The organism is Euzebya rosea (assembly GCF_003073135.1).
Lineage (GTDB): Bacteria > Actinomycetota > Nitriliruptoria > Euzebyales > Euzebyaceae > Euzebya > Euzebya rosea.
In genome coordinates this window covers 1-57,671 of record NZ_PGDQ01000014.1, presented here as the reverse complement: position 1 = coordinate 57,671, position 57,671 = coordinate 1, and the positions used below count along the sequence as shown (strand labels likewise).

The 57,671-nt window shown below is 71.8% G+C and carries 52 protein-coding genes (1 of these 52 running past the window's edge); 29 read left to right on the top strand and 23 right to left on the bottom strand.

Annotated elements, in window-relative coordinates; all coding sequences use genetic code 11:
* Both CUC05_RS17935 and CUC05_RS17930 read right to left on the bottom strand, forming a co-directional pair.
* Positions 1-103 carry the beginning of a VOC family protein gene (locus CUC05_RS17935; RefSeq protein WP_108667604.1) on the bottom strand. Its footprint begins 281 nt before the window's first position, so only the first 103 of its 384 coding nucleotides appear in the window; the start codon lies at positions 101-103; its stop codon lies off the left edge, out of view.
* 2 nt (positions 104-105) lie between these two features.
* On the bottom strand, positions 106-390 hold the full coding sequence (locus tag CUC05_RS17930; RefSeq protein ID WP_108667504.1) for an ArsR/SmtB family transcription factor: 285 nt from the start codon (positions 388-390) through the stop codon (positions 106-108).
* A gap of 87 nt (positions 391-477) precedes the next feature.
* Here CUC05_RS17930 and CUC05_RS17925 point away from each other — a divergent pair, with 87 nt between their 5' ends.
* From CUC05_RS17925 to CUC05_RS17890, 8 genes are all read left to right on the top strand, one after another.
* Entirely contained in the window at positions 478-846 is a 369-nt protein-coding gene (locus CUC05_RS17925) for a (2Fe-2S) ferredoxin domain-containing protein (protein ID WP_108667503.1), read from the top strand.
* A gap of 137 nt (positions 847-983) precedes the next feature.
* Entirely contained in the window at positions 984-2,273 is a 1,290-nt protein-coding gene (gene sqr / locus CUC05_RS17920; RefSeq protein ID WP_108667603.1) for a type III sulfide quinone reductase, selenoprotein subtype, read from the top strand.
* Positions 2,270-2,584 (top strand): TusE/DsrC/DsvC family sulfur relay protein, encoded by a 315-nt coding sequence (locus CUC05_RS17915; RefSeq protein WP_108667502.1) that lies wholly within the window; start codon positions 2,270-2,272, stop codon positions 2,582-2,584. The genes sqr and CUC05_RS17915 overlap by 4 nt, the downstream gene beginning before the upstream one ends.
* Before the next feature lie 12 nt (positions 2,585-2,596).
* Positions 2,597-3,103, top strand: a complete 507-nt coding sequence (locus CUC05_RS17910; protein WP_205712413.1) for a DsrE/DsrF/DrsH-like family protein — start codon at positions 2,597-2,599, stop codon at positions 3,101-3,103.
* Positions 3,104-3,220: 117 nt separating this feature from the next.
* Positions 3,221-3,643 (top strand): Fur family transcriptional regulator, encoded by a 423-nt coding sequence (locus CUC05_RS17905; RefSeq protein WP_240606278.1) that lies wholly within the window; start codon positions 3,221-3,223, stop codon positions 3,641-3,643.
* Between the two features lie 53 nt (positions 3,644-3,696).
* Positions 3,697-5,901 (top strand): catalase/peroxidase HPI, encoded by a 2,205-nt coding sequence (katG, locus tag CUC05_RS17900; protein ID WP_108667499.1) that lies wholly within the window; start codon positions 3,697-3,699, stop codon positions 5,899-5,901.
* Positions 5,902-6,033: 132 nt separating this feature from the next.
* Positions 6,034-6,405, top strand: coding sequence for a hypothetical protein (locus CUC05_RS17895; RefSeq protein WP_108667498.1), 372 nt, complete (start codon positions 6,034-6,036; stop codon positions 6,403-6,405).
* A 271-nt stretch (positions 6,406-6,676) separates the two neighbouring features.
* Positions 6,677-7,456, top strand: coding sequence for a class I SAM-dependent methyltransferase (locus CUC05_RS17890; RefSeq protein ID WP_170128052.1), 780 nt, complete (start codon positions 6,677-6,679; stop codon positions 7,454-7,456).
* A 10-nt stretch (positions 7,457-7,466) separates the two neighbouring features.
* Here CUC05_RS17890 and CUC05_RS17885 read toward each other — a convergent pair whose 3' ends face one another.
* From CUC05_RS17885 to CUC05_RS17860, 6 genes are all read right to left on the bottom strand, one after another.
* Complete coding sequence (locus tag CUC05_RS17885) at positions 7,467-8,240, bottom strand: glycerophosphodiester phosphodiesterase (protein ID WP_108667496.1); 774 nt, start codon at positions 8,238-8,240, stop codon at positions 7,467-7,469.
* A gap of 105 nt (positions 8,241-8,345) precedes the next feature.
* The gene (locus CUC05_RS17880; RefSeq protein ID WP_108667495.1) at positions 8,346-9,386 is read right to left on the bottom strand and encodes a zinc-dependent alcohol dehydrogenase family protein; all 1,041 of its coding nucleotides are present in this window, start codon (positions 9,384-9,386) and stop codon (positions 8,346-8,348) included.
* Positions 9,387-9,566: 180 nt separating this feature from the next.
* Positions 9,567-10,310 carry a hypothetical protein gene (locus tag CUC05_RS17875; RefSeq protein WP_108667494.1) on the bottom strand — a complete coding sequence of 248 codons (744 nt, stop codon included), beginning with the start codon at positions 10,308-10,310 and terminating at the stop codon, positions 9,567-9,569.
* Between the two features lie 38 nt (positions 10,311-10,348).
* On the bottom strand, positions 10,349-11,248 hold the full coding sequence (locus tag CUC05_RS17870; RefSeq protein WP_157965715.1) for an ABC transporter ATP-binding protein: 900 nt from the start codon (positions 11,246-11,248) through the stop codon (positions 10,349-10,351).
* The gene (locus tag CUC05_RS17865; protein WP_108667602.1) at positions 11,245-11,427 is read right to left on the bottom strand and encodes a PLDc N-terminal domain-containing protein; all 183 of its coding nucleotides are present in this window, start codon (positions 11,425-11,427) and stop codon (positions 11,245-11,247) included. The genes CUC05_RS17870 and CUC05_RS17865 overlap by 4 nt, the downstream gene beginning before the upstream one ends.
* A gap of 69 nt (positions 11,428-11,496) precedes the next feature.
* Positions 11,497-13,278 carry a CocE/NonD family hydrolase gene (locus CUC05_RS17860; RefSeq protein ID WP_157965714.1) on the bottom strand — a complete coding sequence of 594 codons (1,782 nt, stop codon included), beginning with the start codon at positions 13,276-13,278 and terminating at the stop codon, positions 11,497-11,499.
* Between the two features lie 180 nt (positions 13,279-13,458).
* Between CUC05_RS17860 and CUC05_RS17855 the strand changes: the two genes are divergently transcribed.
* Together CUC05_RS17855 and CUC05_RS17850 are read left to right on the top strand one after the other, a co-directional pair.
* Positions 13,459-14,631, top strand: coding sequence for a cell wall-binding repeat-containing protein (locus CUC05_RS17855; protein WP_157965713.1), 1,173 nt, complete (start codon positions 13,459-13,461; stop codon positions 14,629-14,631).
* A gap of 23 nt (positions 14,632-14,654) precedes the next feature.
* Entirely contained in the window at positions 14,655-18,704 is a 4,050-nt protein-coding gene (locus CUC05_RS17850; protein ID WP_157965712.1) for a cell wall-binding repeat-containing protein, read from the top strand.
* A gap of 3 nt (positions 18,705-18,707) precedes the next feature.
* On the opposite strand, the gene CUC05_RS17845 is transcribed toward CUC05_RS17850, so the two are convergent.
* Positions 18,708-19,226, bottom strand: a complete 519-nt coding sequence (locus CUC05_RS17845) for a hypothetical protein (protein WP_108667489.1) — start codon at positions 19,224-19,226, stop codon at positions 18,708-18,710.
* 205 nt (positions 19,227-19,431) lie between these two features.
* Here CUC05_RS17845 and CUC05_RS17840 point away from each other — a divergent pair, with 205 nt between their 5' ends.
* From CUC05_RS17840 to CUC05_RS17795, 10 genes are all read left to right on the top strand, one after another.
* Positions 19,432-22,239 (top strand): helix-turn-helix transcriptional regulator, encoded by a 2,808-nt coding sequence (locus CUC05_RS17840; protein ID WP_108667488.1) that lies wholly within the window; start codon positions 19,432-19,434, stop codon positions 22,237-22,239.
* Positions 22,240-22,277: 38 nt separating this feature from the next.
* A complete protein-coding gene (locus CUC05_RS17835) occupies positions 22,278-24,572 on the top strand; it encodes a bifunctional salicylyl-CoA 5-hydroxylase/oxidoreductase (RefSeq protein WP_108667487.1) in 2,295 nt (764 codons plus the stop codon).
* A 13-nt stretch (positions 24,573-24,585) separates the two neighbouring features.
* Positions 24,586-25,362 (top strand): SDR family NAD(P)-dependent oxidoreductase, encoded by a 777-nt coding sequence (locus tag CUC05_RS17830; protein WP_108667486.1) that lies wholly within the window; start codon positions 24,586-24,588, stop codon positions 25,360-25,362.
* The gene (locus tag CUC05_RS17825) at positions 25,359-25,832 is read left to right on the top strand and encodes a MarR family winged helix-turn-helix transcriptional regulator (RefSeq protein ID WP_108667485.1); all 474 of its coding nucleotides are present in this window, start codon (positions 25,359-25,361) and stop codon (positions 25,830-25,832) included. The genes CUC05_RS17830 and CUC05_RS17825 overlap by 4 nt, the downstream gene beginning before the upstream one ends.
* A gap of 5 nt (positions 25,833-25,837) precedes the next feature.
* Positions 25,838-26,641, top strand: a complete 804-nt coding sequence (locus CUC05_RS17820; RefSeq protein WP_420810910.1) for an enoyl-CoA hydratase family protein — start codon at positions 25,838-25,840, stop codon at positions 26,639-26,641.
* A gap of 6 nt (positions 26,642-26,647) precedes the next feature.
* Positions 26,648-27,790, top strand: coding sequence for an acyl-CoA dehydrogenase family protein (locus CUC05_RS17815; protein WP_108667483.1), 1,143 nt, complete (start codon positions 26,648-26,650; stop codon positions 27,788-27,790).
* Between the two features lie 3 nt (positions 27,791-27,793).
* On the top strand, positions 27,794-29,416 hold the full coding sequence (locus tag CUC05_RS17810) for an AMP-binding protein (protein WP_108667482.1): 1,623 nt from the start codon (positions 27,794-27,796) through the stop codon (positions 29,414-29,416).
* On the top strand, positions 29,413-29,820 hold the full coding sequence (locus tag CUC05_RS17805; RefSeq protein WP_205712412.1) for a RidA family protein: 408 nt from the start codon (positions 29,413-29,415) through the stop codon (positions 29,818-29,820). The genes CUC05_RS17810 and CUC05_RS17805 overlap by 4 nt, the downstream gene beginning before the upstream one ends.
* A 155-nt stretch (positions 29,821-29,975) precedes the next feature.
* Positions 29,976-30,749 carry a cyclase family protein gene (locus tag CUC05_RS17800; RefSeq protein ID WP_108667481.1) on the top strand — a complete coding sequence of 258 codons (774 nt, stop codon included), beginning with the start codon at positions 29,976-29,978 and terminating at the stop codon, positions 30,747-30,749.
* Positions 30,746-32,383 (top strand): thiamine pyrophosphate-binding protein, encoded by a 1,638-nt coding sequence (locus tag CUC05_RS17795; RefSeq protein WP_108667480.1) that lies wholly within the window; start codon positions 30,746-30,748, stop codon positions 32,381-32,383. The genes CUC05_RS17800 and CUC05_RS17795 overlap by 4 nt, the downstream gene beginning before the upstream one ends.
* A 21-nt stretch (positions 32,384-32,404) precedes the next feature.
* Here CUC05_RS17795 and CUC05_RS17790 read toward each other — a convergent pair whose 3' ends face one another.
* Positions 32,405-32,743, bottom strand: a complete 339-nt coding sequence (locus CUC05_RS17790; protein ID WP_108667479.1) for a YnfA family protein — start codon at positions 32,741-32,743, stop codon at positions 32,405-32,407.
* Positions 32,744-32,783: 40 nt separating this feature from the next.
* Here CUC05_RS17790 and CUC05_RS17785 point away from each other — a divergent pair, with 40 nt between their 5' ends.
* Positions 32,784-33,800 carry a hypothetical protein gene (locus tag CUC05_RS17785; RefSeq protein WP_108667478.1) on the top strand — a complete coding sequence of 339 codons (1,017 nt, stop codon included), beginning with the start codon at positions 32,784-32,786 and terminating at the stop codon, positions 33,798-33,800.
* Between the two features lie 64 nt (positions 33,801-33,864).
* Here CUC05_RS17785 and CUC05_RS17780 read toward each other — a convergent pair whose 3' ends face one another.
* Positions 33,865-35,103, bottom strand: a complete 1,239-nt coding sequence (locus tag CUC05_RS17780) for a phosphatase PAP2 family protein (protein WP_170128051.1) — start codon at positions 35,101-35,103, stop codon at positions 33,865-33,867.
* 54 nt (positions 35,104-35,157) lie between these two features.
* On the opposite strand from CUC05_RS17780, the gene CUC05_RS17775 reads away from it, so the two are divergent.
* The 4 genes from CUC05_RS17775 to CUC05_RS17760 all read left to right on the top strand — a co-directional run bounded on the left by CUC05_RS17775 (position 35,158) and on the right by CUC05_RS17760 (position 39,420).
* On the top strand, positions 35,158-36,291 hold the full coding sequence (locus CUC05_RS17775) for a lysylphosphatidylglycerol synthase transmembrane domain-containing protein (RefSeq protein ID WP_157965711.1): 1,134 nt from the start codon (positions 35,158-35,160) through the stop codon (positions 36,289-36,291).
* Positions 36,288-38,021: a hypothetical protein gene (locus CUC05_RS17770; protein ID WP_108667475.1), complete on the top strand. Its 1,734-nt coding sequence runs from the start codon at positions 36,288-36,290 to the stop codon at positions 38,019-38,021. Before CUC05_RS17775 ends, CUC05_RS17770 begins: the two co-directional genes overlap by 4 nt.
* A complete protein-coding gene (locus CUC05_RS17765; protein ID WP_108667474.1) occupies positions 38,018-38,572 on the top strand; it encodes a hypothetical protein in 555 nt (184 codons plus the stop codon). The genes CUC05_RS17770 and CUC05_RS17765 overlap by 4 nt, the downstream gene beginning before the upstream one ends.
* A 134-nt stretch (positions 38,573-38,706) precedes the next feature.
* Positions 38,707-39,420 carry a hypothetical protein gene (locus CUC05_RS17760; RefSeq protein WP_108667473.1) on the top strand — a complete coding sequence of 238 codons (714 nt, stop codon included), beginning with the start codon at positions 38,707-38,709 and terminating at the stop codon, positions 39,418-39,420.
* A gap of 108 nt (positions 39,421-39,528) precedes the next feature.
* On the opposite strand, the gene guaB is transcribed toward CUC05_RS17760, so the two are convergent.
* Together guaB and CUC05_RS17750 are read right to left on the bottom strand one after the other, a co-directional pair.
* Positions 39,529-40,995 (bottom strand): IMP dehydrogenase, encoded by a 1,467-nt coding sequence (gene guaB / locus CUC05_RS17755; RefSeq protein WP_338066389.1) that lies wholly within the window; start codon positions 40,993-40,995, stop codon positions 39,529-39,531.
* Positions 40,996-41,110: 115 nt separating this feature from the next.
* Positions 41,111-42,124: a GGDEF domain-containing protein gene (locus CUC05_RS17750; protein WP_108667471.1), complete on the bottom strand. Its 1,014-nt coding sequence runs from the start codon at positions 42,122-42,124 to the stop codon at positions 41,111-41,113.
* An 84-nt stretch (positions 42,125-42,208) separates the two neighbouring features.
* Here CUC05_RS17750 and CUC05_RS17745 point away from each other — a divergent pair, with 84 nt between their 5' ends.
* From CUC05_RS17745 to CUC05_RS17735, 3 genes are all read left to right on the top strand, one after another.
* Positions 42,209-44,062: a serine/threonine protein kinase gene (locus CUC05_RS17745; RefSeq protein ID WP_108667470.1), complete on the top strand. Its 1,854-nt coding sequence runs from the start codon at positions 42,209-42,211 to the stop codon at positions 44,060-44,062.
* 307 nt (positions 44,063-44,369) lie between these two features.
* Positions 44,370-45,128, top strand: coding sequence for a hypothetical protein (locus CUC05_RS17740; RefSeq protein ID WP_157965710.1), 759 nt, complete (start codon positions 44,370-44,372; stop codon positions 45,126-45,128).
* A 25-nt stretch (positions 45,129-45,153) separates the two neighbouring features.
* Entirely contained in the window at positions 45,154-45,711 is a 558-nt protein-coding gene (locus CUC05_RS17735) for a hypothetical protein (protein ID WP_108667468.1), read from the top strand.
* Between the two features lie 15 nt (positions 45,712-45,726).
* Here the strand turns inward: CUC05_RS17735 and CUC05_RS17730 are convergent, their stop codons facing one another.
* From CUC05_RS17730 to CUC05_RS17685, 10 genes are read right to left on the bottom strand one after another with little or no spacing between them, the layout of a single operon-like run.
* The gene (locus tag CUC05_RS17730; protein WP_108667467.1) at positions 45,727-46,752 is read right to left on the bottom strand and encodes an NAD-dependent epimerase/dehydratase family protein; all 1,026 of its coding nucleotides are present in this window, start codon (positions 46,750-46,752) and stop codon (positions 45,727-45,729) included.
* Positions 46,749-47,135 (bottom strand): hypothetical protein, encoded by a 387-nt coding sequence (locus CUC05_RS17725; protein ID WP_108667466.1) that lies wholly within the window; start codon positions 47,133-47,135, stop codon positions 46,749-46,751. Before CUC05_RS17725 ends, CUC05_RS17730 begins: the two co-directional genes overlap by 4 nt.
* A complete protein-coding gene (locus CUC05_RS17720; RefSeq protein WP_157965709.1) occupies positions 47,132-48,997 on the bottom strand; it encodes a hypothetical protein in 1,866 nt (621 codons plus the stop codon). Before CUC05_RS17720 ends, CUC05_RS17725 begins: the two co-directional genes overlap by 4 nt.
* Complete coding sequence (locus tag CUC05_RS17715; protein WP_157965708.1) at positions 48,975-51,341, bottom strand: phosphotransferase; 2,367 nt, start codon at positions 51,339-51,341, stop codon at positions 48,975-48,977. The genes CUC05_RS17720 and CUC05_RS17715 overlap by 23 nt, the downstream gene beginning before the upstream one ends.
* Positions 51,338-52,207, bottom strand: a complete 870-nt coding sequence (locus tag CUC05_RS17710) for a glycoside hydrolase family 16 protein (RefSeq protein ID WP_157965707.1) — start codon at positions 52,205-52,207, stop codon at positions 51,338-51,340. Before CUC05_RS17710 ends, CUC05_RS17715 begins: the two co-directional genes overlap by 4 nt.
* Positions 52,200-53,285, bottom strand: coding sequence for a GNAT family N-acetyltransferase (locus CUC05_RS17705; protein ID WP_108667462.1), 1,086 nt, complete (start codon positions 53,283-53,285; stop codon positions 52,200-52,202). Before CUC05_RS17705 ends, CUC05_RS17710 begins: the two co-directional genes overlap by 8 nt.
* Positions 53,282-54,079 carry a polysaccharide deacetylase family protein gene (locus CUC05_RS17700; protein ID WP_157965706.1) on the bottom strand — a complete coding sequence of 266 codons (798 nt, stop codon included), beginning with the start codon at positions 54,077-54,079 and terminating at the stop codon, positions 53,282-53,284. Before CUC05_RS17700 ends, CUC05_RS17705 begins: the two co-directional genes overlap by 4 nt.
* A complete protein-coding gene (locus CUC05_RS17695; protein ID WP_108667461.1) occupies positions 54,076-55,317 on the bottom strand; it encodes a glycosyltransferase family 2 protein in 1,242 nt (413 codons plus the stop codon). Before CUC05_RS17695 ends, CUC05_RS17700 begins: the two co-directional genes overlap by 4 nt.
* Positions 55,314-56,276 (bottom strand): glycosyltransferase family 2 protein, encoded by a 963-nt coding sequence (locus CUC05_RS17690; RefSeq protein ID WP_157965705.1) that lies wholly within the window; start codon positions 56,274-56,276, stop codon positions 55,314-55,316. Before CUC05_RS17690 ends, CUC05_RS17695 begins: the two co-directional genes overlap by 4 nt.
* Entirely contained in the window at positions 56,273-57,073 is an 801-nt protein-coding gene (locus CUC05_RS17685) for a glycosyltransferase family 2 protein (RefSeq protein WP_108667459.1), read from the bottom strand. The genes CUC05_RS17690 and CUC05_RS17685 overlap by 4 nt, the downstream gene beginning before the upstream one ends.
* Before the next feature lie 192 nt (positions 57,074-57,265).
* On the opposite strand from CUC05_RS17685, the gene CUC05_RS17680 reads away from it, so the two are divergent.
* Positions 57,266-57,671: RNA polymerase sigma factor (locus CUC05_RS17680; protein WP_170128050.1), on the top strand; the 406-nt coding region annotated here is incomplete at its 3' end.

Here is a 57,671-nt window from a genome sequence, read left to right as displayed (position 1 = left end):
CCAGCGGGATGTCCGTGCGCGGCTCGAACCCCAGGACGTCGGTGTAGAAGCGCAGGGCCTTCTCCTGATCGTCGACGAAAACGCTCGTCAGGTGGATGCGGATGGTCATTCGGGGACTCCTTCGGCGCCTAGCCATCGGGACATGGCGCGGCGGAGGGGTGCCGGCTCGATGGCGTGGAACTTGTATCGACCCTCCCTGCGGGAGCGGACCAACCCGGCCTCCTCCAGGACGGCAAGGTGCTGGGAGATGGCCTGGCGGGTCAGCTCGATGCCGTGGTCAGCAGCGAGACGGCCGCAGATCTCGAACAGCGTCTGCTCGTCGCGAACGGCCAGCACGTCGAGGATCGTCCTCCGTGCCGGTGCGCCGAGTGCGTCGAAGACGTCGTCCATCTGCTGCACAATAGGCAAGTACGAACTTGCATGCAAGTTCTGACTTGCCTTCGAGGAGGTGCGAGGCCCGTCCTAGACTCGGCCGCCATGCCCAGCGATCCGCCGCCCGACGATGCCGACGACCTCGCGGCCCGCGCCAGGAAGGCGAAGGTCGACACGATGCAGCGCCACGTGCTGGTGTGCACCGCGGCGGACTGCTCGCCGGACGGCACCGTCGCCAGGGCACTGTCGCATGGGGTCGCCCTCGCCGGGGCCCGCGACCGCGTCGGGGTCGTGGAGACCAAGTGCCTGTCGATCTGCCGGGGCGACGGCGCGACGGTCGTCGTGTACCCGGAGGGGACCTGGTACGCCGGTGTCGACGAAGCCCTGGCCGAGCGCATCGTCGCCGACCACCTCGTCGGTGGACACCAGGTCGACGACGCCGCCTTCCTCACCAACCCGCTGACGCCGGAGTAGCCCCACAGGGTGTGGGCCCGTGGGTGGCCGACAAGCCCGGGACCTTCGACGGGACGGTCCCGGGACCTCCGGCACGTCCGGCCATGCCCATCGAGACCTACGGTCGTCCTCGGTTCGACCTCCGAAGGGACACGGCGATGGGCAAGCTCCTCGTACTCGGTGCGGGCACGGCCGGCACGATGGTGGCCAACAAGCTGCGCCAGCAGCTCCCGGCCGACTGGACCATCACGATCGTCGACCAGGACGACACGCACCACTACCAGCCCGGCTACCTCCTGCTGCCCTTCGGCACGTACACGCCGACGCAGATCGTGCGCCGCCGCTCGCGGTTCATCGGCGACGGCATCGACCTGCGGTTCGGCACCGTCGACCGCGTCGACACCGAACGCTCCGTCGTGGAGATGCGGGGCGGCGAGACGCTGCCCTACGACCAGCTGGTCATCGCCACCGGTGCGGGCATCCACCCCGAGGAGACCCCCGGGATGATGGAGGAGGAGTGGCAGCGGTCGATCTTCGACTTCTACTCCCTCGAGGGTGCGACAGCCCTGCGTGATGCCCTGAAGGCCTTCACCGGCGGACGACTCGTCGTCCACATCACCGAGATGCCGATCAAGTGCCCGGTGGCCCCCCTGGAGTTCGCCTTCCTCGCCGATGACCACTTCACCAAGCGTGGTATCCGCGACGCGGTCGACATCACCTACGTCACCCCCCTCGACGGCGCGTTCACCAAGCCGGTCGCCTCCACCCATCTCGGCGACATGCTGGGCGAACGCCACATCGACCTCGAGACCGACTTCATGGTCGAGCGGATCGACACCGACACTAAGGCGCTGGTCTCCTACGACGAGCGCGAGATCCCCTTCGACCTCCTGGTCACGGTGCCGCTGCACATGGGCGCGGCGTTCGTGAGCAGGAGCGGCCTGGGTGACGAGCTGCGCTTCGTCAAGGTCGACAAGCACACCCTGCAGGCCGTCGGGCACGACAACATCTTCGCGCTCGGCGACGCCTCCAACATCCCCGCCTCCAAGGCCGGGTCGGTCGCACACTTCGCCGCGGAGATCTTCACCGAGAACTTCCTGGACCACATCGCGGGTCGACCGATGGCGAAGTCCTTCGACGGGCACGCCAACTGCTTCGTGGAGTCCGGTGACCGCAAGGGCCTGCTGATCGACTTCAACTACGACACCCAGCCCCTGCCCGGCACCTACCCCCTGGCCGGCGTCGGCCCCTTCGCCCTGCTGAAGGAGAGCCGCCTGAACCACATCGGGAAGCTGGCCTTCCGATGGATCTACTGGCACGTGCTGCTGCCCGGTCGCCGCCTCCCCGTGCCGGCGCTCATGTCGATGCGCGGCAAGGTCGCCGCCCCCGAGACACCCCAGACCACCGGCGAGCCGTTCGCCCAGCCCCAGAAGGAGCGCACCCCGTGAGCACCGCAACGATCGTCGGCCGCGAGATCCACGTCAACGACGAGGGTTTCATGACCGACCACACCGAATGGACCGAGGACGTCGCTCGCGCGCTGGCCGCCAACATCGGCATCGAGCTGACCGACGCCCACTGGGATGTCCTGCGGTTCGTCCGGCAGGACTACGAAGCCGAGGGCGAGAGTCCCACGCTGCGCCGCGTCACCAACGTCGGCGGCGTGCCGACCAAGCAGCTCTTCACCCTGTTCCCCAAGAAGCCGGCCAAGAAGATGTCCTACATCGCCGGTGTCCCCAAGCCAGTCGGCTGCGTCTGAGGAGTGAGCACCGTGACAACCAGCGTTCTCCCCGTCCCGTCCTTCGACGACGTCGAGCAGGAGGGTCGCAAGCTCGTGATCATCTGCTCCAAGGGTTCCCTGGACATGGCCTACCCGGGCCTGGTGCTGGCCAACGCCGCGCTTGGCGAGGGCATCGAGACCCACCTGTTCTTCACGTTCTGGGGGTTCGACATGATCAACACCAAGACCATGGGACACCTGGCCTTCAACCCGGTCGGCAACCCGGCCACCCACATGCCGACCGCCATCATGGGCCTGCCCGGCATGCAGGCCTTCGCGACCCACATGATGAAGAAGCAGATCGAGGGCCTCGACCTGCCGACTGTGCCGGAGTTCATGGAGCTGATCACCGACGCCGGCGGCCACCTGTGGGCCTGCCGCATGTCGGCGGACATGATGCACCTCACCGAGGACGACCTGTACGACCGGGTCGAGGGCATCATCAGCGCCTCGGACTTCATGGAGATCTCCGAAGGCGCTCAGACGCTGTTCATCTGACGGCAGCCGATCAGTCCAGCACATCCGATGGGGTGGCCCCGAACGGGGTCACCCCTCGTCCGTTCGGCCGTCGATGAACTCTTGACACTGTCCAAGTTTGGACGCAGACTGTGGCCCGTGCTCAGCGACCCGACCGCGTCCCTCCGGACGCATGGACTCCAGGTCACTGCCCAACGCCTGGCGGTGCTCCGAGCGGTCGACTCCCGCCCGCACATCACCGCCCACGGGGTGGCAGAGGCCGTGCGGGACGAGATCGGGAGCATCTCTCGCCAGTCGGTGTACGACACCCTCTCGGTGCTCGTCGACAACGGCATGATCCGCCGCATCCAGCCGGCCGGGTCCGCCACACGGTACGAGGGCCGCGTCGGGGACAACCACCACCACCTCGTGTGTCGCCGCTGCGACCGCGTGGTCGACGTCGACTGCGCGGCCGGCGAGGCCCCCTGCCTGACTCCCGACGACGACAACGGCTTCGTGCTCGACGAAGCCGAGGTCGTCTACTGGGGGATCTGTGGCGACTGTCGAGACGCGGCGAGCTGAGCCGTTCGCAACCCCTTGCAGACAACGAGACACCGCAACACAACGGAGACGTCATGACGGACAGCAAGAAGAACAGCCCCGAGTGGGGCTCGCTCACCTCCGGTGAGTTCCAGTCCAACGAGAAGTGGTGGCCCAACGCGCTGAACCTGCGCATCCTCCACCAGCACCACCCGGACTCCACGCCCCTCGGCGTCGACTTCGACTACCGCGCGAACCTGGAGAACGTCGACATCGACGAGCTCACCAGGGACGTCGACGCGCTGATGACGGACTCCAAGTCGTGGTGGCCCGCCGACTGGGGCCACTACGGTCCCTTCTTCATCCGCATGTCATGGCACGCAGCCGGGACCTACCGTGTCTCCGACGGTCGTGGTGGCGGCGGCACCGGCGCGCAGCGCTACGCCCCCCTCAACTCCTGGCCCGACAACGGCAACCTCGACAAGGCCCGCCGCCTGCTGCTGCCGATCAAGCAGAAGTACGGCAAGGCCATCTCGTGGGCCGACCTGTTCGTCTTCGCCGGCAACCGGGCCCTGGAGACCATGGGCTTCCGCACCGCGGGCTTCGCCTTCGGGCGCGAGGACATCTGGGCGCCCGAGGACGACATCTACTGGGGTCCCGAGAACGAGTGGCTCTCGGCCAAGGACGACCGCTACACCGGCAGCTTCGAGGATGGCAACCGCCTGCTCGACAACCCGCTGGCCGCGGTCCAGATGGGCCTGATCTACGTCAACCCCGAGGGTCCCAACGGGCTGCCGGACGCAGCGAAGTCCGCGCAGGACATCCGTGAGACGTTCGGCCGCATGGCCATGAACGACGAGGAGACCGTCGCCCTGGTCGTCGGTGGCCACACCTTCGGCAAGATGCACGGTGCGGTGAGCCCCGACTTCCACGGCCCCGAGCCGGAGGCCGGCGGACTTGCCGACCAGGGCTTCGGCTGGGCCAACTCCCACGAGACCGGGTTCGGCGAGTACACGCTGACCTCCGGCCTCGAGGGTGCCTGGACCCCCACACCCATCAAGTGGGACAACAGCTACCTCGAGACCCTCTTCAGCCACGAGTGGGAGCTCGTGGAGTCCCCTGCTGGCGCCAAGCAGTGGGAGCCGAAGTCGGTGCGCGAGGGCTTCATGGTCCCCGACGCCCACGTCGAGGGCCGCGAGAACAAGCCGGTCATGTCCACCGCCGACATGGCGATGCTGGCCGACCCCGCGTACCTGGAGATCGCCACCCGCTTCCGCGAGAACCCCGACCAGCTTGCCACCGCATTCGCCAAGGCCTGGTTCAAGCTGCTCCACCGCGACATGGGCCCGGCCATCCGCTACAAGGGCCCGCAGGTGCCCGAGACGACCTTCGTCTGGCAGGACAACGTCCCCGCCCACGAGGGGCCGATGATCGGTGACGCCGAGATCGCGGAGCTGAAGTCCACCATCCTCGACAGCGGACTGACCACGGCGCAGCTGGTGAAGACGGCCTGGGCGTCGGCGTCGACCTACCGCACGACCGACTTCCGCGGTGGGGCCAACGGTGCCCGTATCCGCCTGGAGCCGATGGCCGGCTGGGACGCCAACGTGGCCTCCGGCGTGAACGCCGTCATCGCGAAGCTGGAGGAGATCCAGCAGGCCTTCAACGCCAAGGGTGGCCCGCAGGTCTCCCTCGCCGACCTGATCGTCCTCGGTGGCAGCGCGGCCGTCGAGGCCGCAGCCAGGGCTGCAGGCCACGACTTCACCGTGCCGTTCACGCCCGGTCGCACCGACGCCGACCAGGAGTCCACCGACATCGAGTCCTTCCAGTGGCTCGAGCCGAAGGCCGACGGCTTCCGCAACTACCAGCAGAAGCAGGGCGGCATCCCCAGCGAGCACCTGCTGATCGACAAGGCGTTCATGCTGAACCTGACCGCCCCCGAGATGACCGCCCTGGTCGGCGGCATGCGCGTCCTCGGCGCGAACGTGGGCGACGAGGGCTACGGCGTCCTCACCGACCGTCCGGGCCAGCTGACCAACGACTTCTTCGTGAACCTGGTCGACATGGGGACCAAGTGGCACTCCATCGGCGAGGCCGAGGACGTCTTCGAGGGCGTCGACCGCGAGACCGGCGAGCCGAAGTGGAAGGCCACCCGCGTGGACCTCGTCTTCGGTGCCAACAGCCAGCTGCGTGCCCTTGCCGAGGAGTACGCCGCCGCCGGTGGCGACGAGCTCATGCTCGAGGCCTTCGTCCGCGGCTGGGTCAAGGTCATGGAGAACGACCGGTTCGACCTGCGCTGATCGGGACCACCCGACAGCCGACCGGCTGATCACACACACCCTGGTGGGGCGTCGCTGCGGCGGCGCCCCACCAGCGGTTTTCGGTCATCGACCCGTGTACACGGGAATCACGTTCCGTTACTCTCGGTGGGGATGCGTCTCCTGGTCCTGCTGCTGGCGAGTGCCCTCGCCGTCGTGCAGGGCGTGGGTGTCCTGGGGCGTCACGACCACTCACCCTGGGTCGGGGACGGCGGGGCGCATGCGCATGCCTTCGTCGCGGACGGTCACGACCACATGGGTCACGCCGACGACGCGCAGGCGAGCGAGACCACACATCCGTCTGCTGAGGACGGCACGACCGCCGCCCGTGCGGTCGGGGCGGGCGTCCTGCTCGCGGCCTCGATGGCCCTGCTCGGCGCCGTTGGACTCCGCCCGGAGCTGGATGACCGTCTCCAGGGCCGTCGCAGGCCACGCCATCGGGTTCCACGGCAGCGCCTCGCGGTGCTGTCGATCCTTCGCGTCTAGAGGCACGTCGAGCACTGCCGTCGGGTCCTTCGCATCGCACCGAGCAGGGACCACGACTGCGGCAGCCCGACGCGGCTGCCCATCTGCTGGCGACCTGCCCGACCGGTCCTGACGACCGTGCGGTCGCCGCGTCCTGCCTCTCGACGAAGGACCACATCGACATGTCATCCACCCGCCCGTTCCCGGCCGGGAGGGTCCGCTGATGGACCCCCGGCAGCTCGCGATCGTCGATCGACTGCGGAGGACCCCGCTCTGGGGGCCGATCAGGCGCGTGGCGCGAACCGCCATGCAGCTGATCGCCCGTGTGGGCCTGCGGCAGTCGGAGGAGCAGCTCCAGCACGACGCGCAGGCCTACTGGACCCGGGACGCGCTCCACGCACCGAACATGTTCCACTGGCGGGGGCCCGAGGGGATACCCGACGACGCCTACGACCGCATGGGGGCCCGCAACGTCGAACGGTTCCGTCGCTTCGCGGCAGCGCTGGACTTCCCGACCACCGACCTGCGGATCCTGGAATGGGGGTGCGGGGGTGGGGCCCTGCTCCGCGCCTTCGCGCCCCATGCCAATCAGCTGGTCGGCGTCGACATCAGCCCGGAGTCGCTGGACCGCAGCGTCACCGAGCTGGCCGGCACGGGAGTGCCCTTCGAGCCGATCCTCGTCACGGTCGAGGATCCCGAGGCGGCGCGGGACCGACTCGACACGCCCGTCGACCTGTTCGTCTGCATCAACGTGATGGAGCTGCTGCCCAGCAACGCCTACGGGCTGCGCATGCTGCGGCTGGCGCACGATGTCCTGCGCCCCGGTGGCATGGCGTTCGTCCAGATCCGCTACACCACCGACGACACCGCCTCGCGGCCCAAACGGGCCTTCTACAGGGCGAACACCGCCTTCATGGCCGCCTACCCCCTCGACGAGTTCTGGGAGACCTGCCAGCGCCTCGACCTGATCCCACAGCTCCTGACCATCGAGCCCCGGGAGGAGATCATCGGCGACCGCTACGCCTACTACGCGCTCCTCAAGCCGGAAGGCGGCACGGGTCCGCAGGACTGAGGAGCCCGGCTCAGACGATGCGGCGGGGGTCGTCGGTCACGATCATCGCGACCCCCGACCGTCGCAGGCGCTGGGCGACGAGGCGGTTGTTGACCGTCCACGTCCGGACGACGAACCCCGCCTCCTGCAGGCGACGGCACGAGCTGGACGACACCAGCGAGGAGTAGTGGGGGTGGACCGCCGACACCCCGAGCGCGGTTCCCTCGTCGATGATGCGCTGGGTCGTGGTGCCCGGTGACGTCAGCAGGGCAGCCGTGTGACCGAAGCGGCTGGACGCCTCGGCGAACCGGCCGACGGTTCCCGCGTCGAACGACGACACCGCGATGACGTCGTCGGCTCGCCCTCGGGACGCACGGTCCTCCAGCAGGTCGGCCAGGACCTCGGCAGCGGCACGTCGGGGGTCGAAGGAGCGTTCGCGCGGGTCGTTCTTGATCTCGACGTTGAGGGCCAGCCGACCCTCCGCCAGGTCCAGCACCTCCTCCAGTCGCGGGACGCCCACTCCGGTGGTCAGCACGACGCGGTCCACGGCCTCGGCGTCGAGCTCGGTGACGAGCGCGGACGGTCCACCGTGGGCCGCCATGGACTCGTCGTGCACGCAGACCAGCACGCCGTCGGCGGTCAGGCGGACGTCGAACTCCACGCTGCCCAGGCCGTTGTCGATCGCCCAGGTGAACCCCTCGATGGAGTTCTCGGGTGCGACGGCCCGTGCGCCACGGTGTCCCATGACCCAGCTGGGGAACCCCACCTCGTCGAACGGTCCCGGGTCGGCTGTCACGTCGTGCATCCTCCCAAGCGTTGCACGAGGATCCCACACGACGGCGCCGGCCAGCCGTCCTCCCGGCGGCGAGGGCAGCGGAAGCCCTCGCCGGCGGGTGATCGAGGGTCGTGGTCAGCGGGTGAGGACGACCTTGAGCGCGCTGGTGTCGGCCGCCCGCTCGAACACGTCGTAGGCGGCCATGAACTCGTCCATCGCGAAATGGTGCGTGACGAACTTCCTGGCGTCGACCTGACCGGCCGCGAGCAACTTCAGCAACCGCGGCGTGGAGTAGGTGTCGACCAGTCCCGTGGTGATCGTGACGTTGCGGATCCACAGGTCCTCGAGGTGGAGGGTGGCGGGTGCGCCGTGCACCCCGACGTTGGCGACCCGACCGCCCGGCCGGATGAGCCTGGTGCACTGCTCGAAGGTTGCGGGCACGCCGACCGCCTCGATGGCGACATCGGCGCCCAGGCCGTCGGTGAGCGTCTGCACCTCCGCGACCGCGTCGTGGGTCGAGGGGTTGATGGTGACAGTGGCGCCGAACTGCTTCGCCGCCTCCAGCCGCGAGTCGGCAAGGTCGATCGCCACGATGTGGGCAGGGGAGTAGAACTGGGCGGTCAGCATGGCCGCCAGTCCGATGGGTCCGGCGCCGACCACGGCGACGACGTCGCCGGGCTGCACCGCACCGTTGAGCACGCCGACCTCGAATCCGGTCGGCAGGATGTCAGCAAGCATCAACGCGGCCTCGGTGTCCACACCATCGGGAAGGTGGTACAGGGAGGTGTCGGCGAACGGCACCCGGACCTTCTCCGCTTGTGTGCCGTCGATGAGGTGCCCGAGGATCCAGCCCCCACCGTTCAGGCACTGCCCGTAGGCGCCGTCGCGACAGAAGCGGCAGCGTCCGCAGGAGGAGATGCACGACACGAGCACCCGGTCGCTCGCGGCCACGCCCGTCACGGCGGCGCCCACCTGCTCGACGGTGCCCACGGCCTCGTGGCCGAGGACCCGTCCGTCGGTGACAGCGGGGACGTCGCCCTTCAGGATGTGCAGGTCGGTACCGCAGATCGTGACGGCGTCGACGCGCACGATGGCGTCGGTTGGATCGATGAGGGTCGGGTCGGGAACGTCCTCCCATGCCTTGTTCCCGGCACCGTGGAACACAACTGCCTTCATCACAGCTCCTTCGCCAGCGGGATCAGCGAGGACGGCTTGTCCATGTCCGCCAGCCCTCGAACACTGCGCGTCCGCAGGCTCCAGCAGAAGGGTCCAACGTCACGGTCCGGGCGGCCGATCGTCCCGGTCCCGGCGGTCCGGGCCGCTGTGCGATGGGCGGGCCCGGCGACGCTGGTCGCATCAGGCCTCGCGTGCCGCCACCCTGCGGACGGCGAACGCGATCAACGCCCCGCCGGCCACCACGGCCGTCGCCGCGGCGGGAACGGGGCCGTCGAGGGGCGCCCCGGCGACCATGCTGTCGAGGGCACCGACCAGCTCGGAGGGGACCCATCGTTCCACAGTCGGGAGGAGTGCGATGATCGGCAGCACGGCCAGGACGCCCACGCCCACCAGCACCGTCGCGACCGTGGAGCGACCGAGGGCTGCCAGGGCTGCGAGGAGCGCGACGACGAACGCAAGGTAGACCGCGCCGTAGGTGGTGCCCACGATCACGGCAGCGGGCGACACCTCGCCGAGCAGGACCACGGTCTCGTACCACGCGGCCAGCGCGCCGATGATCCACGCTGCCACCGACACGATGGACACGACGACGACACGGGGCACGACGAGGTCGGCGGCGGACCGGACACGGGTGCGAAGGAACATGCCCATCTCGGGGGGCTGGTCGACGGCCAACGAGCTTGCCGAGACCACCACCACGGCCAGGACCCCGAGCTGCGACACGTTGGACACGTACTGGGTGAAGCCACCCGCTGGCGTCGGGTCGGGGAGGACGACCTCGATGCCGCCGAGACCGGCGATGATCTCCGCGAGGTAGCGCTCGGTGACGGGCCCCAGGAGGCCGAACAGCGCGTGGACGGCGACGGGGGCGATCCAGCGCCGGGTCCTGGCCATCCGCAGCCACTCGAGCCGCCAGAGCGTCATGGGGCGCGCGGACCGTCGCCCGGGTGCTGGTCGATCGGTCATCGGGTCAGCTCCAGGAACACGTCCTCGAGGGTGACGTCGGCCGGGGCCATGGCGACGATCGGCACGCCTGCGTCCGCCAGCACCGCCGGAAGCGACCGCCTCACCGTGACGAGGTCGTCGCTCGTGACCGTGACGGTTGTCCCGTCGGCGACGGCATGCAGGACCCACGGCTGCTGCTCGAGACGGTCGCTGACGATCAGCGCGTCCGCAGGGTTCTCAAGCGTCACCTGCGTCGCGGAGGCCGCCCGGCCGGCGAGGAGGTCGACGATGGGTCCCTGGGCGATCAAGCGACCGCGGCTCAGGATGCCGATGTGGGTGCAGATCTCCTGTACGTCGCCCAGGACGTGGCTGGAGAACACCACGGTCGCGGTGCCGCGCATGCTCGTGATCAGGTCGAGCACCTCGCGCCTGCCGACGGGGTCGAGGGCGGAGGACGGCTCGTCGAGGAGGACGATCTCCGGGGAGCCGACCAGGGTGGCGGCGATGCCCAGCCGCTGGAGCATCCCCCGCGAGAAGCCGCCGTTGCGGCGGTGCGCTGCGCTCGCGAGGCCGGCGACCTCGAGCGTGTCCATCACCCGGTCCACGGGCAGGTGCGGCGCAGTGAGGGTTCGAGCCAGGTCGACCACCTCGAACGCGGTCAACCAGCGATCCCACCGCGGCGTGTCCGGCAGGAAGGCGATGCGCTGGCGCGCCACCTCCATCGTGATCGTTCCGGAGCTCGGCCGACGAAGGCCGGCGAGGATGCCCAGCAACGTCGACTTCCCCGCCCCGTTGGGTCCGACCAGGCCATAGGTGGTCCCTGTGGGTATGGCCAGGTCGACGTCGACCAGCGCGGCCGTCGGGCCGTAGTCCTTGGCCAGGCCACGGGTCGACACGGCCAGGCCCTCGGTGCTCACTCGTCGGCCCTGCCGACGGTCAGCCAGAGGATCCCACCCAGGGGCACGGAGGCCACGATCACGAGCGCCCATGCCCACCGGGGCATGTGCTGCACCTCGGAGCGCGAGAGGTCCCACTCGCAGAAGGCGATCCACGCGATCGCAGCGACGACGACCGGGACGAGTGCGGCGATTGGCATGGGTCCTCCACGATCTGGACTGGGGGTGCGCAATCTACCGTCGCGGTGCCGCCGCAAGCGCGGCCGCCCTCAGCGCAGGACGGGGATGTTCACGTACGACGCATGGGCGGTGTCGTGCAGGATCTCCACCGTCCCGCCCAGGCTGTTGCCCAGCATCGGGAGCGGTGACATCGCGTGCGGCACGTCGGACGGGCCGACGCTGATCCGCAGCGCGTGCCCCGCCTTGATGACGGCGTTGGTGGGGAACACCTCGACGTTGACCGGGATGGCCTCACCGGCGGGCACGGGCATCTGCGCCGCTCGGGTGAAGTCGTGGTACGGCATCATCATGTGCCCGTCGACGACGCGGGTGCGGTCGACGTTCAGCCGGCGGTGCGACGCCGCCATCAGCCCGGTGGACAGCTCCGTGGAGGTGCCGTCGGGGGCGACGTCCTGGACACGCACGACGACGACGGCGTCCTCGCGGTCGGTCCGGATCCACATCCGCGCGCCGATCGGTCCGTCCAGCCGCAGGTCCTCCTCCAGGGGCTCGGTGGTGTAGACGACCTCCAGCTCGTTGTTCAGCCGGTTGTCGGTGGTACACGGCGAGTCCTCCGTCACGCCGATGAGCCACTGGGTGGTCGACCCGGTGCAGGCTCCCGAGATCGGCATCATCCGGTAGCTGTCGGCCGGTTCGTCGGTGTCGGGCGCGTCGGTGGACAGGCCACCCTCGCCACGGAGGTAGAAGCGCTCGGGCGCCATCGCCGGGTTGGGCCAGTCCGCCTGCGGTGCGAAGACCTCCGCGCCGCGGACCCACTGGGTCACCGCCGGGATGCGGTTGATGTGGGTGTTGTCGCCCTTGAGGTAGTTGTCGAACCAGCGCAACGCGATCGTGTCGAGGGTGACCGGCAGCTCCGCGGTCGGCAGGCCCTCGCCGAAGTCGCCATGTGTCCAGTCACCCATCAGCAGCTTGGTGTCGTGCGGCAGCCCCTCGGCCAGCGCTTCGTAGACCAACGGCTCGCCCCGCTGGAAGATGTCGCGCAGCCCGCCGACGACGAACGCCGGGACCTCGACCCGATCGATGACCTCGATGGGGGAACGCAGCCGGTGGAACGGGCCGTCGTAGGCGTTGTCGCCGCCGGTCACGCTGTCCACGACCGTGCGCCCCTGGAACGCCGGCACGTTGCCGACGTGGCTGCCGACGGCGCCGGCGGCCCCGAGGGGATCCCGTGCGGTGTAGGTCGGCGGCTGCGCGCCGGTCCCGGTCACCAACCCCAGCCACAGCGGGATGAACGCGGTGTTGACCTGGCCGCCGGCCATGACGATGTCGCGGTAGGTGTCCGCCGACGGGACGATCGGGAAGATCGCCCGCAACGACGGTGGCTGCAGGGCGGCGGTGAACAGCTGGTTGATCGCCAGGTAGGAGGCACCCCACAGGCCGACGTTGCCGTCGGACCACTCCTGGGCCGCAGCCCACTCCACCAGCTCGTACCCGTCGCGCTGCTCGGACTCGCCGAAGGAGTCCCACTGGCCCTCCGACCCCCCTGTGCCACGCACGTCGACGACGACGTGCACGTAGCCACGCTCGACGAAGTAGTGGTTGGCTCCGCCGAGCCCGACCCCGCCCTTGGAGTAGGGCGTCTGGGTGAGGATCACGGGGAACCGGCCCGGCGCGTCCGGACGGTGCACGTCGGCGCGAAGGCGGATGCCGTCCCGCATCGTGACCGGGATGTCGGTCTCGCTGACCACCCCGTACTCGGCATCGCGGTCGTAGGCCTCCCAGGCCACGACCTCCTCCGCGGACAGGGCTGCCGGCAGCAGGCCCAGGACGAGCAGGACGGACAGGACGCTGACCAACGTTCGACGGCTCATGTCACGGGAGTTCGACATGACCGCGGTCAGTTCCTGCTGGCCCCCGGGGAGGTGCCGAGGACCACTCGGGGACGACGATGCGAGGTGTAGGGGAACCCCTGATTCGGGCGGCGGCGGCGGGGCCTACCGTGCCATGCAGATCCGTCCGACCGGACGGGCCCGCTCGAGGGGAGCAGTCTCGTGTCACAGTCGCCTTCCGCCCGCCCGCCCGGATTCGTCGCCCTGCTGATGCTGGTCGCCACTGCGACCCTCGGCGTCGGTTTCGCTGGTGCACAGGCGCCGCCGCCCACGGACCTGGTGCCGTCGGTCGTGTTCCTGGTCGCCGCCGACAGCGTCGCGGACGCCCTGCCTGCAAGCGCCGTTGCCGGGACGCTCGGGGCGCCGCTGCTGCTGACGCCCGCGGACGCACTGGGCGAGGCGGCCGCGCTGGTCCTGGCCAAGCGCGAGCCGGACCTGGTCGTCCTGGTCGGTGGCCCCGCCGTGCTCGGCCAGCAGGTCGAGGACGACGTGATGGCCATGGGCCTGGCCACCCGACGCATCGCCGGGACCGACCGGACCAGGACGGCCGAGGAGCTGGCCCGGTTCGCCGCGGACCTCGGCTACGGACGTCCCGTCCTCAGCGCCGCGGCGGTCACGACCGACACGGTCCCGGGGCTGGACGCCGATACCGTGGACGGGCTCGACGCCGATGAGCTTCGTGGACGGACCGGCCCGAGGGGAGCTGCGGGGGCGCCGGGCGCACCCGGCCCCAGGGGTGCTCCCGGGCCGGCCGGCCCGACGGGCGTCGCAGGCCCAGTCGGGCCCGCTGGCAGCCGCGGTGCGACCGGGGACGTTGGCCCCGTGGGACCTGCTGGCCCCGCGGGGGCCGACGGGCCAGCCGGTCCGATCGGTCCGACGGGTCCTGTCGGTCCTGCTGGCCCTGCAGGCCCTGCAGGGGCGATGGGCTCCACGGGTCCTGCTGGTCCTGCTGGCCCCGCCGGCGTCTCGCGGGTCAGGTTCGTCCCGTTCGACGTCGGCAACATCCCCAACGCCATGACGACCGTGGCCACCACCAGCCTGCCCGCCGGGAACTTCGTCGTGTCGGTGGCGGCACAGGCGACGGCCGATACCGAGGACAGCGCGCTGGGCGGACTTCTCGAGTGTCGACTCGTCCAGGGGACCAGCTTCATGGCAGCGCTCTCCTCGAGCTTCCACGCCGGGTCGTTCATCGCCACGACCTCGGTGACCTTCGCCGGCGGAACGGTCATTCCGCCGGCTGGTGGGTCGGTCAGCGCGCAGTGCCGGGTGGCTGCTGACTCGGTGGGTGCGGTGGCCGGGATGGTGACCGTCTTCGAGGTCGGCGGCTTCTTCTGAGCCGCGGAAGGAGCACACGACCGATGGCACGCACACCAATGGCAACTTCCCACTGCCCGGCCCCGACCCCCGGCCCGGTGCGCCTGCACCGGACGGCCGTCCTCGTGGTCCTCGCCCTCCTCCTCGGGCTGCTGCAGCCTGCCGGTGCCCAGGACGTCGCCACGCCCGGCCCGGCCCTCCCGACCGAGCGCCTGCAGGGTGACAGCCGGTTCGGCACCGCGGCCGCCGTCGCCCGGTCGGTGTTCGATCGGGCCGACACCGTCTACGTCGCCCCCGGCGGGACGTTCGCCTTCGCCCTCGCCGGTGGACCCCGCGCGCACCGTGCCGCCGCACCGATCCTCCTGACCGACGGTGGCACCGTGCCGGACGACACGGTCCAGGAGCTGCAGCGGCTGCGCCCCACCGAGATCGTCGTGCTCGGCGGCGTCGACGTCGTCCCCGAAGCCGCAGCGGCGACCCTGGCGAGCTTCGGGCCAGTCCGTCGCATCGCCGGCGACAACGTGGTCGACACCGTCGCACGCATCGCCCTGGACGGCTGGCCCGAAGGTGCCGACACGGTGTACCTGGCAACCGCCCGGGACTTCCCCGATGCCCTTGCGGGCGGGGTCGCCGCGGCCATGGACGACGCCCCGATCCTGCTGACCCAGCGCGACCACCTGCCGCCCGAGACCGCGGCAGCCCTCCGACAGCTCGACCCGTCCCACGTGCGGCTCCTCGGCGGCATCGCGGCCATCAGCGACGGCGTCACCCTGCAGGTCGACGAGGTCACGGATGCGGTGCTCGGGCGCCTCGGCGGTGCGACGCGCATCGATACCGCCGTCGAGGTCAGCGCCACGGCCAACCCGTCCGGACTGGACGTCGACGACGTCTGGATCGCGACCGCGGAGAACTTCCCGGACGCCATGGCGGCCACCCCGGCGGTCGTCGCCGCCGGCGGTGCGCTGCTGCTGACCAGCCGCGACTGCGTGCCCTACGTGGTCCGCGACGAGATCGCCCGGCTGTCGCCCGACCGGATCACCGTCCTCGGCGGCGTGGCCGCCGTGTCGGAGGCGGCAGCGGCGCAGGATGTCTGCGAGACGCTTCCACCGCCGCCCACCTTCGAGGTACGACCAGCCGAGCCGGTCGCCATGGAGCCCGAGATCGACGACCTCGGCCCCCGCCCGGTCGCGGAGATCCTGGACGACGAGGGTGCCTCGACCCGTGTGGTCGAGGACGAGCTGGTGGTGTCCGCACGCGACGAGGAGACCTTCGGCACGTGGCTGCAGGACGTCGACGGGCAGGTGCTGCAGTCCATACCGGGCTCGGACATCATCCCGCCGACGTGGGTCGTTCGAGTGCCACCCTCCGGCAGCTCGTTCTCCCGCGCGGACGCCCAGCGGCTCGGTGCGGACCTGCAGCTGATCAACGGCATCGCCACGGGACATCACATCGTCACGAGCGACACCGCCCTGTCCACCGTGGCGACCGCGGTGGCAGCCGTCCGGGATGGCATGACGGTGGGACTCAACGTCGTCGCGGAGCCCGACGAGCTCATCGACGGCGAGGTGGAGGAGTCGCCCAACATCGACGGGGTGGTGGAGTTCGCCAACCCGTTCACCTGGCCACAGTTCGCGCGTGACGGCCTGCCGGGGACAGGGACGGCCGAGGCCTGGCGCCTGCTCGTGGCCAACGGTCGGGCGGACGTCGAGGTCACCATCGGCATCGTGGATTCGGGGTTTGCGGAGGACAACGGGGACTACCCCGAGGGCACCCTCGGGAGGGACGGCATCCGCAACACGACCCCGTGCGGTGGTCGGCCGTGTCCGTGGCACGGCACCAACGTCTCGGTCGCGGCCGCTGGCCAGATCGACAACCGGTTCGGGTCGGTGGGTGCAGCCGGTCCGGTCGGCCGGATCCGCCAGTACGGGCTGCTGGGGACCACCATCGGATCGATGATCGCGGCGCTGGCCACGATGGCCGGGGAGGGGGTGCCGGAGGTGATCAACACGAGCTTCGGGGCGACCGTGCCTGCCGCGCTCACGCCCATGGTGCGTCCCCTCGAGGACGTGACCCGGGGGCTGCAGATCCTCGGCGATGCCGTCATCGTGGCGTCGGCCGGCAACGACGGGCTGGACCTCAACCGGACCGACTGCCTCCCCTTCGGCGTGTGCTGGGAACGATCGGGTACCTACCCCTGCGAGCTGGATGGCGTCTACTGCGTCGGCGGCCTGGCCACCGGTACCCGGGACAGGGCTCCGGGCTCGAACTTCGGGTTCGAGGCCTGCGAGAACCCGGTCTGTGCGGTGAAGATGTTCGCACCGTTCACCGTGCTGGTCGGCGCGGATCCCGACAACACGGGCAACCCGTTGCGACCGGTGAACGGCACGAGCTTCTCCGCGCCGTACGTCGCGGGTGTCTTCGCCCTGATGCGGGCAGCCAACCCCCACCTGCACGCGCTGCAGCTGATCCACCTGCTGAACGTCACCGCCCACTCCTCACCCCACCCCCAGGTCGGTCGGGTCGTCAACGCCTACGGCGCGGTGCTGGAGGCGCTCGGACCCGACGCACGCACGGTGATCGGCGCCAACCGCACGCCGTCCCCCTTCCCCGTTGATCCGGTACCCGCAGCGGGATTCAGCAGCGCCCTCAGCACCGATCAGGGGACCCTGCGCGGCGACGGCACGACACCAGCGGCCACTCCAGCGGTGGGGTGGTTCGGCACGCTTCCCGGAACCGCCTACTGGTCCGACGCGCCGTGGGCCGGCACCCCCCTGATCGCCGGCGACGTGCTGGTGGTCCCGGCGGTCGACACCCGGGACGAGCGACGAACGGCCAACGAGATCTCCCTGTTCGGCATCGACCTCGGGACGGGTGGGATCCGCTGGTCCATCAGCGACATCGAAGGAACCTGCCCGCCGGTGGTCGACCGCGACGGACGCGTCTGGGCCATCCGCGGGTACGACCAGACGAACGTCCTGGAGTGGGAGTTCGTCCTGCTGCGCATCGACCCAGCGACCGGCCGGGCCAGCCGCACGTTCTCCACCCCTCGACACGCCACCGGAGGGGGGTTCGACGGGGCAGATCCCCTGCGTGACTGCGACGGCCATCCCCTTCGGCTCTCCCCGGACGGCACCCGGCTGCTGGTCTGGCAGGGAGAGGCCGTGGACTACGTCCGCTCCAGCTCCCTCAGGCTGCTCGACATCACCCTGCCGGACGTCGTCGAGACCACCACGATCCGCATGGAGCCAACCGTGCCGGGTGGTGCGGCGTCGGACTTCAACCGCGACAAGGCCTGGGTCGAGGACCTGCGGGTCGCCGCTGACCGACACACCGCCTACGTCATGCAGCGCGACGCCGGCAACGACCCCGACGACATCACCGACGACGAGTGGTGGGTGCATGCCATCGACCTCGTGGGACTGCCCAGAACGGCCGACCTCACCGATCCCGGCATCGTCGACCGATCGATTCGCCTTCCCGTCGGGGCCATCGACATCGGTGCCTGGGCCGTCGTCGGCAACGACATCGTCGTCTCGGGTGAGGAGACACTCTCGGGTCGCCACCGGTTCCCCACCGACGGTGGTCGCACGAGCGGACGCATGTTCCGTATCCACGACGACGGCATCACCCTGTCGGAGCAGGCGCGTCGGCTCAGCGAGGACGCCACCCCGACCGCGTCCGGGGCGTTGCGGGACCGTCCGATGACCATCGGGGTGTCATCCACCGGACAGCTGTACGGGCACACGAGCATCGCAGGGCTGCTGGGCATCGAGCCGACAGCCCTCGGGCAGCTGTGGCGCACGTCCGCGGGGAGCTTCGACGCGCCCGACTACGGCAGCCTCCTCGTCGATGCCGCCGGCAACGCCGTGGTCGCTGGACAGTTCGCCGAGGCGGTGGACTCGGTGACGCCAACGGGCACGACCCGCTGGTCGTTCCGGTTGCGCGGAGAGGGCTCGGTCCACGTCGGTGCCGACGGGAGCGTGATCGACTACTCCAGGGTCGACCGAGTCCGGCTCGTCGGCATCACCCCTGACGGCAGGACGGTGCTGACGGGCGTCACGCCACTCGGGCTGGCCGTGTTCGCGCTGGAGTAGTTCCTACTCCAGCGCCCAGTCCACGAACGCGGACTCGCTGCTCCCGGGCGCCGACAGGAAGGTGACCGCGGCAACGTCTGTTGCGGGGTCGACGAGGAACAGGGTGCAGTCCTCGAAGGACTCCCCTGGTGGGAGTTCACCATCCTTGACATCGATGCAGGGCCCCTCCGGCGTTGTCTGCCCGCCGGAGAAGTCGAAGACGATCGTCGGGGAGATCAGGGAGTCGTTGCTGTCCTCCAGTGACACCCGCATGGTGCGCGGCACGGTCTCGGTCCCCGTGTTGGTGAACCGGACGTCGACGTAGTGCGGCACGAGGTCCGCTTCCTCGGGGTCGAACTGCAGGCCTGCTGCCTCGAGCTCTGCGACGGTCCCCCGGCGAACGGCGAGCACGGTGACCTCCAGCTCGGTGGACGCGTCGGTGTCGTAGTCGGTGTGGACCACGGGCTGCGCAGTGCCGAGGGGTGCTGCCTCGGAACCACTGCTGCAGGCGGCGGTGGCGAGCCCGGCGAGCACGAGCACCATCGACCGAATGAAGGGTGAAGCACGCACGACAACCCTCGATTCTGCCCGAGCGGTCGACGCCGACGGCTCGACTGGACGCGCAGGCGGACGCCGGAACGCTACACCTGCTCGACACGCGCCGTCTGCCCTGCAGTGCCGATTCCGCGTATCCTGACGATCGAGGATCCGGGGCCCAGCTCAGACCCCGGTCGAGGATCGGGGAGCAGTGGAGCCCGTTGCGCTGCGCCGGCTCTGGGGCCGGGCCGAGGAGTTCGATGCGTTGCACGACCTCCTCCACGATGACGCCGCCCACCCGAGGGGGATGGTGCTGTGCGGTGATGCCGGCATCGGCAGGACCGCCCTGTACTGGGCCGCGGTCGACATGGCCGAGGCGACGGGTCGCCCGGTCCTGCGTGTCCGGGCGTCCGCGGCCGACGAGCTGCTGGCCTTCGCCGGGCTGGCCGACCTGCTGGACGGGGTGGACGACGACGTCCTGAGCCGCCTCCCCCCACCCCAGCGACGGGCAGTCGACGGCGTCACCCTGCGGATCCATCCCTCCCTGGATGTCGAGCCACGAACGGTCGGCACCGCGCTCTCCACGGTCCTGCGCCTGCTGGGCGCCGACGGGCCGGTCCTCGTCGCCATCGACGACGAACCCTGGCTCGACAGGCCGACTGCCGACGCCCTCTCCTTCGCGCTGCGCCGCATCGACCAGCACGCCGTACGGGTGGTGCTGACCGCGCCCGTGACCGGCCCGCCCGGACGTGTGAGGCAGGCGCTGGTCGACGCGTTCGGCACCCGCCTGCAGGAGCGGGCCCTCGGTCCGCTGGACGCCGTCAGCATGCGCCGCATCCTGGGCGAGCTCGATGGGCCGTCGTTGCCCCGCACCCTCGTCGAACGTGTCGTCGACGCCGCGGGTGGACACCCCCTGTTCGCGCTCGAGCTGGCCCGTGGCGTTCGCATGCTCGACCATCCTCCCCGGCCGGACGAACCCCTGCCGCTGTCGGCTCGTCTGCGGGACCTCGTCGCGGCCCGCGTCGAGGGCCTGGGGGAATCCGACCGCGCCCTGCTCCAGCTCGTGGCGTTCGCCTCTCGTCCGACGGTCGACCTGATCACGCAACGGCCCGGGGGTGCGGCGACCCTCGACGCATGGGAAGGCGCCGGCTTCACCACCGTCGACCGAGGGGTGGTCAAGCTGGCCAACCAGCTGCTGGCGGTCGCAGTGCGCGAGGGCGCGACGGGCCCCGAACGCCGAGCCACTCACGCGGCCCTGGCCACCCTCGTGCCCGAGCTCGAGCAGCGCGCCAGGCACATGGCGCTCGCCGACAGCCGCCCGGACCGCACGGTCGCTGACGCGCTGGAACGAGCGGCCGCCGCCACCGCGGCCCGAGGGGCGCCGAGCGCGGCGGCGGAGCTGGCCGCGCTGGCCGTGGCCCGGACACCCGAGTCCGACCACGATGCCCGTGCGCGGCGCCGGCTGGGGCTCGCCGCGTTGTGCTTCCGCCTCGGCGACACCGACGACGCCATCGGGCTCGGGAAGGCGGTCCTCAGCAGCCCGACCACGGATGCCATGCACGCGCGGGCACTGCTGTTGCTGGCAGAGGTGGAGTTCGAGAACGGCCTCAGCGAGATCGCGGTTCGGCACTGCCTGACGGGGCTGCAGCTGGTCACCGACGACGTGGAGCTGCAGGCACGTCTCCACGCCCGGGTCGCCGCGGTCGCCACCCATGACCTGGCGCTCGCACTGGTGCATGCCGACCGGGCGATGACGCTGCTGGCCGACATCGACGAACCCGACCCGGCGACCGAATGCATGGCGTTGCAGGGACGGATCGCTGCCACACTCGCCCGTGGTCACGGCCTGGTCATGGAGGACGTGGAACGGGCGATCCTCCTGGAGGGAAAGGCACCCGCACCCCGCGTGGCCGACCGACCGAGCGCCGCCCTCGGGGCGTGGCTGGCGTGGACCGACGACGTGCACGGGGCGAAGGAGGCGCTGGAGGGCACGCTGCAGACGGCCCGCGACGAAGGCGACGAGTCCAGCGTCCCCTACGCCCTGTCCCACCTGCCGCTCACCCTCCTCCGGCTGGGCGAGCTGGCCGAGGCCCGTGCGGTCGCCGAACAGGTACTCGAGGCCGCCGAGGCGACCGCACAGGACTACCAGCGTTGTCAGGCCCTGTGGATGCTCGCGCTCGTCGACGCCCACCTCGGCGATCTCGATCGCGCCGCCCGCGAGGCCGAGGAGTGCCGAGTCGCTGCCGTGGCAGGCGAGGACCCGTGGATCGTGCGGCAGGCGTTGTCGACGATGGGGTTCGTCGAGCTGTCCCGCGGCAGGCCGGCCGCGGCGCTCGGCCACCTGCGGGCCGCCGTGGAGCTCGAGGAGCGAATCGGCCTCCGCAACCCGGTGCTCAGGCGTGGGGCCCAGCTGCTGGCCGACGCACTGGTCGAGGTCGGGGACCTGACGGCGGCCGCCGCCCTGGTCGATGACCTCGCCGATGCCGCGGATGCGCTCCACACCGCACCGACCCAGGCGGTCTGTCGGCGACTCCGTGCCCAGATCGCCGCTGCCGACGGGCGGCTCGATGACGCCCTCGACCTGCTCGAGGAGGCGCGACGGCACCACGCCCGACAACCGTTCCCGTTCGACGAGGCGAGGACCATGCTGGTCCTCGGCCAGGTACAGCGACGGCGACGACAGCGGGGACAGGCGGCGACAGCGTTCCAGCAGGCGAGGGACGGCTTCGCGGCCATCGGCGCGCGGGGCTGGGTGGCGCGGGTGGAGGGGGAAACGGCAGGCAGCGCCGGACGGTCCCGGGGAGGATCGTTGACCGCAGGAGAACAGCGCGTCGCGGATGCCCTGCTCGCTGGCGCGACGGTCAAGGAGGCAGCGCTCAGGCTGCACACGAGCCCGAAGACCGTCGAGGCCCACATCACGCACATCTACCGCAAGCTCGGCATCCGCTCACGCGCCCAGCTGGGTGCGGCCCTCGGAGCCACGGCCGCACCCTCAACGGACGATGTACTTCACACATGAACTTTACAAGTGCGAAGGACTGTGGTTGAACTGACCACATGAGGATCGCCTGTCTCGGTGGTGGCCCGGCCGGCCTGTACTTCGCCATCAGCGCGAAGCTGCGCGACCCCGACCACGAGGTCGTGGTGCTGGAACGCAACCGGGCCGACGACGCCTTCGGCTGGGGTGTCGTGCTGTCGGTCGAGACGCTCGACAACCTGACCGCCAACGACCCGATCAGCGCCGCCGCCATCCGGTCGCACTTCGCCTACTGGGACGACATCGCCGTGCATCACCGCGGCACCCGCACCCTGTCCACCGGCCACGGCTTCTGCGGCATCGGCCGCCGCAAGCTGCTGGAGATCCTCCAGGACCGGGCGCGCGAGCTCGGGGTCGACCTGCGGTTCGAGTGCGAGGTAACCGACCCGGCCCCGCTCATGGCCGACCACGACCTGGTCGTCGCCGCCGACGGGGTCAACTCCAGGGCACGCACCGCCTTCGCCGAGGTGTTCCAGCCCGACATCGACGTCCGGGCGTGCAAGTTCGTCTGGCTCGGCACCCGCCAGACGTTCGACGACGCCTTCACCTTCGTGTTCACCGAGACCCCGCACGGCTGGGTCTGGGCGCACGCCTACCAGTTCGACGCCGACACCGCGACGTTCATCGTGGAGTGCAGCGAGGACACCTGGCGACGCTTCGGGTTCGACGAGATGACGCAGGCGGAGTCCATCGCGACCTGCGAGGCGATCTTCGCCGACCACCTCGACGGACACTCGCTGCTCAGCAACGTGCGGCACCCCCGGGGGTCGGCCTGGATCAACTTCCAGCGGGTCCTCTGCGGCAGCTGGAGCCACCGCAACCTCGTCCTGATGGGGGACGCCGCTGCCACCGCCCACTTCTCGATCGGATCGGGGACGAAGCTGGCCCTGGAGAGCGCCGTCGCGCTGGCCGACTACCTGCACGACGAACCCGACATGGACGCCGCGTTCCGGCGCTACGAGGACGAACGCCGGACCGAGGTCCTGCGGCTGCAGTCGGCGGCCCGGAACTCCACGGAGTGGTTCGAGGACGTCGAGCGCTACCTGCACCTCGACCCGATCCAGTTCACCTACTCCCTGCTGACCCGCTCCCAGCGGATCAGCCACGAGAACCTGCGGCTGCGCGACCCCGGCTGGCTGGGCAGGGCCGAGGCCTGGTTCCAGCGCCGGGCCGACGCCGACGAGTCGGCCCTCGATCGACCGCCGATGTTCGCGCCCTACCGGCTGCGGGACATGGCGTTGGTCAACCGCGTCGTCGTCTCGCCGATGGCGCAGTACCGGGCCGTCGACGGCTGCCCGACCGACTGGCACCTGGTCCACTACGGCGAGCGGGCCAAGGGCGGTGCCGGGCTGGTCATGACCGAGATGACCTGCGTCAGCCCCGAGGGGCGGATCACCCCCGGCTGCGCCGGGTTCTACGCCCCCGAGCACGAGGCAGCGTGGCGCCGGATCGTCGACTTCGTCCACGCCGAGAGCCCCGCCATGATCGCCGCGCAGATCGGCCACTCGGGCGCCAAGGGCGCCACCCAGCTCGGCTGGGAGGACGCCGACGCCCCGCTGCCCGTCGACACCTGGCCGCTGATGGCCGCCTCGGCGGTGCCGTGGTCGAACGCCAACGACGTCCCGAAGGCCATGGACCGCGACGACATGGACCTGGTCCGCGACCAGTTCGTCGCCGCCACCGAGATGGCGCTGCGCTGCGGGTTCGACATGGTCGAGCTGCACATGGCCCACGGCTACCTGCTGAGCAGCTTCATCACCCCGGTCACCAACCGACGCACCGACGCCTACGGCGGGTCGCTGGACAACCGGATGCGGTTCCCGCTGGAGGTCTTCCACGCGGTCCGTGCCGCCTGGCCCGACGACCGACCGATCTCGGTCCGCATCTCGGCCAACGACTGGGTGGGGGAGGACGGCATCACCCCCGAGGACGCCGTGCAGGTCGCCCGGGCCCTCCAGCAGGCCGGGGTCGACATCGTCAACGTCTCGGCCGGGCAGACCTCGACCGACGCGAGCCCCGTGTACGGCCGCATGTTCCAGACGCCGTTCTCCGACCGCATCCGCAACGAGACGGGCATGCCCACGATGGCCGTCGGCAACATCTACGAACCCGACCACGTCAACTCCATCCTCATGGCCGGCCGTGCCGACCTGGTCTGCCTCGCGAGGCCCCACCTGGCCGACCCGTACTGGACGCTTCACGCCGCCGCCCGGCTGGGCGACCGGGGCGTCACATGGCCGTTGCCCTACCTGCCCGGCCGCGACCAGCTGTACCGGCTGGCCGAACGTGGCGAGACCCTCGGGACGACTGTCTGATGGGTGCACGCTGATGGGCGCTCCTTCGCCGGCAGCCACCACGACGGGCACCCTCGACGGACGGACGGTCCTGGTGACCGGCGGCGGGACCGGCATCGGTGCCGCCATCGCACGGACCTTCGCCGGGGCCGGGGCGGTCGTCACCGTCGCCGGACGCCGTCCCGACCCCCTCGCGGACGTGGCCGAGGGAACCGACGCGATCACGGCAGCCACGCTGGACGTGACCGACGAACACGCCGTCACCACGCTGTTCGCCGACCGCGGCCCCTTCGACATCGTCGTCGCCAACGCCGGCGCGGTCGAGAGCGCCCCGGCGACCCGGACCAGCCTCGACCGGTGGGACCGGCTGATCGAGGTCAACCTGACCGGCACGTTCCTGACCCTCCGCGAGGCCCTCCGCCAGCCGTCGACGGGCTGGGGACGACTGCTCGCGATCGCCTCCACTGCCGGGCTGGTCGGCTACCCCTACGTCGCCGCGTACTGCGCCGCCAAGCACGGGACGGTCGGCCTGGTGCGTGCGCTGGCCAAGGAGGTGGCCGGCAGCGGCGTCACCGTCAACGCGATCTGTCCCGGCTACACCGACACGCCGCTGGTCGAACGAAGCCTCGACCGCATCACCGAGGCGACGGGCCGCTCCACCGACGATGCCCTCGCCGGGCTGCTGCAGGGCAACCCGACCGGACGGCTCGTGCGTCCCGAGGAGGTCGCGGCCACGGCGCTGTGGCTGTGCGGCCCGGGCTCGGACATGGTCACCGGACAGGCGATCGCCGTCGACGGGGGCGAGACATGACCGGCACCTGGCCCAGCGCCGACACGCCACCCCCGTCGGACACCCAGCGGGTACGGCTGTGGCTCCGCATGCTCCGCGCCACCCGACGGGTCGAGTCCGACCTCCGCGAACGGCTCCGGGACGCCCACGACACGACCCTGCCGCGGTTCGACGTCCTGGCCGCCCTCCACCGCGAACCCGACGGGATGCGCATGACCGAGCTGTCCAAGCGGCTGATGGTCTCCAACGGCAACGTCACCGGCCTCGTCGACCGCCTTGCCGCCGACGGCCTCGTGGCCCGCGCGGCCATCGAGGGGGACCGCCGCGCCACACGGGTCCACCTGACCGACGCCGGGCGGGCCACGTTCGAGGCGCAGGCGCCCACCCACCGCGAGTGGATCGACGAGATCTTCGAGGACCTCTCCACCGACGAGGTGGCCGTGATGATCGCGGCGCTCGAGAAGCTGTTGCACGACAAGGAGTCCCGCTGATGCAGATGGCCGACCTCGCCCCCGAGCACTTCCTGTGGGACGTCGACGGGCGCGTCGCCGTGATCCGGCTCGACCGTCCGGAACGCAAGAACCCCCTGACCTTCGACAGCTACGCCGAGCTGCGCGACACCTTCCGCGACCTCGTCTACGCCACCGACATCGACGTCGTCGTCCTGGCCTCCAACGGCGCCAACTTCTGCTCCGGCGGGGACGTGCACGACATCATCGGCCCGCTCGTGGGCATGGACATGGCCGGACTGCTGGCGTTCACCCGCATGACCGGCGACCTCGTCAAGGCCATCATCGGCTGCGGCAAGCCGGTCATCGCTGCCGTCGACGGGACGTGCGTCGGCGCCGGCGCGATCCTCGCGATGGCCGCCGACATGCGGCTGGCAACCCCCGCGGCCCGCACGGCGTTCCTGTTCACCAGGGTCGGCCTGGCCGGCTGTGACATGGGCGCCTGCGCCATCCTCCCCCGGATCATCGGCCAGGGCCGCGCCGCCGAGCTGCTGTACACCGGCCGCACGATGACCGCGGACGAGGGCGAACGATGGGGGTTCTGGAACCGGCTCGTGGACGCCGACCAGCTCGACGGCGCAGCCATGGAGCTTGCCAGTGGGCTCGCGGCCGGCCCGACGTTCGCCCACGGCATCACCAAGACCCAGCTGAACCAGGAATGGTCGATGGGGCTGGAGCAGGCCATCGAGGCCGAGGCGCAGGCGCAGGCCATCTGCATGCAGACCCGCGACTTCGAGCGGGCCTACCACGCGTTCGTCGACAAGCAGCGCCCCGTCTTCGAGGGGAACTGATCCGCGATGGCCGACACGACGTTCCTGTCCTGGCCGTTCTTCGACGACCACCACCGCGAGCTGGCCGCTCGGCTGGAGGGGTGGTGTGCCGCCACCCTGCCGGTCGACCACACCGACGTCGACGCCGCGTGCCGTGACCTGGTCCGCCGCCTCGGCGACGACGGCTGGCTGAGCCACACCGCCGCCGACGCCGACGGACGCCTCGACGTGCGCACGCTCTGCCTGATCCGCGAGACGTTGGCCCGCCACGACGGGCTCGCCGACTTCGCGTTCGCCATGCAGGGGTTGGGCGCGGGGGCCATCACGCTGTTCGGCACGGGGGCCCAGCGCGCATGGCTGGACGAGACCCGGGCGGGGCGCGCCATCGCGGCGTTCGCGCTCAGCGAACCCCGGTCGGGCTCCGACGTCGCCGGCATCGAGACGACGGCCACACGGACCCCCGACGGCTGGCGGCTGGACGGGGAGAAGACCTGGATCTCCAACGGGGGCATCGCCGACCTCCACGTCGTCTTCGCCCGGACCGGCGAGGCACCGGGAGCCCGTGGCCTGTCGGCCTTCGTCGTGCCCGACGACGTCGAGGGGCTTGAGGTCGTGGAACGTCTCGAGACGATGGCGCCCCATCCCCTCGCCCGCCTGCGGTTCGACGGTGTCGTCGTGCCCGCCGACGCGCTGATCGGCGACGCCGGCGGTGGCTTCCGCATCGCCATGTCGGTGCTGGACGTGTTCCGCTCCAGCGTCGGTGCGGCCGCGCTCGGGTTCGCCCGACGTGCGCTCGAGGAGTCGGTGACCCGGGCCGGGGACCGGGTGCTGTTCGGGGCGCCGCTGTCCGACCTGCAGATGGTCCAGGGACACCTCGCCGACATGGCCCTGTCCGTCGACGCCGCCGCGTTGCTGGTCTACCGCGCTGCCTGGACCAAGGACTCCGGCGCCGCCCGGGTCACCCGGGAGGCCGCCATGGCCAAGCTGTTCGCCACCGACGAGGCCCAGAAGGTCATCGACGCCGCCGTCCAGCTGCACGGCGGCGACGGCGTCCGCGTCGGGTCGGTCGTGGAACACCTCTACCGCGAGATCCGCGCGCTGCGGATCTACGAGGGTGCAAGCGATGTCCAGAAGGTCGTCATCGCCAGGCAGGTCCTGGCAGGAGGGTGAGGGATGCTCGGAGCCACCGCACACGTCGACACGTTCACACGGGACAACCTGCCACCGCCCGACCAGTGGCCGGACTTCCTGCTGGACCACCTGGACTACCCCGAGCACCTCAACGCGGCCGTCGAGCTCACCGACCGCATGGTCGAGCGTGGCTTCGGTGACCACACCGCCCTGATCGGCAACGGCCGCCGCCGCACCTACAAGGAGCTGTCGGACTGGACGAACCGGCTGGCCCACGCCCTGGTCGAGGACTACGGCGTCCAGCCCGGCAACCGGGTGCTGCTGCGCTCGGCCAACAACCCGGCGATGGTGGCCTGCTGGCTGGCCGTCACCAAGGCCGGCGCGGTCGCCGTCAACACCATGCCGCTGCTGCGCGCCACCGAGCTGACCGCGATCGTGGACAAGGCCGAGATCGCCTTCGCCCTGTGCGACACGCGGATGATGGACGAGCTGACCGCCTGCGCGAAGGACAGCCGCTACCTGCGCAAGGTCATCGGCTTCGACGGGACGGCCAACCACGATGCCGAGCTGGACCGCATCGCCCTCGGCAAGGACGTGCGGTACCAGTCGGTCCGGACCGGCCGTGACGACGTGGCGTTGCTCGGCTTCACGTCGGGCACGACCGGCACGCCGAAGGCCACGATGCACTTCCATCGCGACCTGCTGGCCATCGCCGACGGCTACGCCGCCGAGGTCCTGCAGGTGACACCCGAGGACGTCTTCGTCGGGTCGCCGCCGCTGGCGTTCACCTTCGGCCTCGGGGGGTTGGCCATCTTCCCGCTGCGCTTCGGGGCGACCGCGACGCTGCTGGAGAACGCCGCCCCGCCCAACATGATCGAGATCATCGAGACGTACGGCGCGACGATCTCCTTCACCGCCCCGACGGCCTACCGGGTGATGCTGCGGGCGATGGAGGAGGGGGCGGACCTGTCGTCGCTGCGGTGCGCGGTGTCGGCTGGCGAGACCCTCCCCTCACCCGTGTTCGAGGAGTGGGTGCAGCGAACCGGCAAGCCGCTCCTCGACGGCATCGGCACCACCGAGATGTTGCACATCTTCGTCTCCAACCGGCTGGACGACGCCACCCCCGCCTGCACCGGACGACCGGTGCGGGGGTACGAGGCCAAGGTCGTGGACGACGACATGGTGGAGCTGCCACCGGGTGAGGTCGGTCGGCTCGCGGTGCGAGGGCCGACCGGGTGCCGGTACCTGGCCGACGACCGGCAGGCCGGCTACGTCCGCGACGGGTGGAACCTGACCGGCGACTCCTTCAGCGTCGACGAGGAGGGCCGGTTCCACTTCGCCGCCCGCAACGACGACATGATCATCTCCGCCGGCTACAACATCGCCGGACCCGAGGTCGAGGCGGCCCTGCTGGGCCATCCCGACGTCGCGGAGTGCGCGGTGGTCGGCGTGCCCGACGAGGACCGGGGCCACATCGTGCAGGCCCACGTCGTCCTGGCCGAGGGAGTCGCCGGCGGCGACGCCTGCGTGCTGCGGCTGCAGGAGCACGTCAAGGCCACCATCGCCCCCTACAAGTACCCCCGGTCGGTGACGTTCCACGACGCCCTGCCCAAGACCCAGACCGGCAAGATCCAGCGCTTCCGGCTGCGAGGAGAGACCCGTTGACCACCCTCCCCGAGCCCCTGCATCCCGCCGGGTGGCGGCGTGCGGTCGGCTACGCCAACGGCATGGTCGCCGAGGGACGGCAGGTCCACGTCGCCGGACAGATCGGCTGGACGGGCGACCAGGTCTTCGAGACCGACGACTTCGTCGGCCAGGCCCGCCAGGCCATGCAGAACATCGTCGCCGTGCTCGCCGAGGCAGGGGCAGGTCCCCAGCACCTGGTCCGGCTGACCTGGTTCGTCGTGGACAAGGCCGAGTACCTCGCCGGCGTCCGCGAGCTGGGCGTTGCCTACCGGGAGGTGCTGGGCGACCACTACCCCGCGATGACGCTGGTCCAGGTCGTCGCCCTGCTTGAGGACCGGGCCCGGGTCGAGATCGAGGCGACGGCCGTCATCCCGAACGCCTGAGCGACGGTTCGCACGCCCACAGGCGGATCCGTCGGCACGTCCGTGTCGAGGGGCCGCCGGCGTGTCGACGAGATGCACTGACAGGCGGCCGGTGCGGGCACTAGGGTGCGCCTCGCCGCCTGTTCGTGACGAACAGCACAACCGAAGGAGCTGCCATGTCCGTACTCGCGAGCCTGGTCGACGCGCTCGGCAACGGATCGATCGAGGTCGTGGACCTCACCGCCCCGCTGTCGTCGGAGACACCGATCCTCGAGCTGCCGCCGGAGTTCGGGCAGACCGCACGGTTCGAGCTGGAGGAGATCAGCCGCTACGACGACCGCGGCCCGGCCTGGTACTGGAACAACTTCCGCACCGGCGAGCACACCGGTACCCACTTCGACGCCCCCAACCACTGGGTCACGGGCAAGGACCTCGCCGACATCGGCTCGGTCACCCCGTCGGCGTTCGTGGCCCCCGCCGTCGTCCTCGACGTCACCGCCGAGGTCGAGCAGGACCCGCACTTCCTCGTCGAGCGGTCCCACCTGGATGCCTTCCAGGAGGAACACGGTGCGTTCCCCGACGGCGGCTGGCTGCTGTGTCGGACCGGCTGGTCGTCCCGCACCACCCAGGAGGAGATGCTCAACAACACCGAGGTCGGGCCGTCCTCACCCGGGATGAGCCCGGGGTGCGCGCGCTGGGTGGCCGAGGAGTCGGTGCTGCAGGGCATCGGCGTGGAGACCGTCGGCACCGACGCCGGTGCGGCCCACTCCTTCGACCCGGCCTTCCCCTGCCACTCCTTCCTGCTGGGCAACGACAAGTACGGGCTGGCGCAGCTGCAGAACCTCGACCGGCTGCCGGCGACCGGTGCGGTGGTCATCGCCCCGCCCCTGAAGATCGTCGGTGGATCGGGCTCGCCGGTCCGCGTGCTCGCCCTCGTCGAACGGTCGTGAACGTCGCCGAGGCGCTGGGACGGGCGCTGGTCGCGGAGGGGGCCGCGCAGGTCTTCGGCGTCGTCGGTTCGGGCAACTTCCACATCACCAACGCGATCGTCGAGGCCGGTGGGCGCTTCGTCGCTGCCCGCCACGAGGGCGGTGCGGCGACCATGGCGGACGCCTACAGCAGGATGGGCGGCGGGGTGGCGCTGCTGAGCGTCCACCAGGGCTGCGGGCTGACCAACGCCATGACCGGCATCGCCGAGGCCGCGAAGAGCCGCACGCCGCTGCTCGTCCTCGCCGCCGAGGTCACCAACCGCCAGTCCAACTTCTGGGTGGACCAGACCGCCCTGGCCGAGTCCGTCGGTGCGGTCTCCGCCCGGATCACCTCCGCCGACACCGCCGTCGAGCAGGGCGTGGCGGCGTTCCGGCGGGCCCGGGACGACCGCCGCACCGTCATCCTCAACCTGCCGCTGCCGGTCCAGGCCATGGAGGCCGGGCACGGGTCGACCAGCCGAAACGTCGACGCCCACGTGGCGGACGAGCCGGTGGCGCCGACCGACGAGGACGTCGCGCGGCTTGTCGCGGCGCTGCGCGACGCAGACCGGCCGGTCTTCGTCGCCGGGCGCGGGGCACGGGGCCCGGGGTGCCGGGAGGCGCTGGAGGCGCTGGCCGACCGGGTCGGCGCGCTGGTCGCCACGTCGGCGGTGGCCAAGGGCCTGTTCAACGGCAACCCGTGGTCCCTGGACGTCTCCGGCGGGTTCTCCTCGCCGCTGGCAGCCGAGCTGATCCACGGCGCCGACCTGATCGTCGGGTGGGGCTGCGCGCTCAACATGTGGACCACCCGCCACGGCCGCCTGGTCGGCGAGGACACCCGCGTGTTCCAGGTCGACCTCGAGCGCAGCGCCATCGGCGCGTGGCAGGACCGCGCCGAGGGCGTCATCGGGGACGTGCGAGTCACGGCCGAACGGGCGCTCGTCGACGCCACGGCCGCCGACGGCTACCGCAGTCCGGAGGTCAGGGACCGCATCGCCGCGGAGGTCCGGTGGCGCGACGTGCCCTACGACGACGAGGGCACCGATGACCGGATCGACCCGCGGACCCTGACGATCGCCCTGGACGACCTGCTGCCGGCCGAGCGCATCCTCGCCATCGACTCCGGCAACTTCATGGGCCACCCCAGCATGTTCCTGTCCGTCCCCGACGAGCACGGCTTCTGCTTCACCCAGGCCTTCCAGTCGATCGGCCTGGGACTGGCCACGGCCATCGGCGCAGCGCTGGCCCAACCCAACCGGCTGCCGGTCGCCGCGGTCGGCGACGGGGGACTGCTCATGGGGGTGGCGGAGCTCGAGACCGTGGCCCGCCTGGGCCTGCCGATGGTCGTGGTGGTCTACGACGACGAGGCCTACGGCGCGGAGGTCCACCACTTCGGGCCGCACGGGCACGTCCTGGACACCGTGGAGTTCCCGCCGACCGACATCGCCGCGATCGCCCGCGGCTTCGGCTTCGAGGCCATCACCGTCCGCACCGCCGGCGACCTCGGCCCGGTCGGCGCGTGGCTGGACGGGCCGAGGGACCGGCCGCTGCTGATCGACGCCAAGGTCATCAGCCAGGCGTCGTGGTGGCTGGAGGAGGCGTTCCGCGGCCACTAGGTGCAGGACGTCCCCGGTCGGTCAGGCCGACCGGGGGGCGTACATGATCATCGCGACGCCGACCAGGCAGACCGCGGCGCCGAGCAGGTCGTACCGATCGGGCCTGAACCCGTCGGCCACGACACCCCACAGCAGCGAGCCAGCGACGAACACCCCGCCGTAGGCCGCGAGGACCCGGCCGAAGGTGTTGTCGGGCTGCAGCGTGGCGACGAAGCCGTAGCCGGCCAGGGCGAGGACGCCGAGCCCCATCCACACGAGGCCGCGGTTCTGGCGGACGCCCTGCCAGACCAGCCACGCCCCGCCGATCTCCAGGACGGCGGCGGCCAGGAACAGCAGGATCGAACGAACGGCATCGGGCACGGCGGGAACGTAGCAGCAGCGCCACGGCTACTGTCATCCGATGCCCGACCGCCCCATGTCACCGGAGACCACGTCCATCGTCGCGCTGCTCGAAGCGCGATCGCCGGTCATCCGCTACATCGGACAGTCGATGGCACCCCGACCGACGTTCGTCCGGCACGCTCGTGGGCACGCCAAGGACTTCCGACGGGTGGTGCTCCACGAGGCCGTCGAGGTCGGGGACGTCGCCAGCTACGTCGAGCAGGAGGAGATCGCCCACGCCATCCGTTCGGGGCACCCGCTGCTGAACGAGCTGGGGATCCCGGTCGACCTCGTCGTCCACGAGGCGGTCCGGTCCGCGCGTGACCGTGCGATCGAGGCGATCGCCGTCGGCGACGGCAGGCTCGGGGACCTGCCGGACCTGCTCGAGGCCGACCGGGCCATGTGCGCCGACCGGGCCGAGGCGCGCACGTCCGGGGTGCACCAGCCGCTGGCCCACCCGGCCTGGCGGCTGGACGTCCGGCCCCTGCGCACCGGGGTGGTCCCACCGGGGTTCGCCGAGGTCGTGGAGGACCCGCAGGCGGAGGCTCCGCTGCTGGACGCCGCCGCTGCGGGGGACCGGGCGGCGACGTTGCTGGAGCGCTTCGCCGTCGTGACGACCCCGGCGGGGCTGGAGGCCATCGCGGCCGGCCACGCCATGTGGGCGACGGGCCAGCGGGCCCGGCACAACCGCGACGCCACGGCCGCCCGGTTCGTGTTCGACGACGTCGGCGAGCTCCGCCTGCCACGCCGTGAGGTGGGGGTCATCCTCGACCGGCACGTCCCGGGCGCGACGGACCGGCTGGCCGCGGTCGAGGGCATGGAGCCGGGCCGCCGGGACTCCCTCGTCCTGCGCACCCGGGACCCCGAGGTGCTGGACGCGCTGGCCGTGGCGTTGATCGACATGGCCGTCGACGTCGACGCCTCGCCCGCCAAGCCCGTCAGGCAGCGGACGACCAGCCACGACACCCAGCAGGTCCTGCTGCGGGCTTCCCAAGCGCTCGTGCTGGCCGAGGAGCTCCGCCGGGCCACGGCCTGACCCCGCGTGTCGCCCGGTCGGCGCCGGCGGCCGGTGGTCCGACGCACCCGTGGGGTGTGTCGGCTCAGCGGCGCGAGGCGACGTCGTCCAGCAGCCGGTCGGCCTGTGTGCGGTCAGCCGCCAGCGTCGCGTCGCTCGCGAGCATCGCCGCGTCACCGAAGTCGACCAGCGTCACGCCGTGCCGGTGGGCCAGTACGTTGGCGCCGACGAGGTCCCCGTGGGACAGCCCGGCCGCGTGCAGCCGCTCGACCTGCCGCTGGAGTTCGGTGACGGTCGCGGGGTCGACGGCCTCGAGCCGGTCGATCGGGGTGCCGTCGACCCAACCGGTCAGCAGCACCGCGTGCTCGGGGTCCAGCGGGCCGGCGTAGCGCACCTCGGGAACGGCCACGCCGGCGGCGGCAGCGGCCAGCGTCCGGGTGGCCTCGAACTCGACCTGCAGGTTCGGTGAGGCGAAGCGCTGGGCGCCCCTGGGCACACCGCGGAGCCGTAGCCACCACCGGTACAGCAGGTCCCGGTCCTGCGGCCGGTCGCCGACGACCTTGGCGAACAGGTCCCCGTGGTCCGTGCCGGTCACCCGGTAGACCGCCGACGTGGCGGCGGGGACGTCCACGGGCTCGATGGCCGCGGCGGTGATGCCCAGCCCGGCCAGGCCCGTCCGGACGCGGTCGACCGACGGTCGTCCGGTCGGCGCACCCAGCACCAGCCGCACGGCCGCGGCGATGGCCCAGCCCATCCCGGCCCCACCCACGACGTCGAGGGGGAGGTGTGCGCCCACGAACATCCGGGACAGGCCGACCAGGGCGGCGATCGCGAACAGCCTTCCCCGCCACCGCCGGGGGACGTACAGGGTGGCGGCCGTCGCCAGGGCGAAGGCCACGCTGGTGTGGCCGCTCACGAAGCCGAAGCCGACCGGCTCGCCGCCGCGGAACGCCACCTCCTCCAGCAGGCCCCCCGGTCGCGGACGGCCGTAGGCGTCCTTCACGACCTTGGCCAGCGTCCAGGCGGTGGTCCCTGCGACCGCGGCCTCCAGCGCGAGTCCCCGGCGACGCGTGATCAGCGCCGCACCGACGACCAGCGGCACCGCGACCAGCGAACCGAGCTGCATCGGTCCCCACAGGACTGGGTACAGGTGGTCGGGCAGGCCGTTCACGAGGTCGAACGCGCCCGTTTCCACCCGACCGATCGAGTCGGGCCTGACCGGCAGGGAGGCGAGGACGAGCGTGGCCAACCCGAGCACCACCCGGACGACATCGGACCCGTGTCGTCGCCGGGCCTGCGTCATCGCACCTGATCGCGTGGTCATGGGACGCAACATGCCCCACTGCACGGCGTTCTCGAACACGCCCGGAGGCACCAGGTGAGCACCGAGGAGACGCGCCGGTCCGCCGCCGACGACCGAGCGACGGACGACGGCCCGCCCACGTGGCGGCGCTGGTTGTCCTTCGGGCTGGCAGCTGCCGTCGTCCTCGGTGTGTTCGTCGTCATCCTCCCCCAGGTCTCGGACATGGCGGAGGTGTGGGACACCATCCGTGGCCTCAGCGGGACCGCGATCGCCGTGCTGCTGGCCGCGACCGTCTGGAACCAGATCACCTACTGGCTGGTGGCCGTCGCGGCGCTGCCCGGCCTGACGCTGGGCAAGGCCGCGGTGATGAACCTGGCGTCCACCGCGGTGGCCAACACCGTCCCCGCCGGTGGTGGCGTCGGCGTGGGCCTGTCGGCGACGATCCTCGGGTCGTGGGGCTTCTCGGCGGCCGAGATCGGCCGGTACGTCGTGGTCACCGGGATCTGGAACAACTTCGTGAAGCTGGGCATGCCCGTCGTGGCGCTGGCTCTGCTGGCCTTCACCGGCGACGCCAACCAGCGACTGGTCCTGACCGCCGTGATGGGACTCGTCGTCCTGGCCGTCAGCATCGCCGGCCTGATCGGGCTGCTGCGCAGCGAGGGGGTGGCGCGCTGGATCGGCCGAACCGTCCAGTCGGCAGCCACCCGGGTCATGCGGCTGTTCTCCCGGACCCCGCCGACGCACCTCGCCGACCGGGCTGCGGCGTTCCGTGAGGACTCCCGCGAGCTGCTGTCGAACCGGTGGCACTGGTTGACCCTCGCCACCGTGGTGGGCCACACGTCGCTGTTCCTCGTCCTGCTCGCCACCCTCCGCGCCATCGGCATCGAGTCCGACGACCTGACCTGGATCGAGGCGCTGGCCGGGTTCTCCTTCGCCAGGCTGATCACCGCCGTGCCGATCACGCCGGGCGGGGTCGGGCTCATCGAGCTCGGCTACGTCGGGGTGTTCACCCAGTTCGGTGCGGACAAGAACGCCGTGGTCGCCGGCGTGCTGGTCTTCCGCATGATCAGCTACCTGCTGCCCATCCCGCTCGGGGGGCTGGCCTACCTGCTGTGGGCCCGCAACGACGACTGGGAGCGAGAGGACGAGGCGTCATCGCCGCCGTCCCCCGACCCACGGCCCTCGGCCCGGGCCACGGCAGACTCGTGAGCGCCCAGGAGCTGGCTGGCGCGGAGTCCAGCGCGGAGCGGCCGTCGCTGGACCGGGTCGACGATGGCGTCACCGACGAGGGCACCGGCCACTCGCCCCTGCGTCGCGGCGGACGTCGCCGCCGCCCGACCGGCGAACCCCCACCCCTGCCGCCCGAGCAGTGGTGGGCGGGGGTGCGCTGGGCGCTGGTCGTCGTGGTCGGCGTGACCTTCTCCCTGCTGTCGTTCGTCTACCTGCAGCCGGACTGGGTGCAGCGGGTGGACGTGCTGGCGGGCCGGTGGATGGTGGCCCAGCGGACCGACGCCGCCACCGCCGTGGCCCGGGTGCTGAACGGCCTGACCGACGAGGTGTTCGTGGCCGTGCTGCGCTGGGGCACCATCGCGGTGCTGCTGGCCGTGCGTCGGCTGCGTCACCTGGCGGTCTTCGTCGCCGCCCTGCTGCTGGTGGAGTGGGCCGCGCAGGCCATGAACTTCGCGATCCAACGGCCACGGCCGATGGTCGACATCGTGGCCGGTTGGGACGGGTTCTCCCACCCCTCGCGCCCCATGGCGGCGCTCATGGTCACCGTGCTGGGCTCCCTCCGGGTCCTCGCCCCGCACGGACCGATCCGTCGGTACGGCGCGTTGGCCGTCGGTGGGGTCGCGGTGCTGATCGGCTTGGCCCGGGTCGTCCTCGGCGTCGACCACATCAGCGATGTCGTGGTCGCCTGCGCGATCGCCGCCGGCGTCGTCTTCGCCCTCACCCGGCTCGTCGTGCCGCACTCACGGTTCCCGGTGGAGTACCGGCGGGGGCAACACGCGCACGTCACCCTCTCGCCGCGTCGCGTCGAGGCGATCCGGACGGGCATCGCCGACCAGCTCGGCCTGACGGTCAGCGGGGTGGACCTGCACGGCGAGGAGGGGTCCGCCGGATCCACGCCGCTGCGGCTCGAGGTCGACGGGCCCGACGGCCCACGGACCCTCTTCGCGAAGCTGTACACCCGTCAGCACCTGCGGTCCGACCGGCTCTACAAGCTCGTCCGGTTGCTGATGTACGGACGGCTGGAGAACGAGACGCCGTTCGCCAGCGTCCGGCAGCTCGTCCAGTACGAGGACCACCTGACCCGGGTGCTGCGCGATGCCGGCGTCGCGGTCCCTGCGCCCCACGGCATCGTGGAGATCACCCCCGAGCAGGAGTACCTGATCACCTTCTCCTTCACCGCCGGCCACGACTTCGACGTCGAGGAGGAGGTGTCCGACGAGCTCATCGACGCCTGCCTGTCCGTGGTCGACCAGCTGTGGACCGCGGGCATCGCCCACCGCGACATCAAGCCGGGCAACCTGCTGGTCGACGGGGACCGCGTCACCCTCATCGACGTGGCCTTCGCCCAGCTGCGACCGACCCCCTGGCGGCAGGCGGTCGACCTGGGCGCGATGGTGCTGATGCTCGGCCTGGCCGCAGGTCCCGATCGGGTCCACCGCCGGGCGCTCCGCCTGTTCGAGCCGGAGGAGATCGCCGAGGCGCTCGCGGCCACGGACGGGTTCGCGATCCCCTCCCAGCTCCGTGGCCTCCTGGACGACGACGGGTGGGCCGTCCGGGACCGGCTGCGCGAGCTCGCCCCGGACCGCGAGCCGATCCGCATCCACCGGTGGGACCGTCGCCGGATCGTGGCTGCGGTCGCCACGGTCGCCGTCGTCCTCGCCGCCGCGCTGGGAACGTGGGTCGCGTTCGACACGGTGGGGCTGCTGTGAGCGGCCCCGCCGGACGGATGGTCGCGGTCGTCCTCGCGGCCCTGGCCGTCGGCGGCTGCGGGCAGGACCTGCCCTCGGCAACCGCCATGTGCGCCGACACCAACGCGCTGGTGCTGATCGCACAGGCCGTCCCCGACGCCGAGTCGATCCCGTGCTTCCCCGAGATGCCCTACGGCTACCGCACGACGACGTTCGACGTCGAGTCGGGCCACGCCGAGATCGCCCTCAGCCACGCCGTGGTCGGCCTCGACGCTGCTGTGCTGTCCATCGGCGACACCTGTGTGCTGGACGAGGAGGAGGCCCCGGTGTCCACGCCGGAGCGCGGGCATCTGGAGCAGCATCTCGAACGAACCGACAGCGGCGGCATCGGCGGTTGGATCACCCAGGGCCTCGGCGACGCCTGCCTGGTGATCACCCTCGACCTGGACCACGCCCAAGGGGATCGGGCGCTGGATGACCTCGACGAGTCGTGGACCCTCCTCTCCCGGGAGGACCTGTCCGCAACGCTCCACGCGGAGACCGACGGCCTGCTGGGCCTCGACCCCTCCTGAACTCGGAATCCGGGGACTCGGCTGAAGTCAATACCCGCCCACCGGTAGGGCCCGGGAGAGGTGAACGCCGTCCATTCGGCGAATGACCCTGCCCTGACCGAGGACCGATCCCGGTCCCTTCCCAAGGAGCGTCCATGCGAGTTGCCATCGGCGTCGTTGCCCTCGTCCTGATCGCAGCCATCGGGCTGCCGGCCGGCGCAGTCGAGCCCACTCCCCACCTGACCGACCCTGCCGGTGACGCCAACGCCATCAACGGCCAGGGCTTCGTGACCGGCGGTGCCGCGCAGGGCACGTCGACCCCCGTCGGCTACGCCCCCGCCGACCTGTTGAGCGTCCGCTACGCCACCAGCTACAAGGCCCTGCCCGTCGGCGGTGACGGTCTGACCTACGTGCAGCAGGGCCTCGAGGCCCACATCACCACGGCCGCCCCGGCCACCAGCGCCGGCCCGACCCTCATCTACCGCCTGAACGTCGAGGTGGGTACCTGCGGCGGCTTCGTGCAGTACTACCTGAACGGGCCGGCCAGCGCCCCCACCGACGGGTCGACGCTGGAGTTCCGCCAGTTCGCCAGCCGTGGATGCGCGGCCGACGCCACGATCCGGCCGTCCGGCTGGTACGCCTCGGTCACCGGCAACACCCTCGTGTTCCACATGCCGCTGAGCGGCCTGTCCGGGGCCGACAGGACCAACTTCTCCGCTGGCCGTGCCGTGGTGACGACGGCCGCCGAGGTCCGCACGCAGATCGGCGTGCTGACGGCCCCGGCCATCGACCTCACGGGCGCCGGGACGACCTTCGTGATCGGGTCGGACCGCCCGGTGGACGTCCCCTGCACGGTGGGCTGCCCGTAGGACCACCCCTCCAGCTGCTTCCGCCACACGACGGCCGGCCCCTCATCGGGCCGGCTGTTGTCGTCTCGTCGGTGCCGCGCGCCGGTGGTGCGACACACCTCGGGTGGGTCAGCGCTCGCCGGGCTGGTAGTTGGGGGCCTCGTGGACGACGTCGAGGTCGTGCACGTGGCTCTCGCGGGATCCGGCGGCCGTCTGGCGGACGAAGCGCGCCTTCTCGGCGAGCTCGGCCAGGTTCTGCGCACCGACGTAACCCATGCCGGACCGGAGCCCACCGATCAGCTGGCTGGTGACGTCGGCGACGGGGCCGCGGTAGGGCAGCAGGCCCGACACCCCTTCCGGGACCATCTTCTCGGGCTTGCTGCCGGAGTCCTGGAAGTACCGGTCGGCCGACCCGGCGCGCATGGCGTCCAGCGAACCCATGCCGCGGTACTCCTTGTAGCGACGGCCGCCCGCGAGGACCAGCTCGCCGGGGGACTCGTCGGTGCCGGCCAGCAGGTTGCCGACCATGATCGCGGTCGCGCCGGCGGCCAGCGCCTTGACCATGTCGCCGGAGAAGCGGATGCCGCCGTCGGCGACGGTGGACACGTCCAGGTCGGCTGCTGCCTCGGCGGCCTCCATCACGGCCGTCAGCTGGGGCACACCGACGCCGGTGACGATGCGGGTGGTGCAGATCGAGCCGGGGCCGACCCCGACCTTGACGACATCGGCGCCGTGGTCGACGCAGGCACGGACGGCGTCGGCGGTGGCGACGTTGCCGACCATCAGCGCGGTCTCGGGGTGGCTGGCCTTGACCTTGGCGGCGAACTCCAGGATCCCGGTGGAGTGGCCGTGGGCGGAGTCGATCGCCAGCAGGTCGACACCGGCGTCGACCAGCGCGGCGGCCCGGTCGAGCATGCCGTCCCCGACCCCGATCGCGGCGGCCGACAGCAGCCGACCCTTCAGGTCCTTGGCGGAGTTGGGGTACGCCCGGATCTTCTCGATGTCCTTGAACGTGAACATGCCGACCAGCCGGCCGTCCTCGTCGACGATGGGCAGCTTCTCCACCCGATGGGTCTGCATCAGCTTGCGGGCCGTCTCGAGGTCCGTGCCGACGGCCGCGGTCACGAGGCCTTCGGAGGTCATGTAGGTGGAGACCGGCTTGGCCGGGTCAGCGTCGTCGCGCAGGTCCCGGTTGGTCACCACGCCGAGCAGTCGGCCGTCGGGACCCACGACGGGGAAACCCGAGATGCGATACCGACGCATCAGCTCGTGGGAGCGGGACACCGGGTCGTCGGGGCCGAGGGTCACGGGGCCGGAGATGAAGCCGGACTCCGACCGCTTGACGCGCTCGACCATGGAGGCCTGCTCCTCCACGGTGCAGTTCTTGTGGATGACGCCGATGCCGCCCTGTCGGGCAACGGCCACCGCCATCTCCCCCTCGGTGACCTTGTCCATCGCCGCCGACAGCAGCGGGACGCGCAGCGGCACACCCGGCGCCAGCTCGACCGCCACGTCGACGTCGCGCGGGAGGACCGAGGAGGGTCCGGGGAGGAGGAGCACGTCGTCGTAGGCGAGCGCCTGGGGGATGTCAGCCACCACTGTCGGATCCTTGCTTGGGGGAGGAGCGGAGCGCCCATGGTCCCACTCGACCCCGGAACGCGCACGTGCGCGACCGGACGGGACCGGCCCGGACGGCGCGGGGCCACGCAGTTCAGCAGGCGTCGGGGACACGGTGGTCATCGGCGGGCGCGACCTCGACGCGGTTCCTGCCCGCGGCCTTGGCCCGGTACAACGCCGCGTCGGCCCGGCCCATCCAGCTGAGGACGTCGTCATCGGGACGCAGTCGGGCGACACCGACCGAGGCCGTGACGGCGGACGTGGCCGCGATCGCGACGCGAACCCGCTCGGCGACATCCACGGCGTCCACGGCGTCGGGACCACGGAGGAGCAGCACGAACTCCTCACCGCCCCACCGACCCACCGACGACCAGTCGGTGACGACATCGGGCAGCGCCCCGGCCACCAGGCGAAGGGCCTCGTCGCCGGCCGCATGGCCGGAGGCGTCGTTGAGCGCCTTGAACCGGTCGAGGTCGACCATCAGCAGGCACGACGGCCCCTCGTCGGAGCCCCTGCCGATCTGCTCCTCCAGCTGCAGCATCACCGCACGGCGGTTGGCCAGGCCGGTGAGCTGGTCGGTGTGGGCGATGCCCCACGCCTCGTCGGCCGAGCGGGCGTGCCGTTCGAGGACGCTGAGCAACGTCCAGAACATCGCGACGAAGGCGCTGAGCGCGACGAACCCACCGGGGGCCGTCGGCAGGATGGATCGTCCACCGGCCGCCAGGCAGAGCAGGACCGTCGCCGCCCCCCACGGCAGCCGTTGGCGGCGTGGCGCCAGCAGCAGGGCAAGGGGCAACATCAAGGCGATCGCGGCGATGACGACCAGGGCTGCGCGTTCGACCGAGGCGTCGCCGAGGAACCACACCCGGGTGACCGCCATCCCGAGGCCGAGCCAGAACATGATCCGTTCGGCCGGTGACTGGTCCAGCACGCCGAGGTGCACGGCCGCACCGAGGCTGGCAACCGCCGCCGCGCGTGCCGGCAGGGTGGCGCGGAGGACGGGATGGAGGTCGTCGAACCAGGTGAGGGCGATCATGGCAGCGGCGACGTGGACGATCCCCAGGAACGCCCGACGCCCGAACCGGGACGGGGTCAGTGGGGTCGCCATCCCGTTCACATCGGCGGTGGTGCCGTGTGGGTGAGCGAAATCGGGATGGACCGCCCGGACGCCGTGGGATAGAAACCGGAGCAGTTGCGTGATCCATCGACTCCTGCATCCGAGCCGACGCCCGTCGACCTCGGCATCCCCGACCTCGGACCGGGGAGGCTGATCGGCGAGGGCGACCGGGGGGCGGTCCACAGGGCGACCATGCCGACCGGCCACGACGTTGCCGTGCGCGTGGTGTCGCCCTTCGGCGGCGACCCTGCAGAGCTCGACGGCCTCCGCAGGACCGCGGGGCTGCTGACCACGCGAGCCCACCCGCACGTATCGGCGGTCTGGGCAGCCGGTGTGACCGACGCGGGCGCTGGCTACCTGGTGGAGGAGATCCGGGCCGGCGGCAGCCTGCGCACCAAGCTGGAGGAAGGACCGCTCGACGTGGCGGCCACGCTGGCCCTCGGTGTGCGCCTGGCGGCGGGCATGGCCGCGGTCCACGCCTGCGGGTCACTCATCGGCTGGGTCGCACCGGACAGCGTCCGGACGGATGCGTGGGGCCAGCCGACGTGGTGCGGTGTGGGGGTCGACCTGCTGCTGCGGGACGGGGACAGCCGTCGCGTGCCCAGCATGTACGCAGCCCCCGAGTGGTTCGAGGGAGGGGGTCCCACGGTGGCAACGGAGGTCTACGGACTCGGGGCCGTGCTGGCCCATGCGCTGCGCGGGCGGGCACTCGCCGACATCGGGCAGGACGAGGAGTCGATCGTGCAGCTGATGACGCGCGTGAGGACCGGTGACGTGCCGGACCTCGCCACGGAGGGGTTCCCGCAGCCCGTCGCCGCGCTGATCCGCACGCTGACCGCGCTCGATCCGGCGGACCGGCCGGACCCCACCGACGCCGGTGCGATGATCCGTGCGGTCCAGGCGCAGCTCGGACAGCCCGTCACCGAGGTCGGATCGTGGTCCCCACCCCCGCAGGCTGTGGCGGTCGGGGGGAAGGGCCCGGACCGCGAACGTCTCTCGGTCCCGCCGTCGCCCTCCCCCCAGCCGGCCCCACATGCGCCCGCCCCGCGGCCGATCCCGCGTCCGTCCGTTGCGGGGTGGCTGGTGACCGACGGAGGGGACCACTGGCCGGTCGCCCGCGAGGTCAGGATCGGGACCGACACGACCGTGCGTCCGATGGGCACGGGCGTCGTGCTGGAGAACCGCGACGAGGGCACCCTCCTCGCGTCGGACGGGCAACCTCCGCACCGGGTCGCCTGCCCCTCGGCCACGTTCCTGCAGGAGGGTGACGCCGTCCACATCGGTGGGCAACGCCTGCGGTGGCGCGCCTTCGTGGAGGCCCCCCTGCACGTGCCGGCGCCTTCGCATGCACTGACGGCGGCGGCCGCGTGCACCGGCCTCTACACCGAGCCGTACGTCGGTGCCCTCCTGGCCGCGGCGAAGCGGTGCCGGACGGCGGTGGTTGCGGTCGACGTCGGGCTGCGTAGCGCGGCGGACCTGGCCCCGGTCCCGTGGGTGGCCAGCGGGGACCGGGTCGGGCTGGACCTCCCGGTCGGACGGGCGCGGGTCGTGACGGCCGGGCCCGACGGGGTGGCCGTGCCGCTCGAGGGCCGACGGGTGGTGGCGTGGGATCGTGTCCGGGAGCTCAGGTACAGCGTCTGGGGGGCCAACCAGCAGGAGTTCGCCATCGTGCACGCGGACGGACGGATCAGCTGGTCACCGCCCCTGGGGTGGCCCTCCACCGGGTCCGGCTTCCTGAAGGCCGTGGCCGGGATCTGGCGCGCCGCCGCACCCGAGGTCTGGCGGCAGGCACGGGCGGCCCACACCGCGGACCTCCGGCAGCGGCACGGACTCCCCGACACGGGACCTGCTGACGACGCCGAGCACGACGAGCTGCGTCGTCGCATCCTCCCACCGCGGGTGGGCGGGGACTCCCACCTGGTGACCTGACGTCCAGCCCTCGCGAGGAGACCACATGACCAGCCACCATGACCAACGCGAGGCCCAGCAGCTGCACGAACGAGCGGCTCCTGCGTCCGTGCCGACGCCAGTCGACGTCCCGGTGGCCCCACCCCCGCGAAGCCTCGGAGGCGGTCCGGTGGGTTGGCTGGTCAGTGACCGAGGAGAGATCCTGCCGCTCCACGGGCTCACTTGGCTCGGCAGCGCCCCATCCGAGGCGGGAGCGCAGGAGCGCCGTCACCGTGTCGAGGGGCTCCACCCAACACACGCGTGCCTGCTTCCAGTCGGGACCGGCCTCGTGGTCAAGGAGCACCGGCTTCCCGCCGCCATCGTGTCGAACGGCCAGCCACCCCGGATGCTGGACGGACAGTCCCTGACTGGCCTGGACGACGGGGACATCCTTCACCTCGGGCCGGTGCGGCTGCGCTGGACAGCCCAGGCGACCATGCCGGACGAACAGATTCCCCCGCCGGAGGACGAGCTGACCGTTGTCGCTGCTGCGTCCGGTCTGTACCGCCAGCCGTTCGTCAGCGCGCTGTTGGTCGCCGCCCCGCGTACACGCGGCCCCGTCGCCGCGGTGGACGTCGGCCTTCGGGATGTGACCGATGACGCGCCGGCGGAGTGGGAACTGCGAGCGGCCTCCATCGTCCAGGACCTTTCCGTCGAGCGGGCCAGCGTGGTCGTGGTCGGCCCCCGCGGTGTGTCCGTACCGCTGGAGCACAGGCGCCCGGTGCCCTGGGAACGTGTCCGCCGGCTCCGGTACGGGACAGGGGACGTCAACCAGCAGTTCGAGATCCTCAGCGACTCCGGGCGGATCGAGTGGGCAGCGCTCGGGGGAGGGCCAACCATGGGAACCGCGCTTCTCGGTGCGGCGGCGACGGCGTGGCGGGCAGCTGCCCCCGACGTCTGGCAGCAGGCGCGGGCGGCCCACACCGCGGACCTCCGGCAGCGGCACGGCCTCCCCGACGCTGGGCCTGCTGACGACGCCACGCACGAGGCGCTGCTCTGGCGGACGCGTCCCCCGCTGGTGCGTGGTGACTTCCACATGGTGACCTGACGTCCAGCCTGAGCGAGGAGACCACATGACCGACCGCTACGACGGACGCGAGGCCCCGCCGCCCGTGCCGATCGACGTGCCACCGATCGTGGGCGCCAACCCGTGGGGCGCTCCCCCGGGCTGGCGGATCGAGCACGGCCTGCCGCTGGTCGAACGTCGCGACTACCTCCCCTGGACGGTTGTCCGCGGCGACGTCCCGCCGGAGGTGGTGTACCCGGGCACGGCCGAGACCGCGACCGAGGTCCTGCTCGTGGACGGTCCGTTCATGGGCCGACCGGTCCGCTTCGGTGCACGCTTCGACGACGCCGGCGTGCTGGTCGGGCTGGAGTGCCACCGCTTGGCGCACTGGGCGTGGCCGGACGTCCCGGCGGTCGGGCTGTCGCCACAGGTCCGCGCGCACCTGGCCGCCGCGCTGGGTTCGCCGACCACCCATCGAACCGACCGGCAGCAACCAGCCGACGAGTACGACGTGGGATGGCTCCACGCGCGCCACGAGATCCGGTACAGCCCATCCAGCCGCGATGCCATGGACGACTCCTGGGACGAGGCGCTGGTGATCACCGTCCGAGGTGGCGCGTCCTGACGTCGAGCCCGGGGGTCAGGACACGCGGTCCATGCTGGGAAGGTCCCGGCCCTCGGCAACGCCCTCGAGCGCGATCCGCGCTGCCATCCTCCCGCGCGTCCACGCGACTGTCCGCTGGAGTCCTTCCTCCAGGGACACGGACGCCACGTCGGGCACGAGGGCACGAAGGCGGTCGACGGCGGCTCGGCTGTGGCGGATGTCGCCGGCCCGCTCGGGGCCGTGGTGGACGACGAGGGGATGCCCCACGACGCGGCAGACGGCATCGACCAGCTGGTCCAGCGAGGTCGGCACACCCGACGCGACGTTCACCCCTGTCCGGCTGGTGAGCCCGCGGCGCAGGGCGGTCGAGATGACGTCGGTCACGGTGTCGACGAAGACGAAGTCGCGGGTCTGCCCACCGTCACCGTTGACCACGAGCGGCCGTCCGTCGAGGGCCGCCTCGAGGAAGGCAGGGATCACGGCCGCGTAGGCGTGGCCGGCCGGCTGGTGCGGCCCGTAGACGTTGAAGAAGCGCAACGGCAGCACCGGGAGTCCGTAGCTGCGCCCGTACGACAGGGCGTACCCCTCCGCGGCCAGCTTGCTGGCGGCGTAGGGGCTGAGCGGATCCGACGGCAGCCCCTCGTGCTTCTGCTCCGCCGGGTGCTCGCCGTACACCGCAGAGGACGAGGCCAGCACCACCGGGACGTTGCCGGCGACGCGCGCCGCGTCCAGCACCCGCAGGGTCCCGGTCGCGTTGACCTCGTGGCAGAGGAGGGGGTCGGCGACCGACGCCGCGACCGACGCCATCGCCGCGAGGTGCACGATCCCGTCGCACCCGTCCGCCGCGGACCGAAGTGCGGTCCAGTCCAGGATCGAGGCGTCGATGTCGGTCACGGGCAGGCCGCGGAGGGTGTCGTGGTCCCCCGCGGAGCGATCGTCGATCACCCGGACCCAGTCGACGTCGTCCTGGGCCAGCAACCGACGGACGAGGTTGGCGCCGATGAAGCCGGCACCACCCGTGACGAGGATGCGGCGTGGTCGTTGCAGCGTGGAGCGGGTCATCCCGACACCTTTCGTGTGCGCGGGAGCAGGCCGGCCGTCGCCACGACGGCCGTCACCCCCACGAGGATCTGGAGTGCGCGTGGTCCCGACCACGGGCCGATCAGCAGGACCGCCGTGCTGACGACGACCGAAACGGCCACCGACACCACGACGACGACGCCCGCGCCCAGCCGGCGCACGTCCTGCCCGACGAGGGCCAGCCCCGGCCCCAACGCCACGAACATCAGGACCACCGCCCCCCGGACGGCCACGGGCATGGGGACGACGGTCACCACCAGCGCGAGGGCCGACAGCGCCAGGGCACCGACACGCCCCCGACGCACCCGGCCGGTCGCACCTGCGAGGCCGGTCGACGTGGTGAGGGTGGCGGGCGAGTCGGTCATCGCGCGCCCGCCCCGCCGTCGCCCGCGACCGCCGTATGGTCGGCGGCACGGCCCCACACCACACCCGCCGCGTTGCGGGCGACCTCCACGAACCGGGGGTCGGCCGCGAGCGCCGCGTCCATGGCGTTGATGCTCCCGGGCGGCAGTGACCCCGACGCCTCGGTGGCCGCGACCATGCTGCGGGTCAGCAGCAGGTAGGTGGCGGTGTAGGCCTCGTTGTCCAGCCATTCACCGAGGACCTCCGCCGGATCGGCGAGCACCCGACGGCGACCGTCGACGGGTTCGCGGTCGATGGGGACGTAGGTGAAGGCCTCGTACCGCAGCGACTGCGTCGGGTAGTTGCGCGACCCCTCGACCAGCAACGAGCCGGGTGGCGCGGTGGCGTACAGGTCCTGCACCAGCTCGACCTCGTCGGTGCCGAAGGCGTACTGCCGTTCGTTGCCGAGGTGGGCCAGCAGGAACAGCGGCAGCAGCACGGCGCTGGCGATCGCCACGAGGGCCGCGCCGCCGCGTCGCGACCGATCGGCCACCAGCAGCGTGGCGGCGAGGAAGGCCAGGGCGGGAAGGGCGAACAGCACCACACGGAACAGGACCTCGCCGCCGTAGCTGCTCAGCCCCACCAGCAGCACGGGCAACCCGGCCAGCACCGCCATCAGGCCGTGGGTGCGGCCGCGACGCCACTCCCGCAGCAGTCCGGTCAACGCCACCCCGATCACCAGCAGCGTGAGCACCCGGGCCGAGCCGGCCACCACCGCCTGGCCGCTGCTGACGGCAGCCAGGTCCACCACGGTCCCGTCCAGGTTGCTGCCGACCGACCCGACGGTGGCCAGCTCGTCGGCGTTGTCCACCAGCAGGGGTGCCGCGAACGCCACGGCCCACGCCGCACCCACACCGACGACGACGGTCGCCAGCCATGGGGTCCCGGCCCAGGCGCCGACGACCAGCACCGTGCAGGTCAGGGCCAGCATCACCGGGGTCAGCTGATGGCTGCAGGCGATCGCGATCGCGAGGACGTAGACCTCCCGTGGCACGACCCCCAGCCGCTTGCGCACCGAGGCCGGGCCCAGGCGACGCACCCCACGCCCCACCCGTGACAGCGCCCTGCTGCTGGCGGCACCGAGGCGGCCCAGCACAGGGGTGGTCCGGTTCGGCAGCCGCAGCGAGACGGGACGCCGCGCCCCGGTCAGGCAGACCAGCACCACGACCGCGGTCAGGTACATGACGAAGGCCATCGCCTGCGGGCTGAAGTAGTCCTGCCCGACCCACGAGCCGAGGACGTAGGTCCAGCAGGCCACGGGCCCCACCCGTCGGTCGGAGGTGCAGACGGCGAACAGGACCGACAGCAACCAGACGACCAGCAGGTTCACCGCCAGGGGCCACCACCGGCCCATCGACGCCGGGTCCATCCCGGTGGTCTCCGCGATCATCGCGCCCAGGGCGAAGAAGCCGGGCCAGCCGTGATAGGCCCCCAACGTGTCGATCGAGGGGTCGACAACACCGTTGCGGGTGATGAAGTCGATGACCCCGACGTGCTTCCACGCCCACGGATACCGCATCGTCCCGTACACCAGCGTCGGTGTGGCGTGCAGCACGGCGACCAACGCCACGACGTGTGCCTGCAGGACCCCCGGCACGACCACGGGCATCGCCAGCGCACGGACGAAGCCGGCGACGAGGAAGCCCAGGCCGACCAGGCACGTCACCGGCAGGACGCTGACGAACCCCAGGTCGGACATCTCCTGCCAGCGGATGCCGCCGAGGACCCCGACGCCCCACAGGGCCACCCCACCGATGAGCAGGGCCAGCGCGTCGAGCCGTTCGCGACGGCCGACGGCCGGTTCAGCGGAGGACGAGATCAACATTGAGCGCGAACCAGCGGGTGCCCGGCTGGTATCGGGGGGACGTGGGGATCGTTGCCGTGACCAGGCCCAGCCAGCCGAGGAACACGGCGTCCTCGAGGGTCGGCAGGCCGGCGGTGGGGTCGGTCGCCCCGGCTCCCGCGGCGGTGAGGATCGCCTGCTCCCACGGCTCCAGGCCGCCGCCGGCCCGAAGCCCGACGACATGTGGGCCGAGCTGGCCACCGTGCGTGGCCAGCCGGCTGCTGAGCACGAGGGTCGAGAGGTCGACGAGCGGGTTGCCGAGGGCGGACGCCTCCCAGTCGACCAGTCCGACCGGCGCGTGGGGGCCCGCTGTGCGGCCCTCCCACCACGCCGAGCCGGGCCGGAGCTCGCCCAGCCGCGCCGGATCGATCACCACGTTGCCCAGCCAGGCGTCGCCGTGGACGACCGCGTGGTCGATGGCCGCGAACGCCAGCCGGGCCGTGAGCGGGTCGAGGACCTCCCGGAGCCGCTCGAGCGCGGCCACACGACCCGACCCGGAGAGCGCCTCGACCAGCGGGCGGCTGGTCTCCTCCACCCATCGCTGCCGTGTGGCGGGCGTCGTGGGGGACGTGGTGTCCCGGTGCAGGTGCTGCAGCGTCCGAGCGGCGATCTCCGTGGCCTCGCGGCGCGACAGGCCGTTGCCGACGAGGTGGTCCGCGCGGACGCCGGCCAGCCGCGTCTCGACGCTGGCGGCGAACGGCTCGGTGGTCAGGTCGATCAGGGTGGGGCGCCCGACCAGGCCGTCCAGCCGCCGCGTGGTGCGCCTGCGCAGGGCGTCGCCGGCAGCGAGGATCGCCGCGGTCCCGTGCGGTGTCGACGCGGTTCGCACGACGAGCCGGTCCCCGGACCCCGGGTCGGTCACGGCGCTGATCGCCACCTCGCCCCCACCGGGCAGGGCCTCGAGGTCCAGTGGACGTCCCCGGAGCGCAGGGAAGGTCGACAGCGGGTCGGGGGCCGGTCCGGGCCCTCCCCCGACGACACGCATCCCGCGCAGGTGCAGCCACAGGCTGGTGAGGATCGCTCGGATGGGGGATTCGCGGAGTGTGTCGTTCAGGGCGAGGGCTGCCAGGAGGCTCAGGCCGAGCCACAGCCAGCCGACGCCGGTGATCCCTGCCCGTTCCACGGCCGGCCCGGCGCCGCCCAGCACACCCACCGACACCCCGGCCGAGACCAGCAGCAGCCGCCGGTACCGTCCGGTGGCGCGCAGCACGGCCATCCCGGTGGTCACCACCAGCCCGGGGAGGGTGGCCACCACCAGCAGGCGAAGGAGGGTCGTGCCGGCGGCGCGGTACTCCGGCCCGAACAGCGACAGCAACAGCGGCGCGGCGACCACGCCGACGACCGCCGCCGGCACCAGGACCACGGCCCCGCGACGGAGGGATCGCAGCGCCAGGCGGGTGGCGTCGTGCGGCGCGGCGGCGGCCTCGGTCAGCAACGACATACCGAGACCCCGTCCCAGGAGGTACGGCACGTACGCCGTCGACCAGGTCAGCGAGAAGTAGGCGGTGCCGGCCGGGCCCACGTGGGCGAGGAGCAGCACCGGCAGCAGTCCCTGCGACGCGGTGTACAGCAGCGAGGCAACGTGGTCGACGGTCAGGAACCGTCCGACACCCCCGAGCGTCAGGTCCTCGGGCGCCGTATCGGGCCCGGGAGACGACGGCGGGAGCGATCGGGCGACGCCGGCCCAGACCGTGGCGACGACGAGCGGCAACGCCGCGATCCACGCCCAGAAGACGGCCAGCGCCGCGGTCACGGGCAGCACCAGGAGCACGACGAGCTTGGCGACGGCGTAGCCGAGGTTGGAGGCCAGCAGCACGGAGCTGCGCCGCAACCCGGCCAGGACGCCGTCCTGCACGACGAACAGGGTCCAGCAGGCAGCCACGGCCGGGAACCACCACCACGCGCTGGTGCCCTCCAGTGCGGGCACGAGGTCCGGTGCCCACCACGACAGGCCCAGCAGGAACATCGCACCCGCCAGCCATCCAGCGAGCGCTGCGGTCGTCCCGCCGGTGCGCAGGAACCATCGTGCCCGGCCACCGGCCACGGGCAGGTACCGGTTGAACCCGTTGACCAACCCGAGCTGGGCGATGTTGCCCAGCAGCGCGAGCACGGCGACCAGCGCGGCGCCGATCCCGACCGTCGCGGCGTCGAACCGTCGGGCGGCGACGGTCCAGAAGGCCACGCCGAGGACCGAGGTGGCGAGGGAGGACAGGCCGATGACGTACCCGTGGCGCGCCAGCGGATCCTCGACGAGGGCGCGCACCGTCGCCGCCGTGCGGGCCCGTGTGCCGCCCGACCGGGTCGTGGCCTCCTCGACCTGTGTCACGAGCCGCACCGGGGACGGATCACGACCTCGTCGATGTCGAAGGACGTCGGGAACGAGGTGTCCGGGCCGGGCGGGCCCGGCCACTCGCCGCCGACAGCGAGGTTCACCAGCAGGTACATCGGTTCGTGGGGGATCGCGTCGGGTTCGGTGACCTCCCAGACCGTCCGGCCGTCGAGCAGGAACTCCAGCCGGTCGGGTGCCCACCGCAGGCCGTAGGTGTGGAAGTCCTCGGCGAGGTCCTCGACGTCCACGTCCTGGCCCAGCGACTGGCGCTCCCCGTCGCCGTCGACGTAGTGCACGTGCATGCGCAGGATGTCGGTGGAGTCGCCGAGCACCTCCATCAGGTCGATCTCGGGCCGGGACTCCGTCGTGGCGGGCAGCATCCAGATGGCCGGCCACAGGCCGCTGCCGGCGGGGACCCGCGCGCGGACCTCGACCTCGCCGTAGGTGAACGCCAACCGCGGTTCGCCGTCGTGCGTCGGCGGTCCGGTCGTGATCATCCCCGACCGGTGGCTCCAGCGGGTGCCGTCGTCGGTGGTGTGGGGCCGGTCGTCGGCCACCAGCCGAACCACGCCGTCGGCGACCTGGACCTGGTCGGGCAGGTACCACTGCAGCTCGGCGTTGCCGAGGTTGGTGCAGCCATCGTCGTCCCACCAGTAGCAGCGGGTCCACCGCGCATCGTCCAGCTCGGTCCCGTCGAACCGGTCGACGACCGACGGGCCACCGGGGTCGCGTCGACGGTAGAACTCCAGGCTCTCGCAGGCCCCGCTGGCCACGCCGGAGAGGACCATCGCCACGGCGAGCAGCGCCACCACCAGCACGACCAGGCGCCGTGGGCCGACCCATCCTCGGAGGCCCTCAGGCACGGGCACCTGCCTCGGAGACGGCACCGTCCGGCGCGGGCGTCCGCACCAGGACTGCCCTGGCGGTTCCACGTGCGACGGTCTCCCAGCGGGTGAACGGCAGGCGCTCCAGCCGGTAGGACGCGTAGGGCACGGGGACGGCGCCGAACCGTTGCTTGTACGACTCCAGCCCGCTCCCGGGGGCGCTGTCACCCATGTGGTAGTGCGCGCAGCCCGCCTCGGCGGCGGCCCGGATGGCCGTGGCCTGCAGCAGGTGCGTGGCGCCCGTCTGGCCGACGGCGTCGATGTCCATGGCACCACGTGTGTAGTGGGCGTTGCCCCCCTGCAGCACGAGCGCGCCGCTGATCGGATGGCCGTCGAGGAGGGCCAGGTAGAGCCGGAAGGACGGCCCGATCGCGTCGCGGAGGCGCCGCAGCCGCCGGCGGGGATCCCGGATGCGCTTGCGGAGGTGGGCGACTGCCGGGATCTCGCCGTCGCGGCGGGCCCAGCGGGTGACGGACATGGCGAGCAGCTGGAGGAAGGCGTCGATGTCCCCGTCGGTCCTCGAGCAGCGAACCTCGATCCCCTCGCGCTGTGCGCGTCGGACCAGCCGACGGGTGCTCTTGCTGAAGCCCTCGTCCTGCACCCGGTCCCATCCTCCTCGCAGGTCCAGCACCCCGGCGGAGGCCGGACGGACGACGGGTGCCCCCCGGCCGGCGTCATGCCACACGGCGGCGTCCAGCGGGTTGGGTCGCAGGTGAACCTGTGCGGGACCCCGGCGGCGGAGATCGTCCAGCACGGCGGCGACGTGGGACGGCCGCAGCGGCTGGTCGGCGATCAGGCCACCGAACCCCCACGCGCCCGGCTGCGAGGCCAGCCGTGCGGCGGACCCGACCCCGATCCGGACACCCGGCAGGACGGCGCGGGTGCCGTCGGCGAACGTGTAGAGGCGGCTCCCGTCCGCAGCGCCCCACGACCGGGCGGCGGCACGGCTGGCCGCCGGCGTCTGGGACACGAGGGTGTGTGGGTCCGTGGCGGCGACGGCCGACCACTCCGCCGGGGGCGCCGGCGCCACGACCTCCCGCAGCCGGATGCCGGTCATCCGACACCTGCCAGCTGGCGTTGTTGCCGGCCGACCGTCCCTCGCCGGACCGCACGCCAGGCCCGGCGTGCCACGGGGGCCATCAGCGGGTCACGGGTGCTGCAGGCGTGAAGGTGGCGGAGCAGGTCGTCGGGCTCCATGTCGCCCCTGACCTCGACGCGGGCGATGGCGAACGGGTCGTCGTCGTGGCCGTGGAGGCGGTCCGCGACGGCCAGTCCTGTGCGGTAGCCGAGGGCTGCCGCGGCGTGCCTGACGGCCCTGGTGGAGTAGCCGTGGGGATAGGCCACGGTCGTGACCGGACGCCCGAGGATGGCCTCGAGGGTCGCCCGGCCGGTGGCCAGCTCGTCCCGGGCCCGACCGACGTCGAGCAGGTCCATCATGGCGTGGGTGTGCCCGTGTGCCCCGACCTCGACGTGGTCCGGCAGGGCGGCGATGTCAGCGGCAGACATCATGGCCACATCGCCTGCGCCCTGCGGCGCCAGCCACTCGGCGCGGCCGCCGAGGTAGCCCGTCGTGACCAGCACGGTGCTCGGGACGTCCAGCAGCTCCAGCACGGGGAGGGCCTCGTGGGCGAAGTCGGCGAAGCCGTCGTCGACGGTGACCGCGTAGGGCCGTCTGGGCAGCGGCGCACCGTCCCGAGCGGCCACGACCTGCCGCAGCGACACGGGCGTGTACCCCTCCTCCACGAGCGCCACGAGGTGGGCCGCCAGCCGCCACGGGGTCGTCCGCCAGCGCGACAGGCCCTCGGGTCCGGTCGGGGCGATGCTGTGCAGCATCAGGATCGGGATGCTCACCGGTCGTCCTCCGCCGAGCCGGTCAGTCCGACGCCGACGTGCGGTCGGATCCGCTCCGCTCGGCGTCGTCCGGCCATGTAGGCCCACGGCCCGGACAGCAGTCCGACCAGGTGGACCATGCTGTGGCCCCGCCGACGTCCTGCTCCCGGTGCGACCCTCGCCGACTGGCTGACCAGGCGGGCCATGCCCGCCGGGATGGCGCGGCGCAGGATCGTTGCCCCGTCGGGGTCCTCCAGGGCGCATCGGACGAGGTAGGCACCCAGGCCGCGGCCGTACCCCTTGGCCTGGCGAGCCAGGGCCCGCGGATCGTCGGGATGGTGGTGGCGGACGACGGCTGCGGGCTGGTAGACGATGGCCATGCCCCGGACGAGCAGGTCGTGCATCACCGCGAGGTCGTCCCCTCCGGCGCTCGGGCTGCCGGCGCCCAGTGCGAGGTCGAAGCCGCCGAGCTCCTGCAGGGCGTCGCGTCGGATGGCGATGTTGGCGCCGGAGCCGCACTCGCCGACCAGCAGCGGGAACAGCCGGTCCGACGGTCGGTCGCGGTCCAGGTCGAAGCGTCGTTCGCTGAACCCCTTCCCGAGGCCGTTGCCCTCGGCCCGCGCCTGGGTCACGGTGTCCAGCCGGGCCGGGTAGATCAGGCCGGTGACCGCGCCGGCGTCGGGGTTGCGCTCGAAGGTGTCGACCAGGGCGGACAACCAGTCGGGGTCGACCTCGACGTCGTCGTCGGTGATGGCGACGATCGAGGTGTCGACCAGCCCGAGCCCCGCGTTGTGTGCGGTGGACAGGCCGGCCAGCGGCTCGCGCACCCACGTCACGTCCAGGCCGTCTCGACACGCCTCCCGCACGACGCGCTGGGTGTCCTCCCCCGTGACGGCGTTGTCGACCACGAGCACGGTGAAGGGTCGGTAGCGAAGGCGGGACAGGGACGCGAGGCATCGCCTGAGGGAGTCCGGTCGGTCCCGGGTGGCGATCAGCACGGTGACGAGCGGACCTCGGTCCGCGAACGACGTCGCATGGCCCGAGGGCATCTCGATCCCGGCGATCGCCTCGGTGATCTCGACGCGGTCGACGACGCCGCCGGGTGCGTCGACCACGGCGACACCGACGGGTCGGCCACGGTCCCGCAGCAACATCTGGACCCGTTCGTAGGGATGGCCATCGGGGGTGGTCCCTGTGGCGATCCGGGCGGGTGGATCTGCGACGTCGACGTCGACGAGCTGCACCGGCCTGAAGGTCATGCGATCGCCTCCTCGTGTCGCGGCAGCCGGTCCTGCCTGGCGAGGCGCTGGTGTTCGGTGGCGTAGCCCGCCGCTGCGGCGAGCACCCCCGCGACGATGGCGGCGGCCTGGGCCGGCCCGCCGTTGCGCAACCCGGCGGGCGTGCCCAGACACCGTCCGAGTGCTGCGGGCAGCGTGGCCCGGAGGTGGGCACGTTCGCTGGACAGGGCATCGTCGGGCCCCTGGGTGGACGCCACGCGTGCCTTGGACCGCCCCTCACCGTGGCAGCGGCGCAGGTAGTAGCGCATCCGCGCGCGGTCGCCGTCGACGTGGTGCCGGACCTGGATCGTCGGGTCGAACAGCACCGAGTCGGGTCCGAGGAGTCGCCTCAGCCTGATGCAGAGCTCGGTCTCCTCCGCCCCGAGGGCATCCGCGGCGCCCCGGCCGACCCCGGTGTCGAACCCGCCCAGCGCGGCCAGTGCGCTGGCCCGGAACGCCATCGAGCAGCCGATGACGTTGCGTACCCTGGCCGGGGTGGTGGGGGAACCCTCGTGGGTGCAGCCCACGACCCAGTCGAACGTGGGGTGGAACCAGCGTGGCCGCTCCCCGGGCCACTGCGGTACCGCACGCCCTCCGACCGCCTGCACGGTCGGGTCGGCGAACGCGGCGCCGATCCGCTGCAGCCAGGCGGGGTCGGCCTCGGCGTCGTCGTCGAGGAACGCCACGATGTCGTGTCGTGCCACTGCGAGCCCCGTGTTGCGGGCCGCGGACAGTCCTGCCGGATCGTCGGCAGCCACGATGTCGAGGGCCGGCCACGCCAACCGGGCGTAGGTCATCAACGCCTCGTTGTGGTCGATGACCAGGACGACCTGATCAGGCGGTCGGGTCTGGGCGTCGAGGGAGCGGAGGGCCTGGCCCAGCACGCCGATGCGCTCGGTCGTGTGGGCGCACACCACGACGGTGGCAGACGGCGTCCTCACGACGCCGCCGACAGCGTGACGTCGTCGAGCACGATGACCCTGTCGGGCTCCGTCGCGACGGTTGCAGGCGGGACGGGCATGTCCAGCCGCCACTCCCGCACGATCGTCCGCAGGACCCGGAACCCGTCCCGGAAGGTCCGCAGGTTGCTGCGGCCGTGGACCCTGGGCGACTCGAACGACGCCACCTCGGTGATGCGATGGTGTGCCTTGACCGCGCGAAGCGCCATCAGCGTCTCGATCTCGAACCCGTCGCAGTCCAGCGCCAGCTGGTGCACACGGTCACGCCAGAAGGCGTTGTAGCCGTAGCACAGGTCGCTGAACCGGACGCCGAACAGCGCGCGGGCCAGCAGCTTGAGCCCGTGGTTGCCGGTGCTGCGGTACCACTCCATGTCGGTCGTCCCGCCGCCCTGGACGAACCGCGTGCCCTTGGCGAAGTCCGCGCCCGACAGCAGCGCCCCCACGAACGCCGGGATCTCCGCAGGGTCAGCGGACCCGTCGGCGTCGAGGGTGACGACCACCTCGCCGGTCGAGGCGGTGATCCCCGCTATGAGCGCCTGCCCCTTGCCGTTCCGCGGCTGCTCGATCACTCGCAGTGATGGCAGGAGTACCCGTGCGACGTCCACGGTGCCGTCCGTCGACTCCCCGTCGACGAGGATGACCTCGTGGACCCAGTCGGGGATCCGCGGCAGCACGTACGGCAGGTTGGCGGCCTCGTTCACCGTGGGCACGACGACCGAGATCGTCGGCCACTCGCCGGGATGCGGGGACTGCGCGTCTGGGGGGCGTGGCTGGAACATCCGACGTCCTGTCCGTCATGCTGACCGTCGCCGCGGGCGGGACAGTCCACGAGGTTGCGGTTCTGTAGAGGAGTGCGTCGGGCGGTCACGACAGGTACATAACTTCTTGCAACGTGCAATCGCTTCAGCGTAGTGTCACTGACTGTGAGTGGAGCGATGGGGGCCGAGGGGGCCCGGCCCACACCGGACCGGGTGCACGGCAGTTCGCTCCTGGACCGATGCCGCGCCGGCGACCAGGCGGCATGGGAACGGCTGCTGAACCGGTACGAACGCCTGGTGTTCTCGATCCCGCTCAACTACGGCCTGGACCGTGAGCGGGCAGCCGACGTCATGCAGTCGACGTTCACCGAGCTGCTCGCCAACCTCGACACCGTCCGGGACGGCGACCGGCTGGGCGCGTGGCTCGCCACCGTGGCTCGACGGCTCACCTGGCGCGCGATCGAACGGACCGTGCGAGACCAGCAGGCGGCCGAGCTGGCCGACCGCCTGGAACCCCTCGGCGACTTCATCGACGCCTGGAACCAGCGCAACTGGGTCGTCGAGGCCGTGCTCGCCCTGGATGGACCCTGCCGTGACCTGCTCGAGGCGATGTACCTGG

Coding starts and splice junctions, on each gene's coding strand:
- CUC05_RS17895 (WP_108667498.1), top strand. CDS start 6,034: ATGCGTCTCCTGGTCCTGCTGCTGGCGAGTGCCCTCGCCGTCGTGCAG.
- CUC05_RS17835 (WP_108667487.1), top strand. CDS start 22,278: ATGAGGATCGCCTGTCTCGGTGGTGGCCCGGCCGGCCTGTACTTCGCC.
- CUC05_RS17720 (WP_157965709.1), bottom strand. CDS start 48,997: ATGTTGATCTCGTCCTCCGCTGAACCGGCCGTCGGCCGTCGCGAACGG.
- CUC05_RS17830 (WP_108667486.1), top strand. CDS start 24,586: ATGGGCGCTCCTTCGCCGGCAGCCACCACGACGGGCACCCTCGACGGA.
- CUC05_RS17730 (WP_108667467.1), bottom strand. CDS start 46,752: ATGACCCGCTCCACGCTGCAACGACCACGCCGCATCCTCGTCACGGGT.
- CUC05_RS17750 (WP_108667471.1), bottom strand. CDS start 42,124: ATGGCGACCCCACTGACCCCGTCCCGGTTCGGGCGTCGGGCGTTCCTG.
- CUC05_RS17925 (WP_108667503.1), top strand. CDS start 478: ATGCCCAGCGATCCGCCGCCCGACGATGCCGACGACCTCGCGGCCCGC.
- CUC05_RS17735 (WP_108667468.1), top strand. CDS start 45,154: ATGACCGACCGCTACGACGGACGCGAGGCCCCGCCGCCCGTGCCGATC.
- CUC05_RS17815 (WP_108667483.1), top strand. CDS start 26,648: ATGGCCGACACGACGTTCCTGTCCTGGCCGTTCTTCGACGACCACCAC.
- sqr (WP_108667603.1), top strand. CDS start 984: ATGGGCAAGCTCCTCGTACTCGGTGCGGGCACGGCCGGCACGATGGTG.
- CUC05_RS17885 (WP_108667496.1), bottom strand. CDS start 8,240: ATGCACGACGTGACAGCCGACCCGGGACCGTTCGACGAGGTGGGGTTC.
- CUC05_RS17930 (WP_108667504.1), bottom strand. CDS start 390: ATGGACGACGTCTTCGACGCACTCGGCGCACCGGCACGGAGGACGATC.
- CUC05_RS17695 (WP_108667461.1), bottom strand. CDS start 55,317: ATGACCTTCAGGCCGGTGCAGCTCGTCGACGTCGACGTCGCAGATCCA.
- CUC05_RS17865 (WP_108667602.1), bottom strand. CDS start 11,427: ATGCCAATCGCCGCACTCGTCCCGGTCGTCGTCGCTGCGATCGCGTGG.
- CUC05_RS17850 (WP_157965712.1), top strand. CDS start 14,655: ATGGCACGCACACCAATGGCAACTTCCCACTGCCCGGCCCCGACCCCC.
- CUC05_RS17760 (WP_108667473.1), top strand. CDS start 38,707: ATGCGAGTTGCCATCGGCGTCGTTGCCCTCGTCCTGATCGCAGCCATC.
- CUC05_RS17875 (WP_108667494.1), bottom strand. CDS start 10,310: ATGACGCTCTGGCGGCTCGAGTGGCTGCGGATGGCCAGGACCCGGCGC.
- CUC05_RS17685 (WP_108667459.1), bottom strand. CDS start 57,073: ATGTTCCAGCCACGCCCCCCAGACGCGCAGTCCCCGCATCCCGGCGAG.
- CUC05_RS17880 (WP_108667495.1), bottom strand. CDS start 9,386: ATGAAGGCAGTTGTGTTCCACGGTGCCGGGAACAAGGCATGGGAGGAC.
- CUC05_RS17725 (WP_108667466.1), bottom strand. CDS start 47,135: ATGACCGACTCGCCCGCCACCCTCACCACGTCGACCGGCCTCGCAGGT.
- CUC05_RS17845 (WP_108667489.1), bottom strand. CDS start 19,226: ATGGTGCTCGTGCTCGCCGGGCTCGCCACCGCCGCCTGCAGCAGTGGT.
- CUC05_RS17705 (WP_108667462.1), bottom strand. CDS start 53,285: ATGACCGGCATCCGGCTGCGGGAGGTCGTGGCGCCGGCGCCCCCGGCG.
- CUC05_RS17820 (WP_420810910.1), top strand. CDS start 25,838: ATGGCCGACCTCGCCCCCGAGCACTTCCTGTGGGACGTCGACGGGCGC.
- CUC05_RS17785 (WP_108667478.1), top strand. CDS start 32,784: ATGCCCGACCGCCCCATGTCACCGGAGACCACGTCCATCGTCGCGCTG.
- CUC05_RS17780 (WP_170128051.1), bottom strand. CDS start 35,103: ATGACCACGCGATCAGGTGCGATGACGCAGGCCCGGCGACGACACGGG.
- CUC05_RS17860 (WP_157965714.1), bottom strand. CDS start 13,278: ATGAGCCGTCGAACGTTGGTCAGCGTCCTGTCCGTCCTGCTCGTCCTG.
- katG (WP_108667499.1), top strand. CDS start 3,697: ATGACGGACAGCAAGAAGAACAGCCCCGAGTGGGGCTCGCTCACCTCC.
- CUC05_RS17825 (WP_108667485.1), top strand. CDS start 25,359: ATGACCGGCACCTGGCCCAGCGCCGACACGCCACCCCCGTCGGACACC.
- CUC05_RS17810 (WP_108667482.1), top strand. CDS start 27,794: ATGCTCGGAGCCACCGCACACGTCGACACGTTCACACGGGACAACCTG.
- CUC05_RS17800 (WP_108667481.1), top strand. CDS start 29,976: ATGTCCGTACTCGCGAGCCTGGTCGACGCGCTCGGCAACGGATCGATC.